Origin of the sequence: Microbacterium meiriae (assembly GCF_025143875.1) — a bacterium.
Classification (GTDB): domain Bacteria; phylum Actinomycetota; class Actinomycetes; order Actinomycetales; family Microbacteriaceae; genus Microbacterium; species Microbacterium meiriae.
Map to the genome: position 1 here is coordinate 56827 of NZ_JAMBDU010000010.1, position 53603 is coordinate 110429.

51 protein-coding genes (1 of these 51 running past the window's edge) are annotated in these 53603 nt (G+C 71.7%); 27 read left to right on the top strand and 24 right to left on the bottom strand.

Annotated features, from left to right (window positions below; translation table 11 throughout):
* The 3 genes from M4D53_RS08185 to rocD form a co-directional block, all read left to right on the top strand.
* Positions 1-591, top strand: the 3' portion of a protein-coding gene (locus M4D53_RS08185; RefSeq protein WP_259953356.1) for an NAD(P)-dependent alcohol dehydrogenase. Its footprint begins 408 nt before the window's first position; the window shows 591 of its 999 coding nt (coding positions 409-999); its start codon lies off the left edge, out of view; it ends in the stop codon at positions 589-591.
* A gap of 163 nt (positions 592-754) precedes the next feature.
* The gene (ddaH, locus tag M4D53_RS08190; protein WP_187662474.1) at positions 755-1633 is read left to right on the top strand and encodes a dimethylargininase; all 879 of its coding nucleotides are present in this window, start codon (positions 755-757) and stop codon (positions 1631-1633) included.
* A gap of 2 nt (positions 1634-1635) precedes the next feature.
* On the top strand, positions 1636-2865 hold the full coding sequence (gene rocD / locus M4D53_RS08195) for an ornithine--oxo-acid transaminase (protein ID WP_259953421.1): 1230 nt from the start codon (positions 1636-1638) through the stop codon (positions 2863-2865).
* A 90-nt stretch (positions 2866-2955) separates the two neighbouring features.
* Here the strand turns inward: rocD and M4D53_RS08200 are convergent, their stop codons facing one another.
* Genes M4D53_RS08200 through M4D53_RS08210 form a run of 3 tightly spaced genes read right to left on the bottom strand, consistent with a single transcriptional unit; the run spans position 2956 to position 5078 of the window.
* The gene (locus tag M4D53_RS08200) at positions 2956-3240 is read right to left on the bottom strand and encodes a hypothetical protein (protein WP_025105431.1); all 285 of its coding nucleotides are present in this window, start codon (positions 3238-3240) and stop codon (positions 2956-2958) included.
* 60 nt (positions 3241-3300) lie between these two features.
* Positions 3301-4632: an MFS transporter gene (locus M4D53_RS08205; RefSeq protein ID WP_259953422.1), complete on the bottom strand. Its 1332-nt coding sequence runs from the start codon at positions 4630-4632 to the stop codon at positions 3301-3303.
* A 5-nt stretch (positions 4633-4637) separates the two neighbouring features.
* The gene (locus M4D53_RS08210; RefSeq protein WP_187662473.1) at positions 4638-5078 is read right to left on the bottom strand and encodes a MarR family winged helix-turn-helix transcriptional regulator; all 441 of its coding nucleotides are present in this window, start codon (positions 5076-5078) and stop codon (positions 4638-4640) included.
* Positions 5079-5148: 70 nt separating this feature from the next.
* On the opposite strand from M4D53_RS08210, the gene M4D53_RS08215 reads away from it, so the two are divergent.
* From M4D53_RS08215 to M4D53_RS08235, 5 genes are all read left to right on the top strand, one after another.
* Positions 5149-5895 carry a copper homeostasis protein CutC gene (locus M4D53_RS08215; protein WP_259953358.1) on the top strand — a complete coding sequence of 249 codons (747 nt, stop codon included), beginning with the start codon at positions 5149-5151 and terminating at the stop codon, positions 5893-5895.
* Between the two features lie 9 nt (positions 5896-5904).
* A complete protein-coding gene (locus M4D53_RS08220; RefSeq protein ID WP_187662471.1) occupies positions 5905-6759 on the top strand; it encodes an alpha/beta fold hydrolase in 855 nt (284 codons plus the stop codon).
* A gap of 955 nt (positions 6760-7714) precedes the next feature.
* Positions 7715-8452 carry a DUF1684 domain-containing protein gene (locus M4D53_RS08225; RefSeq protein WP_259953359.1) on the top strand — a complete coding sequence of 246 codons (738 nt, stop codon included), beginning with the start codon at positions 7715-7717 and terminating at the stop codon, positions 8450-8452.
* A gap of 33 nt (positions 8453-8485) precedes the next feature.
* Positions 8486-9535, top strand: coding sequence for a lipoate-protein ligase LplAB (gene lplAB, locus M4D53_RS08230; protein ID WP_259953360.1), 1050 nt, complete (start codon positions 8486-8488; stop codon positions 9533-9535).
* Between the two features lie 113 nt (positions 9536-9648).
* Positions 9649-10566, top strand: a complete 918-nt coding sequence (locus M4D53_RS08235) for a DNA-methyltransferase (RefSeq protein ID WP_259953423.1) — start codon at positions 9649-9651, stop codon at positions 10564-10566.
* A 24-nt stretch (positions 10567-10590) separates the two neighbouring features.
* Here M4D53_RS08235 and M4D53_RS08240 read toward each other — a convergent pair whose 3' ends face one another.
* Genes M4D53_RS08240 through M4D53_RS08250 form a run of 3 tightly spaced genes read right to left on the bottom strand, consistent with a single transcriptional unit; the run spans position 10591 to position 12835 of the window.
* Positions 10591-10941, bottom strand: a complete 351-nt coding sequence (locus M4D53_RS08240; protein ID WP_259953361.1) for a cupin domain-containing protein — start codon at positions 10939-10941, stop codon at positions 10591-10593.
* A complete protein-coding gene (locus M4D53_RS08245; RefSeq protein ID WP_259953362.1) occupies positions 10938-12341 on the bottom strand; it encodes an NAD(P)/FAD-dependent oxidoreductase in 1404 nt (467 codons plus the stop codon). The genes M4D53_RS08240 and M4D53_RS08245 overlap by 4 nt, the downstream gene beginning before the upstream one ends.
* A gap of 26 nt (positions 12342-12367) precedes the next feature.
* The gene (locus M4D53_RS08250; RefSeq protein WP_025105441.1) at positions 12368-12835 is read right to left on the bottom strand and encodes an Lrp/AsnC family transcriptional regulator; all 468 of its coding nucleotides are present in this window, start codon (positions 12833-12835) and stop codon (positions 12368-12370) included.
* Positions 12836-12934: 99 nt separating this feature from the next.
* Here M4D53_RS08250 and M4D53_RS08255 point away from each other — a divergent pair, with 99 nt between their 5' ends.
* The gene (locus tag M4D53_RS08255) at positions 12935-14383 is read left to right on the top strand and encodes a gamma-aminobutyraldehyde dehydrogenase (RefSeq protein WP_259953363.1); all 1449 of its coding nucleotides are present in this window, start codon (positions 12935-12937) and stop codon (positions 14381-14383) included.
* 12 nt (positions 14384-14395) lie between these two features.
* On the opposite strand, the gene M4D53_RS08260 is transcribed toward M4D53_RS08255, so the two are convergent.
* Positions 14396-14923, bottom strand: coding sequence for a GNAT family N-acetyltransferase (locus M4D53_RS08260; protein WP_259953364.1), 528 nt, complete (start codon positions 14921-14923; stop codon positions 14396-14398).
* Positions 14924-15147: 224 nt separating this feature from the next.
* Here M4D53_RS08260 and M4D53_RS08265 point away from each other — a divergent pair, with 224 nt between their 5' ends.
* Genes M4D53_RS08265 through M4D53_RS08275 form a run of 3 tightly spaced genes read left to right on the top strand, consistent with a single transcriptional unit; the run spans position 15148 to position 18564 of the window.
* The gene (locus M4D53_RS08265; protein ID WP_259953366.1) at positions 15148-16293 is read left to right on the top strand and encodes an ROK family protein; all 1146 of its coding nucleotides are present in this window, start codon (positions 15148-15150) and stop codon (positions 16291-16293) included.
* 19 nt (positions 16294-16312) lie between these two features.
* Complete coding sequence (locus tag M4D53_RS08270; RefSeq protein ID WP_259953369.1) at positions 16313-17242, top strand: polysaccharide deacetylase family protein; 930 nt, start codon at positions 16313-16315, stop codon at positions 17240-17242.
* Positions 17239-18564 (top strand): MFS transporter, encoded by a 1326-nt coding sequence (locus M4D53_RS08275; RefSeq protein ID WP_259953371.1) that lies wholly within the window; start codon positions 17239-17241, stop codon positions 18562-18564. Before M4D53_RS08270 ends, M4D53_RS08275 begins: the two co-directional genes overlap by 4 nt.
* Positions 18565-18566: 2 nt before the next feature.
* On the opposite strand, the gene galE is transcribed toward M4D53_RS08275, so the two are convergent.
* The 3 genes from galE to galT are packed head-to-tail and all read right to left on the bottom strand — an operon-like array spanning position 18567 to position 21998.
* Complete coding sequence (gene galE, locus M4D53_RS08280; RefSeq protein WP_259953372.1) at positions 18567-19544, bottom strand: UDP-glucose 4-epimerase GalE; 978 nt, start codon at positions 19542-19544, stop codon at positions 18567-18569.
* A 46-nt stretch (positions 19545-19590) separates the two neighbouring features.
* Complete coding sequence (galK, locus tag M4D53_RS08285; RefSeq protein WP_259953374.1) at positions 19591-20775, bottom strand: galactokinase; 1185 nt, start codon at positions 20773-20775, stop codon at positions 19591-19593.
* The gene (gene galT / locus M4D53_RS08290; protein ID WP_396817757.1) at positions 20772-21998 is read right to left on the bottom strand and encodes a galactose-1-phosphate uridylyltransferase; all 1227 of its coding nucleotides are present in this window, start codon (positions 21996-21998) and stop codon (positions 20772-20774) included. The genes galK and galT overlap by 4 nt, the downstream gene beginning before the upstream one ends.
* Before the next feature lie 67 nt (positions 21999-22065).
* Between galT and M4D53_RS08295 the strand changes: the two genes are divergently transcribed.
* Positions 22066-23031, top strand: coding sequence for a LacI family DNA-binding transcriptional regulator (locus tag M4D53_RS08295; RefSeq protein WP_259953424.1), 966 nt, complete (start codon positions 22066-22068; stop codon positions 23029-23031).
* Between the two features lie 3 nt (positions 23032-23034).
* Here the strand turns inward: M4D53_RS08295 and M4D53_RS08300 are convergent, their stop codons facing one another.
* Both M4D53_RS08300 and M4D53_RS08305 read right to left on the bottom strand, forming a co-directional pair.
* Positions 23035-24993, bottom strand: a complete 1959-nt coding sequence (locus M4D53_RS08300) for a DUF2264 domain-containing protein (RefSeq protein ID WP_259953378.1) — start codon at positions 24991-24993, stop codon at positions 23035-23037.
* Entirely contained in the window at positions 24990-26003 is a 1014-nt protein-coding gene (locus M4D53_RS08305; RefSeq protein WP_259953380.1) for a hydroxyacid dehydrogenase, read from the bottom strand. Before M4D53_RS08305 ends, M4D53_RS08300 begins: the two co-directional genes overlap by 4 nt.
* 186 nt (positions 26004-26189) lie before the next feature.
* Between M4D53_RS08305 and M4D53_RS08310 the strand changes: the two genes are divergently transcribed.
* The 10 genes from M4D53_RS08310 (at position 26190) to M4D53_RS08355 (ending at position 36986) form a co-directional block, all read left to right on the top strand.
* Complete coding sequence (locus tag M4D53_RS08310) at positions 26190-27290, top strand: substrate-binding domain-containing protein (RefSeq protein ID WP_259953381.1); 1101 nt, start codon at positions 26190-26192, stop codon at positions 27288-27290.
* A gap of 102 nt (positions 27291-27392) precedes the next feature.
* Positions 27393-28562 (top strand): Gfo/Idh/MocA family protein, encoded by a 1170-nt coding sequence (locus M4D53_RS08315; protein ID WP_187662457.1) that lies wholly within the window; start codon positions 27393-27395, stop codon positions 28560-28562.
* The gene (locus tag M4D53_RS08320) at positions 28559-29779 is read left to right on the top strand and encodes a DUF993 family protein (protein ID WP_259953384.1); all 1221 of its coding nucleotides are present in this window, start codon (positions 28559-28561) and stop codon (positions 29777-29779) included. The genes M4D53_RS08315 and M4D53_RS08320 overlap by 4 nt, the downstream gene beginning before the upstream one ends.
* The gene (locus M4D53_RS08325) at positions 29776-30693 is read left to right on the top strand and encodes a sugar phosphate isomerase/epimerase family protein (protein WP_259953386.1); all 918 of its coding nucleotides are present in this window, start codon (positions 29776-29778) and stop codon (positions 30691-30693) included. The genes M4D53_RS08320 and M4D53_RS08325 overlap by 4 nt, the downstream gene beginning before the upstream one ends.
* Before the next feature lie 429 nt (positions 30694-31122).
* Entirely contained in the window at positions 31123-31887 is a 765-nt protein-coding gene (locus M4D53_RS08330; protein WP_259953388.1) for a sugar phosphate isomerase/epimerase family protein, read from the top strand.
* Positions 31888-31930: 43 nt separating this feature from the next.
* Positions 31931-32998 carry a LacI family DNA-binding transcriptional regulator gene (locus M4D53_RS08335; RefSeq protein WP_259953390.1) on the top strand — a complete coding sequence of 356 codons (1068 nt, stop codon included), beginning with the start codon at positions 31931-31933 and terminating at the stop codon, positions 32996-32998.
* Complete coding sequence (locus M4D53_RS08340) at positions 32995-34098, top strand: glycerate kinase (protein WP_259953392.1); 1104 nt, start codon at positions 32995-32997, stop codon at positions 34096-34098. Before M4D53_RS08335 ends, M4D53_RS08340 begins: the two co-directional genes overlap by 4 nt.
* Positions 34099-34239: 141 nt before the next feature.
* A complete protein-coding gene (locus M4D53_RS08345; RefSeq protein ID WP_085605959.1) occupies positions 34240-35091 on the top strand; it encodes an ABC transporter permease in 852 nt (283 codons plus the stop codon).
* Between the two features lie 30 nt (positions 35092-35121).
* Positions 35122-36156 (top strand): ABC transporter substrate-binding protein, encoded by a 1035-nt coding sequence (locus M4D53_RS08350; protein WP_259953398.1) that lies wholly within the window; start codon positions 35122-35124, stop codon positions 36154-36156.
* An 11-nt stretch (positions 36157-36167) separates the two neighbouring features.
* A complete protein-coding gene (locus tag M4D53_RS08355; RefSeq protein WP_101848251.1) occupies positions 36168-36986 on the top strand; it encodes an ABC transporter ATP-binding protein in 819 nt (272 codons plus the stop codon).
* A gap of 512 nt (positions 36987-37498) precedes the next feature.
* Here the strand turns inward: M4D53_RS08355 and pgm are convergent.
* Complete coding sequence (gene pgm / locus M4D53_RS08360; RefSeq protein ID WP_187662450.1) at positions 37499-39142, bottom strand: phosphoglucomutase (alpha-D-glucose-1,6-bisphosphate-dependent); 1644 nt, start codon at positions 39140-39142, stop codon at positions 37499-37501.
* A 45-nt stretch (positions 39143-39187) separates the two neighbouring features.
* On the opposite strand from pgm, the gene pheA reads away from it, so the two are divergent.
* Positions 39188-40171: a prephenate dehydratase gene (pheA, locus tag M4D53_RS08365; RefSeq protein WP_259953402.1), complete on the top strand. Its 984-nt coding sequence runs from the start codon at positions 39188-39190 to the stop codon at positions 40169-40171.
* Between the two features lie 475 nt (positions 40172-40646).
* On the opposite strand, the gene M4D53_RS08370 is transcribed toward pheA, so the two are convergent.
* The 5 genes from M4D53_RS08370 to M4D53_RS08390 form a co-directional block, all read right to left on the bottom strand.
* A complete protein-coding gene (locus M4D53_RS08370; protein ID WP_101848254.1) occupies positions 40647-40853 on the bottom strand; it encodes a methyltransferase in 207 nt (68 codons plus the stop codon).
* A gap of 101 nt (positions 40854-40954) precedes the next feature.
* Entirely contained in the window at positions 40955-41890 is a 936-nt protein-coding gene (locus M4D53_RS08375) for an endonuclease domain-containing protein (protein WP_259953406.1), read from the bottom strand.
* Positions 41891-42334: 444 nt separating this feature from the next.
* Positions 42335-43372, bottom strand: coding sequence for an LLM class flavin-dependent oxidoreductase (locus M4D53_RS08380; protein WP_259953408.1), 1038 nt, complete (start codon positions 43370-43372; stop codon positions 42335-42337).
* A 36-nt stretch (positions 43373-43408) separates the two neighbouring features.
* Positions 43409-43636 carry a DUF2795 domain-containing protein gene (locus M4D53_RS08385; protein WP_259953410.1) on the bottom strand — a complete coding sequence of 76 codons (228 nt, stop codon included), beginning with the start codon at positions 43634-43636 and terminating at the stop codon, positions 43409-43411.
* 66 nt (positions 43637-43702) lie between these two features.
* Positions 43703-44125 carry an Hsp20/alpha crystallin family protein gene (locus tag M4D53_RS08390; RefSeq protein ID WP_025105470.1) on the bottom strand — a complete coding sequence of 141 codons (423 nt, stop codon included), beginning with the start codon at positions 44123-44125 and terminating at the stop codon, positions 43703-43705.
* Positions 44126-44250: 125 nt separating this feature from the next.
* On the opposite strand from M4D53_RS08390, the gene M4D53_RS08395 reads away from it, so the two are divergent.
* Together M4D53_RS08395 and M4D53_RS08400 are read left to right on the top strand one after the other, a co-directional pair.
* Positions 44251-44559: a MerR family transcriptional regulator gene (locus M4D53_RS08395; protein ID WP_259953411.1), complete on the top strand. Its 309-nt coding sequence runs from the start codon at positions 44251-44253 to the stop codon at positions 44557-44559.
* 57 nt (positions 44560-44616) lie between these two features.
* Positions 44617-46347: a cation:proton antiporter gene (locus M4D53_RS08400; RefSeq protein ID WP_187662443.1), complete on the top strand. Its 1731-nt coding sequence runs from the start codon at positions 44617-44619 to the stop codon at positions 46345-46347.
* Positions 46348-46509: 162 nt separating this feature from the next.
* On the opposite strand, the gene M4D53_RS08405 is transcribed toward M4D53_RS08400, so the two are convergent.
* The 6 genes from M4D53_RS08405 to M4D53_RS08430 all read right to left on the bottom strand — a co-directional run bounded on the left by M4D53_RS08405 (position 46510) and on the right by M4D53_RS08430 (position 50820).
* Positions 46510-47931: a dicarboxylate/amino acid:cation symporter gene (locus tag M4D53_RS08405; RefSeq protein WP_187662442.1), complete on the bottom strand. Its 1422-nt coding sequence runs from the start codon at positions 47929-47931 to the stop codon at positions 46510-46512.
* A gap of 144 nt (positions 47932-48075) precedes the next feature.
* Positions 48076-48417: a hypothetical protein gene (locus M4D53_RS08410; RefSeq protein WP_259953414.1), complete on the bottom strand. Its 342-nt coding sequence runs from the start codon at positions 48415-48417 to the stop codon at positions 48076-48078.
* Between the two features lie 162 nt (positions 48418-48579).
* Positions 48580-48816 (bottom strand): helix-turn-helix domain-containing protein, encoded by a 237-nt coding sequence (locus M4D53_RS08415; protein ID WP_060922489.1) that lies wholly within the window; start codon positions 48814-48816, stop codon positions 48580-48582.
* Positions 48813-49565 (bottom strand): hypothetical protein, encoded by a 753-nt coding sequence (locus tag M4D53_RS08420; RefSeq protein ID WP_259953415.1) that lies wholly within the window; start codon positions 49563-49565, stop codon positions 48813-48815. Before M4D53_RS08420 ends, M4D53_RS08415 begins: the two co-directional genes overlap by 4 nt.
* Positions 49565-50197, bottom strand: a complete 633-nt coding sequence (locus tag M4D53_RS08425) for a hypothetical protein (RefSeq protein ID WP_259953416.1) — start codon at positions 50195-50197, stop codon at positions 49565-49567. The genes M4D53_RS08420 and M4D53_RS08425 overlap by 1 nt, the downstream gene beginning before the upstream one ends.
* Positions 50197-50820 carry a hypothetical protein gene (locus M4D53_RS08430; protein WP_259953417.1) on the bottom strand — a complete coding sequence of 208 codons (624 nt, stop codon included), beginning with the start codon at positions 50818-50820 and terminating at the stop codon, positions 50197-50199. The genes M4D53_RS08425 and M4D53_RS08430 overlap by 1 nt, the downstream gene beginning before the upstream one ends.
* A 175-nt stretch (positions 50821-50995) precedes the next feature.
* Here M4D53_RS08430 and M4D53_RS08435 point away from each other — a divergent pair, with 175 nt between their 5' ends.
* Positions 50996-53527, top strand: coding sequence for an ATP-dependent Clp protease ATP-binding subunit (locus tag M4D53_RS08435; protein ID WP_071329948.1), 2532 nt, complete (start codon positions 50996-50998; stop codon positions 53525-53527).
* Positions 53528-53603 lie beyond the last annotated feature (76 nt).

Sequence of the window (53603 nt, forward strand, 5' to 3'; positions counted from 1 at the left end):
GGCACCGCGTGGCAGGCGCTCGACGCGGCCGGGGTGGGGCTGCGCCACCGCGCACAGCGGGTCCTCGTGATCGGGGCGTCCGGCGGCGTGGGGACCTTCGCCGTGCAGCTCGCGGCGCTCCGCGGGGCGGAGGTCTGGGCGACGTGCCGTCCTCGGAACGCCCTGCTGCTGGAGCGCCTCGGAGCCGTGCGCACGCTCGACCACCGCACGTCTCCGCTCACGCACCTGCCCTCCGCCCGGTTCGACGCCGTCATCGACCTCGCGGGGGGTGTGCCGATCCGCGAGCTGCAGCGTCTCGTCCGCACGGGTGGTCGCGTGGTGCTGGTGACGGGCGACGGCGGACGCGTACTCGGTCCGGTGCCGCGGATGATCCGCGCCGCCGTGCTCTCGGTCCGCGGACCCCGGGTGGTGTCCCTCGCGGCGACCTCGCACCCGGAGATCCTCGCGAAGCTGCTCGAGCTCGTGGAGGAAGGGCACCTGGTCCCCGTGGTCGAGCGCACCTACCCGTTCGCCGAGGCCGTGTCGGCGCTCGCGCACGTCGAGGCCGGGCACACGGTCGGCAAGGTCGTGGTGACGCAGCGCGAGGGCTGACGACGACACGGGACGGATGCTGGTGGCGCCCAGGGTCCGGTGGCACAATGGTCACCGGCGTGCCCGAGTCGCATCTTCCCCTCCGCCTCTTCCGAGCAGGGGGTCGAAGGACCGCCGGGCCCCTGGACAGCGTCCGCCGCGCCCGTTCACACGAGGAGCATCCATGTCGACGCCGGAGACCGCCGTCACCACCGCCCCCACGCGCACCGCGCACCGCCGCCACTACCTGATGTGCCGTCCCGAGCACTTCACGGTGAACTACTCCATCAATCCGTGGATGGAGCCGTCGCGGCCGACCGACACCGCCAACGCCGTCGCCCAGTGGCAGAAGCTCTACGACCTGTATGTCGAGCTCGGCCACGAGGTCGAGCTCATCGATCCGCTCCCCGGCTACCCGGACATGGTCTACACGGCCAACGGCGGCTTCCTCATCGACGGGCGCGCCTACGTGCCGGAGTTCCGGTTCGTGGAGCGGCAGGGGGAGGCTCCGGCCTTCGCCGACTGGTTCCGCGCCGCCGGCTACGACACCGTCATGCCGGAGGAGGTCAACGAGGGCGAGGGCGACTTCCTGCTCGTCGGCGACGTTATCCTCGCCGGCACCGGGTTCCGCTCCACCGGCGACAGCCACCGCGAGGTCGGCGAGGTCTTCGGTCGCGAGGTCGTGTCGCTGAACCTCACCGACCCCCGCTTCTACCACCTCGACACCGCGATCGCGGTGCTCGACCCCGTGCAGGGCGTGGAGAACGGCGGCCCCGAGCGGGCGAACATCGCCTACCTCCCCGGGGCCTTCGACGACGCCAGCCGTGCCGAGCTGGAGAAGCGCTTCCCCGACGCGATCCTCGTGTCGGACGAGGACGGCGCGGTGTTCGGCCTGAACTCCTCGAGCGACGGCTACAACGTCATCATCTCGCCGCGGGCGAAGGGCTTCGAGCAGCAGCTCCGGGAGCGCGGCTACAACCCGATCACCGTCGACCTGTCCGAGCTCCTCCTCGGTGGCGGCGGGATCAAGTGCTGCACGCTCGAGCTGCGGGGTGCGAAGTGACGATCGAGCAGACGGCGCGCGCTTCGACCCTTCGACAGGCTCAGGGACCCACCGCGGTCGCGGAGCCGCACGTCGCGCACAACTACCACCCGCTGCCGGTGATGATCGCGCGCGGCGAGGGGGCGTGGGTGACCGATGTCGAGGGCAAGCGCTACCTCGACCTGCTCGCGGCCTATTCCGCGGTCAACTTCGGGCACCGTCACCCCGCGCTCGTCGCGGCCCTGACCGAGCAGCTCGGTCGGGTCACGCTCGTCAGCCGGGCGTTCCAGAGCGACATGCTGGAGCCCTTCGCGGCCGCGCTCGCCGAGCTCTGCGGCAAGGAGCTCGTCCTGCCGATGAACACGGGCGCCGAGGCGGTGGAGACCGGCATCAAGGTCGCCAGGGCGTGGGGCTACCGCGTGAAGGGCATCCCCGAGGGGAAGGCGCGGATCGTCGTGGCGAAGGGCAACTTCCACGGCCGTACGACGACGATCGTGAGCTTCAGCGACGACGAGACCGCGCACGACGATTTCGGTCCCTACACGCCCGGCTTCGACCGCGTGCCGTTCGGCGACGCGGAGGCGATCGCCGCGGCGATCACCGAGGACACGGCGGGCGTGCTCGTGGAGCCGATCCAGGGCGAGGCCGGTGTGGTGATCCCGCCGGAGGGGTACCTCCGCCGCATCCGTGAGATCTGCGACGAGAAGAACGTGCTGTTCATCGCCGACGAGATCCAGGCCGGGCTCGGACGTGTCGGCGAGACGTTCGCGTGCGACCGCGAGGGTGTCGTGCCGGACCTGTACCTGCTGGGCAAGGCGCTCGGCGGTGGCATCCTCCCGGTCTCGGCCGTGGTGGGGAACACCGATGTCCTGGGCGTGATCCGTCCCGGTGAGCACGGCTCCACGTTCGGCGGCAACCCGCTCGCGGCGGCCGTCGGCCTGCGCGTGGTGGAGATGCTGCAGACGGGCGAGTTCCAGGAGCGCGCGCGGGCACTCGGCGCACACCTGGAGCAGGCGCTGCAGCCGCTGATCGGCCACGGTGTCACGGGCGTACGCATCGCCGGGCTGTGGGCGGGCGTCGACATCGACCCCGCGATCGGTTCAGGCCGAGAGATCGCGGAGAAGCTGCTCGACCGGGGTGTGCTCGTGAAGGACACGCACGGGCAGACCATCCGCATCGCGCCCCCGCTCGTCATCCGGGCGACCGAGCTCGACTGGGCCATCGAGCAGCTCAAGGTGGTGCTCGACGCCTGACCGCGGCCGACCCACCCCCTTCTGCACGAGCCACCCCCTTGCGAACGTTCGCAAGGGGGTGGCTCGTCTCGAAAGGGGTGGGTCGACGGCTCAGGCCGGCGGGGAGTCGGGGTCGAGCGTGCGGAGGGTGTCCTCCTCGGCGGCGTTGTCGGCCGCGAGCTCGTCCTCGGTGTTCTCGTCGCCGCCCAGGGGCGCGTCGTGGCCGGGGCCGGAACTGCCCTGGATGGCGCCGCCGGTCGACTCGCCGCGGGAGCTGTCGCCCTGGATCGCGCCGCCGGTGCCGTCGCCCTGGCCGGAGTTCTCGTCAGGGACGTCGACGCCGGGAGCGCCTTCGGCCGGATCCTGCGGGTGCGGGGTGCTCATGTTCTCGTCCATGACACGACGCTACGACCGCCGGGCCGTGATGAGGAAGGCGTTGACAAACGCGCCCGCAGCTCACTCGTCGTCGCGTCGAGGAAGCCGGATGGGCGTCGTCGCCGCGGCCTTCGCCGTGTAGTCCACCGGCTCGACCGGCTGCACGACGCGCAGCGGGCGCGTCTCGTCGAGGGTCAAGCGGAAGCGGCTGCTCTCCTCGCGGCGCAGCCTCCCCGACGTCAGCACCCACGTCACCCCGATCGCGCACGCGATGAAGCCGGCCGTCCCGCCGAGCATGATGGCGGCGCGGGGACCGAACGTGTCCGCCACCCAGCCCGCGATCGGTGCGCCGACCGGGGTCGACCCCATGATCACGGCCATGTAGAGGGCGAGGACGCGGCCGCGGAGCGCCGGATCCGTCGTGATCTGCACGTAGCCGTTGGCCGTGGTCAGCAGCGTCACGATCATGAAGCCGGTGAACGTGAGCGTGACCGCGTAGGAGAGGTAGGTGGGCATCGCGGCCGAGACGAAGGCCGCGATCCCGAAGCCGCCCGCCGCGAGGATCACCACGCGCACCCTCGCACGGTCCCGCCGTGCGGCGAGGAGGGCGCCGATCAGGGAGCCGATAGCGAGCACCGAGCTCAGCACCCCGTACCCGTCGGCGCCGGCTCCGAACTCCAGCGCCATGGTCGAGGCGAAGATGGGGAAGTTCATGCCGAACGCGCCGATGAGGAACACCGTCACGAACACGACCTTGAGGTCGCTGCGGGCCCAGACGTACCGGAAGCCCTCGGCGAGTCCGCCGCGGCTGCGGTTCTTCGGCCGCGGCGCCAGCAGGTGCGTGCGCATGAGCATCAGCGCGACGATCATGGCGAGGAAGGTCGCGGCGTTGACGATGAACACCCAACCGGAGCCGATCGCGACGATGAGCAGACCGCCGACCGCGGGGCCGATCATACGGGCGAGGTTGAAGGAGGCGGAGTTGAGGGCCACGGCGTTGGAGGTCTCCGTGGCGGACACCATGTCCGACACGAAGGCCTGCCGGGCGGGTGCGTCGAACGCGTTGACGATGCCGAAACCGAGGGCGAACGCGAGCATCATCGGCAGGGTCATCACGCCGGCCAGCAGCAGGGATCCGACCGCGATCGCGAGGCCGAGCAGCGCGGTCTGCGTGGTCAGCAGGATCTTCCGCCGATCGAAGCGATCAGCGACCCAGCCGGTCAGGCTCACCAGCACCAGCGGTGGGCCGAACTGCAGTGCCATGGTGACGCCCATCGCGGTCGCGTCGTTGTCGGTGAGCTCGGTCAGCACGACCCAGTCCTGGGCTGTGGCCTGCATCCATCCGCCGACGTTCGACACGAGGGCGCCGGCGAACCAGATCCGGTAGTTGATGTTCGCGAAGGAACGGAACATGGCGCTCATCGCTCCACCACCCTCCGCATCAGGGCGCTCGCTTCTCGCAGCGTCGTCAGTTCCTCCTCGGTGTAGTCGACCTCGCGGAGCATGTCGGCCAGCAGCACGTCGCGGCGGCGGATGGTCTCGACGACGACCTCGACGCCGGCGGCGGTGATGTCCACCTGCACGCGGCGGCGGTCGTCCTCGTCCGGGGTGCGGGCGACGAAGCCCTGCTCCTCCAGGCCGTTCACGATGCTCGTCATCGAGGGGGCGGTCACGCGCTCGCGCTCGGCGAGGGTGGAGATCGTGCGCCGGCCGTTCATGCGCAGCTCGGCGAGAACGGCGAGCTGCGTGTCGCTCATCATGTCGGCGGCGCGGGCGCAGCGGAGCCGGCGGGCGAGCCGGAACGTGGCCATGCGCAGGTCTGTGGCGGTGAGGTGCAGGGAATCATCGGACGCAGACATACTTAGTTAGTCTATCTAATATTTCTGACGCGGGGGCAGGAGGAGCCGGGGCAGCGGGCACAATGGAGGGGTGACCCGAACGATCGCTCTCGAAATCGCCGTCCAGGATCCCGCCGGAGTGCGCATCGCCGCCGAGGTCGGCGCCGCTCGCGTCGAGCTCGCCACGGCCCTCGCGCTGGGTGGGCTCACCCCGTCGCCGGCCACCCTGGAGCTCGCGCTCGAAGCCGCGGGGGCGAACGGCCCCGAGGTGCACGTCCTCATCCGTCCGCGCGCCGGCGGCTTCCACTACAGCGCCGACGAGCTGGCCGTCGCCGAACGCGACGTGCGGCACGCGGTCGACGCAGGCGCGTCGGGCGTGGTGATCGGCGCGCTGGACGCCGAGGGGCGGCTCGACCTCGATGCCATGGCGCGGCTGCGGGATGCGGCCGGGGGAGCTCCGGCGACGCTGCACCGCGCGATCGATGTGACCGCCGACCCGGTGGCGACCCTGCGGGCCGCGAGGGAGCTCGGGCTCCGGCGCGTGCTCACGTCCGGAGGGGCATCGGCCGCGATCGACGGCATCGACACCCTGCGCGCGCTCGTCGCCGCGGCCGAGGGGCAGATCGAGGTCATGGCCGGCAGCGGCGTCGACGTCGCGAGCGCTCCGGTGCTCGCCGCGGCCGGCGTCGACGCCCTCCACTTCTCCGCGAAGCGGGCGGTGACCGAGGACGGCGGCGTGCGCATGGGCTCCGCCTCCGACGGGGTCGGCGGCTACGAGGTGACGGACCGCGACATCGCCTTCGCGATCCGGGACGCTCTCGCGGGAACCGACCGGTAGGGCCGACCCATGACCGAGACCCGCGAGTACACCGACAGCCACGGCATCGCCATCGTCTACGACGTCCACCCCGCGGAGGGCACGCCCCGCGGTGTCGTCCAGCTCCTGCACGGGGTGGGCGAGCACGCAGGACGGTATCCGGCGCTGATCGCCGCGCTCACCGGAGCCGGGTTCACCGTCTACGCGGACGACCACCGTGGGCACGGGCGCACCGGCATGCGCCAGCACGGCGATCCGGCCCGGCTCGGACGGCTCGGCCCCGGGGGTCTCCGGGCGGCCAAGGATGCGATCTGGCAGCTGACCGGCATCATCCGCGACGAGAACCCGGACCTTCCGCTCGTGCTCCTCGGGCACTCGTGGGGGTCGTTCCTCGCGCAGATGCTGGTGAACGAGCACGCCGAGGCCTTCGATGCGGTGATCTTGTCGGGTTCGGCGCTGCGCACGCCCCGCTCCCTGAACCCGGCGCCGCTGAACGCCGCGTGGGCCGCGGACGACGCGACCGGGTACGAGTGGCTGAGCCGCGACCCCGCGGTGTGGAAGGCCTTCGAGGAGGACCCGCTCACGACGGGGGTGCCTCTGCTCAAGCTCTTCGGTCTGCTCGACGCGGCGCGACTGTACGGGCGTCCGGCGACGCACCTCGCGCGCGACCTCCCGATGCTCCTCCTCGTCGGCCGTGACGATCCGGTCGGCGGTCCGCGCAGCGTCCACAAGCTCGCCGACCAGTACCGGCGCCGCTCCGGACTCACCGACGTCACGACCCTCGTCTACCCCGACGCCCGGCACGAGATCTTCCAGGAGCTGCAGCAGGACGAGGTGCGCGCCGACGTCCTCGCCTGGCTCGACGCCCACATCCCCGCCCGCTGACTCCCGTCCCGGTTCGGGGCCGATCCCGGTCCGGCCCTTCCCCGGCCTGTTCAGTCCCGTTCCGTCCCGGTGCGTCCCGGTCCGGTTCCGGTCCGTCCCGGTCCGGTTCCGGTCCCTTTACGGTCCGGGATCACTTTCGCCCCTTCCCCCGGTCCCGCGGGATTATTTTCGCGCGTGGCACAGGCCCCAGCGGAACGTTTTCGAACACGCACTGTGCGTGGGTGCGCCGGTGAGTCCGCGTCCACGATGACCTGTCGGGTCAAGGCCGCGCCTCCCGTCACCGCCCGCGAGATCACCTTCGTGCCTCCCGACATCCCGCGGGATCAGTGTTGTGCCTCCCGCCACTGCCGCGGGATCACTTTCGTGCCCGGGACGGACCTCGGGGGAGCCTTCTCGAACACGCACGGTGAATCGCGCGCCGGTGGCGGCGGGAATCACCCGCGCCCCGCGAATAGGGGGCGCGGAGGCGCGGAGGATCTTCGGCTTCCGTCGCGCCGCGGACGACCCCGGGTGGCGGGATCAGAAACGGGCGGGGGAGGGCGCGCTGGGGGACGATTTCGATCCCGCGGGATGTGCGCGGGGGCTGCGCCCGGGTGGCGGGATCAGAAACGGGCGGGGGAGGGTGCGCTGGGGGACGATTTCGGTCCCGCGGGATGTGCGCGGGGGCTGCGCCCGGGTGGCGGGATCAATAAGGGGCGGGGGAGGGCGCGCTGGGGGACGGTTTTGATCCCGCGGGAGGTGCGCGGTGGCTGCGCACGGGTGGCGGGATCAGTAACGGGCGGGGAAAGGTGCGGCGAGGGACGGTTTTGATCCCGCACGCGGATGGAGGGACCGCGGGGGAGTGTGACGCGGGATGACGCGCGGTGAAGGCGTGTGACGGAGGGAGGCCACGGGAGGTGGGGGCAGTCCTAGATTCGGGGCACATCCGCACGAGCGAGGGGGAGGGCCCGCGGCGATGAGCTTCCTGACGGACTGGCATGAGTGGCATGCGGCGCGTGAACGCTATGCGGGGTCGGAGTACGGGCCGTCCGCGCTGGAGTCGACGAACTGGCTCATCACCGAACCCGCAGCGGTCGACGGCGTCCCCGGACTCTGGGCCCTCACCGGCGACGGCGGCATCCGCGGCAGCGAACTCGGACCGTCGGGGTCGGTCGTCACCCTCCGCGGCGCCCAGACCCTGCGCCTCGGGCGGCGGGAGTTGCGGGTATTCGATCGCAACGGGCTGCTGGCCCTCCGTGTCTGGAATCCGGCCCGTCCGCAGCGGGAGTGGTTCACGGCGATCGACGCCTACGCCCCGGACGAGCGCTGGCGGCTCCCCGCGACGTTCGAACCCGCGCCAGACGAGCGGATCGTCGTCACCTCGGTCGACGGTGAGGAGCGCGAGACCGCGATCGCCGGACGCCTGCGGTTCGAACTCGCCGGTGCCCCGCACGAGCTCACCGTCACCCGCAGTGGGAGCGGAGCGCTGAGCGCGGTCTTCGCGGACGGGACGAACGGGCTGGAGACGTATCGGTTCCGGTTCCTCCCCGTCGACGAACCCGCCGCCGACGGCTCCGCCGTGATCGACTTCAACCGGGCGTACCTGCCGCCCTGTGCGTTCTCCGACCAGTTCGTCTGCCCCCTGCCGACGCCCGGCAACCGCTACTCCACGCCGATCAGGGCAGGGGAGCGCGTGGTCGTGCTCGGCGGCTGACCACGGAGGCAGCGCGCGCCTTAAGCTGGATCCGTGCACGGTGAATACAAGGTTCCTGGGGGCAAGCTCGTCGTCGTCGACCTCGAGGTCGAGAACGACCGGATCGCGCGGTTCCGGCTCGCCGGGGACTTCTTCCTCGAACCGGACTCCGCGCTCGACGACATCAACGCCGCTGTCGAGGGTCTCCCCGTCGAGTCCGACGCCACGGCCATCGCCGCGGCCGTCCGCGGCGCCCTCCCCGAGGGGGCCCAGCTGCTCGGCTTCACCCCCGAGGCGGTCGGCACCGCCGTCCGCCGCGCGCTCGTCACGGCGCCCGGCTGGGGCGACTTCGACTGGGAGATCGTCCACGAGAAGGCGGTCTCGCCGCGCATGAACCTCGCCCTTGACGAGGTGCTCACCTCCCGCGTCGGCGAGGGGCGTCGGCGTCCGACGCTGCGCATCTGGGAGTGGGACGAGTCGGCCGTCGTCATCGGGTCGTTCCAGTCGTATCGCAACGAGGTCGACCCGGAGGGCGCCGCGAAGCACGGCTTCGACGTCGTACGCCGCATCTCCGGCGGCGGCGCGATGCTCATGGCTGCGGGACAGATCATCACCTACTCGCTGTACGTGCCGGCCTCGCTCGTGGCGGGCATGACCTTCGCCGACTCCTACGCGTTCCTCGACGACTGGGTGCTGCAGGCGCTCCGTTCGCTCGGTATCGACGCCGTCTACCAGCCGCTCAACGACATCGCGAGCCCGACCGGCAAGATCGGCGGCGCCGCGCAGAAGCGCCTCGCGAACGGAGGTGTGCTGCACCACGCCACCCTCTCCTACGACATCGACGGCCAGATGATGACCGAGGTGCTGCGGATCGGCCGCGAGAAGCTCAGCGACAAGGGCACGACCTCGGCCGCCAAGCGCGTCGACCCGCTGCGGAGCCAGACCGGACTGGAACGCGCCGAGATCATCGAGCGCTTCAAGGACACGTTCCGCTCGCTCACCTCCGCCGAGGACGGCGGCATCACGCCGGACGAGTACGCCGATGCCGAGGCTCTGGTGGAGTCGAAGTTCTCGACCGACGCGTGGCTGCATCGGGTTCCGTGAGCCCTTCGACAGGCTCAGGCCCTTCGACAGGCTCAGGCCCTTCGACAGGCTCAGGCCCTTCGACAGGCTTAGGGACCCAGGGTGCAGGCTCAGGGGTCCAGGCCCCGGGGCGGGTGTCGGTGATCGAGGGGGACAACCTCGCCGTCGCGGCGACCCTGCCGTCCGGGTCCTTCACGCTCGTCTACCTCGACCCGCCGTTCAACACCGGAAGAGTGCGGGAGCGGCAGGTGGTCACCGCCCGCCGCACGTTCACAACTCCGGAAGAATCGGCGGATCCCGACGGGGGCAGCCCCCAACCGGCCGAAACCGCGTCGGATCTCCTGAGTTCTGAACACGCGGTCGGCGGGCCGGAGGTGCGGCACGGCTTCCACGGACATCGGTACGAGCGGGTGCGCGGCATGCTGCGCGCGTACGACGACAGCTTCGACGACTACGGCGCCTTCCTCATGCCGCGGCTGGAGGAGGCCTGGCGGCTGCTCGCCGACGACGGCACCCTGTACCTGCACCTCGACTACCGCGAGGCGCACTACGCGAAGGTCATGCTCGACGCGGTGTTCGGCCGGGACTGCTTCCTCAACGAGCTCATCTGGGCGTACGACTACGGCGCGAAATCCCGGCGGCGGTGGCCCACCAAGCACGACACGATCCTGGTGTACGTGAAGAACCCGCGGACGTACGTGTTCAACTCCGACGACGTCGACCGGGAGCCGTACATGGCTCCGGGGCTGGTGACCGCGGAGAAGGCGGCACGAGGCAAGCTCCCGACCGACGTCTGGTGGCACACGATCGTCCCGACGACCGGACGGGAGAAGACGGGCTATCCGACGCAGAAGCCCGAGGGCATCCTCCGGCGCATCGTGACCGCGTCCAGCCGACCGGGCGATCGGGTGCTCGACCTCTTCGCCGGCAGCGGCACGACCGGAGCGGTGGCCTCCGCACTCGGTCGGGAGGCGGTGCTCGTGGACGACAACCCGGAAGCGGTGCGGGTCATGGCCGCACGCATCCCGCACGCGGAGGTCCGCCGGGCCTGAGTGGGACGCGCTCGGCACGAGCCGTCAGATCCCGATCGAGACCTTCCGCAGGGTCGCGTTCACGGTCCAGACCGTCCGCATGCCGGCCGTGAGCCGCATCACTGACCCTGGGCCGAGTCCCACGGGCGGGAGCGCGGGTGCGGTGAACGCCACGGTCGCGCGACCGGAGAGCACGACGAACACCTCGTCCTCCTCGACGTCCACCGCCGTGCCCGGCGTCATCTCCCAGACGCCGATCTCGATCCCGCCGGCATCGTCGAGCACCGTGTAGGCCGTGGTCGGTGCGCCGTCGCGGACGTCCTCGTCGGGCAGCGGGGCGTGCGTCAGCGCGAGGTTCCCCGCGTCGACGACGGCTCCTGGGGTGAGCGTGGTCACGAGTCGAAGCCCATGCCGAGGGCGTCGAGCGTCTTCAGGAACAGGTTGCGGCGCCCCTCGTTGTGGTCGGCCCTGTCCATCGCGGCGCGGACGAGGTTGATGCCGACGGACGCGGCGGGCTCCGGCGGGAACGGGATCGGCTTCTCGCGCACCATCCGCAGCTGCGTGCGTTCGGTCTCCTCGCCGTCGAGCTTGTCGAGCATGACATCGGCCGCGAACCGGGCGGCGCCGACCCCGAGGCCGGTGAACCCCGTGGCGTAGGCGACCCGACCGCCGCGGGCGGTGCCGAAGAATGCGCAGAATCGGCTGGAGGAGTCGATGGCTCCGGCCCAGCGGTGCGTGAAGCGGAGGCCGGCGAGCTGCGGGAAGGTGGTGAAGAAGTGCGAGGCCAGGCGCCGGTGGCTCTCCATCCGGTCCTCGTACGCGGGGCGCACCTTGCCGCCGAAGTGGTACACCGCGTCGTAGCCGCCGAACAGGATCCGGTCGTCGGCGGTGAGCCGGTAGTAGTGGAACTGGTTGGCGCTGTCGGCGAGCCCCTGACGGTTCCGCCAGCCGATGGACGCGAGCTGCTCGGCCGAGAGCGGCTCCGTCATCAGCACGTAGTCGTACACCGGGACCGTCATGAGGCGGTTGCGCTTCAGGAGCGAGGGGAACACGTTCGTCGCGAGCGCCACCGCGTCGGCGGTCACCCGGCCGTGCTCCGTGACGAGGGTCACCGGACCGGAGTCCGCGCCCTCGATCCGCCGGACGAGGCTGTGCTCGTGGATCTCCACGCCGAGCTCGACGGCCACCCGTGCGAGCTCCAGGCCCAGCTTCGCCGGGTGCACGAGAGCGCTGCCCTCCCGATCCCAGGCGCCGGCGAGGAACGTGGGGGAATGCACTTCCGCCTGCACCGCCTCGCGGTCGAGGAAGCCCTCCTCCTCGCGCAGCCACTCGACCTGATGCGGCTCCACGGCGACCGCGAGCTGGCCCGTCCGCTCGAACTCGGCATCCATGTCGTACCGCCGCACGGTCTCGGCGATGCCGTCGAGGTTCTCGTGGCCCAGCTCCTCGAGGCGGTCGATCTCCTCGGGCCAGCGGTTCACGCCGTTCTCGTGGCCGTGCGTGAGGCTGGACTCGCAGAAGCCGCCGTTGCGCCCGGATGCCGCCCAGGCCACGCGGGATGCCTCCAGGAGGACCACCTTCCGCTCCGGATCCCGCTCCTTCGCGCGCACGGCCGTCCAGAGCCCGGTGTAGCCGCCGCCGACGACCACGAGGTCCGTGTGCACGGTGCCGCGCAGCGGCGGATGCGCGGGCCGCTCGACGTCGTCGAGCCAGAAGACCGACAGGGCCGTGTCGCGCAGGGCGTCGTCGACGACGGACTGCGAAGGACGACGGCGTTCGAAGACCGTGGTGCCCATGTTCACTCCGATGTGAGGGGAGCGCGTCAGCGCGTTCCCCAGTTGTAGAGGTCTTTGTAGAGGCCGGCGTAGAGCAGGCTCTCCGTCTGGATGATGCCGGGGATGGTGCGGATGCGGGTGGCGATGAGGTCGAGCAGATGGTCGTCGTCCTCGCACACCGCCTCGACGAGGATGTCGAACGTCCCGAGGGTGACGACGACGTACGCCAGTTCGGGGATCGCCGTGAGCTCCTCAGCGATCGCGCGGGGGTCGCCGGACACCCGGATCCCGATCATCGACATGCGGTGGAAGCCGAGCTGCAGCGGGTCGGTCACGGCGACGATCTGGATCAGACCCGATTCGGTCAGGCGCTGCACGCGCTGGCGGGCCGCGGCCTCGCTGAGCCCGACTTCGCGGGCGATCTCCGCATAGGGACGCCGCCCGTCCTCCTGCAGCAGCTCGACGATGCGCTTCGAGATGTCGTCGAGGGCGGGGGGAGGCGTCTTCGGACTCATGTACCGATCGTGACATTCTGACCCGCCCTTCGCAACTGATTCCGTCGATCTGTGGACGAAAAGCTACAGATTCCGCGCTCGGATGGCTACCATGGCGCTATGTCCTCACCGTCGACGATGACCGTGCCCCTGCAGAACTTCATCGGCGGTCGCGCCGTCACCGCATCGGGGAGCGGGCGCCTGCCGCTCATCGATCCGGTGACGGAGGAAGCCTACGGCGAGATCCCGATCTCCGACCGCACCGACGTGGATGCCGCGTATGCCGCGGCCGCGGCGGCGTTCCCGACCTGGCGGGACACCCCGCCGTCTGCGCGCCAGCTCGCCCTGTTCCGCATCGCCGAGGACATGGCCGCGCGGGCCGAGGAGTTCGCCGACCTCGAGTCGAAGGACACCGGCAAGCCGCGGGCGACGCTCGTCGCCGACGAGATCCTGCAGTCGGTGGACCAGCTGCGGTTCTTCGCCGGGGCCGCGCGGAGCCTCGAGGGTCGAGCCGCCGCGGAGTACCTCCCCGGGCACACCTCCTTCGTGCGCCGGGAGCCGATCGGCGTGATCGGGCAGGTGACGCCGTGGAACTACCCCCTGAACATGGCGGTGTGGAAGATCGCTCCCGCGCTCGCCGCCGGCAACACCGTCGTGCTGAAGCCGGCCGAGTCCACGCCGCTCACCACGCTGCTGCTCGCGGAGATCGTCGCCGCGCACACCCCCGCGGGCACCCTCAACGTCGTGCTCGGCGACCGCGAGACCGGAGCGGCCCTCGTCGAGCATCCGACACCGCAGATGGTGGCGATCACCGGCTCGGTGCGCGCGGGGATGGCCGTGGCCCGCTCCGCGGCCGACGACGTCAAGCGCGTGCACCTGGAGCTCGGCGGCAAGGCGCCCGCGATCGTCTTCCCGGACGCGTCGATCGAGAAGGCGGTCGAGGGCATCGTCACCGGGGCCTTCTTCAACGCGGGTCAGGACTGCACCGCGGCGACCCGGGTGCTCGTGCACGCGTCGGTGCACGACGAGCTCGTCGCCGCACTGGTGGAGCGGACCCGCACGCACGCGCGGACCGGGGTGCCGGACGAAGAGGGCGTGCTGTACGGGCCGCTGAGCAGCGCGGCCCAGCTCGCTCAAGTGCAGGGCTTCATCGACCGGCTTCCGGCGCACGCGACCATCGCCACCGGTGGGAGGCGGCAGGGCGACCGCGGTTACTTCTGGGAGGCGACCATCGTGACCGGCGTGCAGCAGGACGACGAGGTCGTGCAGGGCGAGATCTTCGGACCCGTGCTCACCGTGCAGCCCTTCGATACCGAGGAGGAGGCGCTCGCGATGGCGAACGGCGTGCCGTACGCGCTCGCCGCGTCGGTGTGGACCCACGATCATGCCCGCGCCATGCGCTTCTCCCGGGATCTCGACTTCGGGTGCGTCTGGATCAACACCCACATCCCGTTCGTGTCGGACATGCCGCACGGCGGGTTCAAGCACTCCGGATACGGGAAGGACCTGTCGCAGTACGGCTTCGACGACTACACCCGGATCAAGCACGTGATGAGCGCGCTCGACTGACGCGGCGGTCGTTCAGCGCAGGGCGAGGAGCTTGACGCGGCGGTGCTCCCGGAGCGTGAACTGCGGGCGCTGATCGATCTTCGTGGCCCCGTCGAGCTCCCACCCGTGCCGGGCGTAGAAGCCGTCGGCGCGGTCGTTGCCGTCGAGGACCCAGAGGTAGGCGCGGGTGTGGCCGGCATCGATCATGCGCTGCTCGGCCGCGTCGAGGAGGGCATGCCCCGCCCCCGTCGACCACGCGGTCGGGTCGGCGTAGATGCCGTACAACTCGGCGTCGTCCAGGCCGTCGGGGTCGCGACCGGAGCCGAACGAGGCCCAGCCGACGACGGTGCCTTCACGCTCGGCCACCAGGGTCCCGAGGCTCGTGGGCAGCGGATCGGCGAAGATGCGGCGCCACCCGTCGGCCCGTTCCGAGACGGACAGCCCGTCCAGCACCTCCTGGTCGATGAGGCCCTCGTAGGCCGCCTGCCACGACCGCACGTGCACTCCGGCCACGGCCTCGGCATCGTCGGCGACGGCGTCTCGGATCACCAGGGGCGTCATCCCTCCACCCTATGCGGGCCCGCCGACGTCCTTCCGGGTTCCCCGGTCACACCTGCACGACACGGGTGCGTCTGTGGGGAGGAATCCCGGGATTCGTCGTGCGACCGCGCCCGGGTCGTGCAGGCGACGCAGCCGGGAAGGACGGGTCGACGGGTGCGACGCGATGTGGCAGGCTGGCGGGCACCGACTCCGCACGAGAATCGACCCCCCAGAGGTTCCGCCGCATGTCACGACCCCTCGCAGGACCGCAGACCCTGCTCCGCACGCTCAACGGCCGCGCGATCCTCGAGCGCCTCGCCCGGAGCGGACCGCAGACCCGGGCCGAGCTCATGGCGGCGACCGGCCTCTCCCGCACGGCCGTGACCCAGGTACTGCGGATGCTCGACGCCGCGGGAGCCGTCACTGCGGCCGGGGTCGACCGCGACACCCGCGGACCGGCGGCGGGCCGGGTCGCTCTGCACCCCGCCCTCGGGGTCGCGGCGGCCGTGCACGTGGACCATCACGCCGCCCACGTCGTCCTCGTCGACGCGACCGGCACCATCAGAACCGAACGGCACGGCGCCTTCCCCGCGGGCGAGGACCGGGTCGCGCACATCGCCGCCCTCGTCGCGGCCTGCCGCCGATCCGTGAAGGGCGCGCTCCACCTCGCCGTCGTCGGAGTGCCCGGCATCGTCGCGTCGGACGGCGCGATCCGCGACGACCAGGGGCCGGACGGCGGCGCCTTCCGCTCGGCTCTCGCGGCAGCCCTCGACTGCCCGGTCCGCGTCGAGAACGACGTCAACCTCGCCGCGCTCGCCGAGTCGACCACCGGCGTCGGCATCGACCTCGCGAGTTTCGCGCTCCTGCTGCTCGACGACGACCTCGGCGCCGGCATCGTGATCGACGGGGCGCTGCATCGCGGGTTCTCGGGAGTGGCGGGCGAGGTGATGTACCTCCCGCAGACGCCGGTGCCCATCGGCGCCCCGGTCGCGGGCGCCGCGGTGGTGCGCGACCTCGCCCTCGGGCTCGGACTGGATGTCGACGCGCCTTTCCTCGCCCACCTGGAGGCGGCGCAACGCGGAGACGAGGCGGCGCAGGCCCTCGTCGCGGAGATCGGACGACGGCTCTTCCTCGCGGCGGGCAGCGTCGCCCTCGTGCTCGATCCCGAGGCCTTCATCCTCGGCGGGGAGGCGGTGCACCCGGCGCTCCTGGATGCGATCGAGCGGGTCGCGGACGAGTTCGCCGCGCAGCTGCCGCTCCGTTTCCTCGCCTCGGCGTTCGGTCCGGAGGCGCCGCTCGTCGGAGCTGTGGGTGAGGCGGCCTCCGCGCTCCGCGCCGACGTCTTCACCCGGATCCTCACACCCTCCCGCGCACCCGCCACCGGCCGCTGACCGCCCGACAGGACACGCCATGACCGCCTCCTCCGCTCTCGCCGACCGACTCGGGCTGCCGTCCGGTGCCAGGGCGGTCATCCTCAACGCCGACGACTTCGGGATGTGCCATGCCGCGAACGCGGCGATCTCCGGACTCCTGGCGCGTGACCGGATCGACTCGGCGACGGTGATGGTGCCCTGTGCCTGGTCCCCGGAAGCACTCGCCTTCGCCGCCGCGCACCCGGACCTCGACGTGGGCGTGCACCTCGTCCTCACGAGCGAGTGGCGCCGATACCGGTGGCGTCCGCTCACCGCGGGCTCGTCGACCCTCGTCGACGCCGACGGCTTCTTCCCCGCCGACGTCGCGACCGTGGAGCAGCACGCGTCGGAGGAGGATGTCGCCGCCGAGATCGCCGCGCAGTTGCAGGCGGCGCTCGATGCCGGCGTCGACGTGACCCACCTCGACAACCACATGGGCTCCGTCTACGGGCTGCTGACCGGCCGGGACTTCCTGCGCGCCGTCTTGGAGCTCGCCGCGCGGCACGGGCTCCCGTTCCGCCTGCCCCGCGAGATGGAGGGAGCGGACGCCGATCCGATGCTGCAGGCGAAGCTCACCGAGGCGGCGGCGGTGGCGGATGCGTTCGGCGTGGAGATCGTCGATCGGCTCTGGACGCACCCGTTCGAGCTGCGCGGCGAGGGCACCGCCGATGAGGAGTCGTACGAACAGGTGCGAGACGGGTTCCTCGCGGTGCTGCGCGCCGTCCCGCCCGGGGTCACCGAGATCTACCTGCACCCGATGGCCGACGGTGAGGAGCTGCGCGCCGCGGTGGACTTCGCGGCGGCCAAGCGCGGCTACGAGCTGCGGCTGCTCGACGATCCCCTCGTGCAGCAGACGATCGCCGAGGAGGGCCTGGTCCGCGTCGGCTGGCGCGCGCTGCGGGAGCTGCAGCGCGGAGACGCCCGGTGACGGCGCTCGGCGAACGGCTGCGCGACCGCCGTCTCGACGCCGCTCCCACCCGCTCCCAGACCATCGCCTTCGGAGCCTCCGGGTTCCCGACGCAGCTGATGACGCAGACGTTCTCGGCGTTCGTCGTGTACTTCTACGTCTCGCACCTCGCCGTCCCCGCGGGGTGGGTGGCGGCGGCGATGATCGCCCACGGCATCCTCAACGCGGCGCTCAACCCTGTCGTCGGGGCGCTCTCCGACCGGATCCGCACGCCGTGGGGCCGCCGCATCCCGTGGATCGGGCTCGGCATCGTGCCGCTCGTCGTCGCGTTCGCCCTCGTCTGGATGCCGCCCGCGCTCCCGGCGGCCGGGCTCATCGTGTGGTTCCTCGTGGTCGTCGCGGTCTACGACATCGCCTTCGTCGTGGTGGTGCTGAACATCTCGGCGCTGTTCCCGGAGATCTTCCGCACCACGGAGGAGCGCGCCCGCGGGAACGTGCCGCGGCAGATCTTCGCGATCCTCGGCATGGTGCTCGGCACGGCAGGAGCCCCCGCGCTCTACGACGCGATCGGCTGGCCCGGGATGGCCCTCGTGCTGTCCGGCGTCTGTCTCGTGCTGCTCGCCTGGTCGTTCCTCGGCGGGATGATCGAGCGCCGGGTGCCCGAGGTCGCCTCCGAGGCCATGCGCTGGCGGGACCAGCTCGTCTACACGTTCCGCAACCGCGCCTTCGTGCCGTACGTGCTGGGCTCGCTCTGCGTGCAGACCTCGATCGCCGTGATCCTCGCCGCCGTCCCGTTCTACGTCCGCTACTCGCTGGGGGCGGCCGAGGGCGAGGGCAGCCTCCTGCTCGGCGCCATCTTCCTCACGGCCATCCCGTCGATCGTGCTGTGGAGCGCGGTGGTCCGGCGCACCTCCCCGCGCACGGCGCTGCTGTGGAGCGTCGCGGTGTTCGGGGTCGCGGTGCTCGGCTACCTGGTCCCGACCTCGGTGGGGGCGGCGGCTCTCGTCGGGGTGGCGGTCGGCGTCGGCGTCGGCGGGCTGCTGCAGCTCCTCGAGGTCGTGCTCGCCCAGATCATCGACGACGACGCGCATCGCACGGGCCACCGTCGCGAGGGTGCGTACTTCGGCGTGAACGGGTTCGTCGTGCGCGGCTCCGTGGTCCTCCAGGCGATCGTCGCCGCGGCTGTGCTGACCGCGACGGGCTTCGACGCCGGGCTCGGCGACGCGCAGCCGGAGGCCGTCGACGGCGGCATCCGGCTGATGCTGGCGGTCATCCCCCTGGCGTTCACCGCCGTCGGGTGGCTGTGCTTCTGGCTCTACCCCATCCGCACGCGCGACCTCTGAGGTCAGCCGGCGGCGCGGCGGGCCTCCCAGCCCGTGCGCACCATCTCGTCGACGGTGTAGCGCATGGTCCAGTCGAGGTCGCGGGCCGCGAGCTCACCGGTCGCCACGATCCGATCCGGGTCGCCGGGGCGGCGAGGGCCGACCTCGGGGGTGAAGTCGATGCCGGTGACGCGGGCGACCGCATCCATGATCTGCTTCACGCTGAGGCCGTCGCCGGAGCCGAGGTTGTACGCGGGCTCGATCGGTGCGCCGGAGGCCAGGCGCTGCGCTGCGGCGACGTGGGCGGCGGCGATGTCGCCGACGTGCACGTAGTCGCGCACGTTCGTGCCGTCAGGGGTGTCGTAGTCGTCGCCGAAGATCTTCGGGGTGCGGCCCTCGATCAGCGCCTCGAAGACGATGGGGAAGAGGTTGTGCGGGCTGACGTCGTAGACCGACGGGTCGGCCGAGCCGACGACGTTGAAGTACCGCAGCGAGGTGTGACGCAGCGGGCGGTCGGAGTCGGCGGTGGCGATCGCCTGGTCGCGGAGCAGCCATTCGCCGATGAGCTTCGACTCGCCGTAGGGGCTCGCGGGCCTCTTGGCGGTGTCCTCGACGACGAGGGAGACGTCCGGGGTTCCGAACACGGCCGCCGAAGAGGAGAAGACGATGTTCGCGACGCCCGCCGCCGCCATCGCCTCGAGGATGATCCGCGTCCCCTCGACGTTCTGGGCGTAGGTGTGCAGCGGGCGCTGGACCGAGACGCCGGCGTACTTGTAGCCCGCGACGTGGATCACGCCCTCCGCCTCGTGCGTGCGCAGGGTCTCCTCGACGAGGGCGCGGTCGAGGATGCTGCCCTGCACGAAGGGCACGCCCTCCGGCACGAAGGAGGCGACGCCGCTGGAGAGGTCGTCCAGGACGACGGGGGAGAGACCGGCCTCTGCGAGAGCGCGGACGACGTGGGCACCGATGTAGCCGGCGCCGCCGGTGACGATCCAGGACATGCGTTCCTCTCCTGCCGCGGCGGTGGCGGCTCGACCCTTCATTGTGTCAGGCGTCGCGGCGCGGACCTGCGGACGGGCTGACCTCGAACAGGTGCGGGGCGACGAAGCCCTCGGCGGCGAACCGCCCCCGCACCGCGTCGGCGAGGTGAGGCACGGCACCGCGGTCGACGAGGGCGATCGCGGCACCGCCGAAGCCGCCGCCGGTCATGCGCGCACCCACCGCCCCTGAGGTGAGGGCGGTCTCCACCGCGGCGTCGAGCTCCGGCGTCGAGATCTCGAAGTCGTCGCGCATCGACGCGTGGGACGCGACGAGGAGGTCGCCGATGCCGCGTGCGCCCGCGGTGCGCAGCGTCGCCACCGTGTCCCGCACGCGCTGGTTCTCCGTGACGATGTGGCGCACGCGGCGGAAGGTCATGTCGTCCATCAGGCTCTCGGCGCGGGCGAGGTCGGCCACGGCGACGTCGCGCAGCGCGGGCACTCCGAGGATCGCGGCTCCGCGTTCGCAGGCGGCGCGGCGTTCCCGGTAGCCGCCGGTGGAGTGCGCGTGCGTGACGCGGGTGTCCATCACGAGCACCGCGAGGCCGGCGTCGGCCATGCCCAGCGGCACGACGTCGGCGGCGAGAGAGCGGCAGTCGAGGAAGATCGCGGCGTCGGGCTCCCCGAGCATCGAGGCCATCTGGTCCATGATGCCGGTGGGCGCGCCGACGGCCTCGTTCTCCGCCGTGCGTCCGATCCGGGCGAGGGCGACGGCATCGAGGCCGGCGTCCCAGAGCTCGTTCAGTGCCGTGGCCGTCGCGCCCTCGATCGCGGCGGACGACGAGAGCCCGGCCCCGACCGGGACGTCGGAGGCGATCGCGATGTCCAGGCCGGAGACCGTGGCCGCGGGGGCGGTCGCGCGGAGCGCCCAGGCGACGCCGAGCGGGTACGCAGCCCACTCCGGCACCGCGGGCGCCGTGCCCGGCGGGGTGGGGAAGAGACGGTCGAGGTCGTCGAGAGCGATCTCGACCGGCTCGTCCGCGAAGGTCGAGGCGACGCGGAGCCGCCGGTCGGCACGGCGGCCGACGGCGGCGACCGTGCGCTGCGGGATCGCGAACGGCAGCACGAAGCCGTCGTTGTAGTCGGTGTGCTCGCCGATGAGGTTCACGCGCCCCGGGGCCGACCAGACGCCGTCCGGCGTGCGCCCGGCGAGGGCGGCGAAGAGGTCGACGGCGGCGTCGTGTGCGGAGGTCATGCGGAGGCTTCCTGGTCGACGCGAGCGAGCGCCTCGCGGAGTCGGGCGGCCCCCTGCTCGGGGGCGACCTCGGCGGCCCAGGCCCACATCGCGGCCTCGGAGCCCGCGAGGAACTTGAGCTTGTCGGCGGCGCGGCGGGGGCTCGTGAGCTGCAAGTGCAGACGCACGCTCTCGCGGCCGACGTGGACCGGAGCCTGGTGCCACGCGGCGATGTACGGGGTGGGGCTGTCGTAGAGCGCGTCGACGCCGCGGAGGAGACGGAGGTAGAGCGGGGCGAGCTCGTCGCGCTCCTCCGCCGTGGTCTCGGCGAGGTCGGGCACGTGCCGATGCGGCATGAGGTGCACCTCGAGCGGCCACCGCGCCGCGAAGGGCACGAACGCGGTCCAGTGCTCGCCGCGGAACACCACCCGCTCGGAGGCCTGCTCCTCCGCGAGGATGCGGGCGAAGAGGTCGGGTGCGGTGCGGTCGACGGCGTCCAGCACCCGGGCGGTGCGCGGGGTCACATAGGGGTATGCGTAGATCTGCCCGTGCGGGTGGGGGAGGGTCACGCCGATCGCCTCGCCGCGGTTCTCGAACGGGAAGACCTGCTGGATCCCGGGCAGGGAGGACAGAGCGGCGGTGCGGTCGGCCCAGGCCTCGATCACGGTGCGGGCGCGGGTCGCGGTCTGGGTGCCGAAGGAGCCGGAGTGCTCGGGGCTGAAGCACACGACCTCGCAGCGGCCGACGGCGGTGCGGGTGCGCCCGAGTCCGAGGGCCGCGAGGTCGTCGAGGCCGCGCGGGGGGTTCGTCGCCGCCGGGACGGTGCCGACGGGCTCGGCGAGAGCGGGGCCGAATGCGGGGGAGCGGTTCTCGAACACGGCCACGTCGTACCGGGACGGCACCTCGGACGGATTCCCCGGCGTCTGCGGCGCGAGCGGGTCGGCGTCGGCTCCCGGCATCATCACGCGGTTCTGGCGGTTGGCGGCGACGGTGATCCAGTCGCCCGTGAGAACGTCGAGCCGCATGGTCGCGGTGTCGGGTCGAGGGGCAAGGGTGCGGGCGTCGACCGACCGTTCCGCGCCGAGGGTCGTCTCCGGGTCGTCGTAGTAGATGAGCTCACGGCCGTCGGCGAGCGTGGTCGGGCGCTTGACGACACCGGCGCCGAGACGCTCCGTGCGCAACTCAGGAGATCTGGACGTGTTCACGTCAACATGGTAGGTCGGGCCGCGTGCTAACGTCAACATGACGGAGTTGTGAACGGAGGATCCCGTGGCCCGGAAGCTGTCGGCGTCGGTGTCCGCTCGCGTGTCCATGGCGACCGTGGCGGCGCGAGCCGGTGTCTCCGGACAGACCGTCTCCCGCGTCGTCAACGGCAGTCCGCGCGTGGACCCGCAGACGCGGGCGCGGGTCGAGGCCGCGATGACCGAACTGGGGTACCGGCCGCACCGGGCCGCGCGGGCGCTGCGCACCGGTCGCAGTCACACCCTCGGTCTCGTCGTGACCACCCTGGCCACGGTCGGCAACTCCCGGATGCTGCAGGCCACGGCCGAGGCGGCGGCGGAACGCGGCTATGCGCTCACGGTCGTCACGGCTGCGGACGGCGTGGACGCGGCGTTCGCCCGGCTCGCCGACCAGGGCGTCGACGGTGCCCTCGTGCTGAACGAGGCTTCGGCGCTGGTCCCTGCCGCCACTCTGCCGCCGGAGCTGCATCTTGTCGTCGTGGACGCTCCCGCAGGAGCCGGAGCGATCGTGGTGCACAGCGATCACGCCGCGGGAGCAGAGGCTGCCACGCGCCACCTGCTCGCCGCGGGGCATGAGACCGTCCACCACCTCGCGGGACCGGCGGAGTCGTTCGCCGCCGCCGAGCGCGAGCGCGGGTGGCGCGAGGCTCTGACGGCTGCCGGTCTCACGCCTCCGGCGGTCGTGCGCGGGGATTGGAGTGCGGAGTCCGGCTTCGCCGCGGGGGCGGCCCTGGCCCAGGCGACGGCGGTGTTCTGCGCCAACGACCAGATGGCGCTCGGGCTGCTGCGCGCGGTGGCGGAATCCGGACGCACGGTCCCCGGCGACGTCAGCGTGGTCGGCTTCGACGACATCGCGGAAGCGGCGAACTTCCTCCCGCCGCTCACGACGATCCGCCAGGACTTCCCGGCGCTCGCGCAGCGGGCGGTCACAGCGCTCATCGCCGCCGTGGAGGGCGACGCGGCGGCGACCGATCCCGCCGCGCCCGTGGTGGTGCCGACTCGGCTCGTCGAGCGCGCGAGTACGGCACGCCCCTGACGCTCACCCCCGCGGAAGGAACTCCTCGGGGCGGAAGCGTGTCGTGGCACCGTCCGGCCAGGACACCGCCGCGTCGCCTGCCTGCAGGTCGAGCTGCGGCACGCCGGGGGAACTCCCGAGAAGCACGCCGACGGCCATCCAGACGTCCGGCCGCACCGCCGCCGAGAGCCACGGGGTGGCGGTCTCCGGGCCGAGCGGGGTCGCGTCCCGCTCCCGTCGGGCCCCTGCGGTCGCACCGTCGACTCCGAGGAGTCCGATGACCCGGCTCTGCGTCTCGCCGCCGAGGGCGAGGGCGGCGGTGACAGCCGCGGGGCCGGTCTCGACGACCGTCGGGGAGGACAGCGCCCAGCCGCCGATGCGGAGGACGTCGCCGTCGCGGATCACCCCGTCCGTCCCCGCGCCCGCCCGGACCCGCACGAGCCGCACCTCCCACGGTCCGCGGAGCGCCGACATCACGTCGACCATGGGGCCGACCGTGGTCTCGGCGGCCGCGCCGCCTCCGCCGACATCGAACTCCGCGCGGAAGCCGTCGTGCCAGTGCACGGGGCCGGAGGAGCCGCCGAGCACGGCGTCGTCGACCTTCCGCAGCGCTCCGGTCGCGAAGCCGGAGCGATGGCTCGCTCGGCCGCCACGCACCACGGCGACCGTGCCGTCGAGCGGATCACGGACTCCGGGGCCGGCGAGCACGGGCGCGGTCGCGGTCGAGTACCCGAGCTTCGCGTACAACGGCGCATCCGGCTGGTGGGCACCCGGCATCCGGTGGTCGGTGCCGTGGTTGACCACACGCACGATGCCGTCCGCGGTACCCGTCGCGAGCCACCCCGGGGCGATGAGGACGCGGGTGAACGGACCCCGATCGATCGGCAGGGGCTGTTCGACGGCCGTCCAGAACGGATGCGCCGCGGGCAGGGCGAGCGGCAGGAGACCCTTCGCCGCCCAGTACGGAGAGCCGGGGCCGGAGTAGTCCTGGGCGAGCGGACGCCAGGCGCCGTGCCAGCCGAGTGGCAGCACTCCGGTCGCATCCGGCGCACCGCGGTCGGTGAAGTGCCGGACCTGACCGCTCACCGCCCGGCGCAGGAGGCCGGGGTCGTGCCGCGAGGTGCCGGAGAACGCCGCGACCCCGGCCGCGGCGGCCGTCGCGAAACGGTAGGTGAGGCTGCGGCCCTGGATGAGTGGTCCTCCGTCGGCGCCGACGAGGTGCAGCGCGTCGTCGAGGAACGCGTCCAGCCGCCGGCGATACCGGGCGGTGCGATCCGCGTGGCGCGGCTCCTCGCCGACCATGTCCGCCCAGAGCAGCGGGTAGAAGGACAGCGCCCAGCCGGCGTAGTGGTCGAACGATCGCGCGGCGCCGTCCGCGCTCCATCCGCCGTCCCGCTCGAAGCCGTCGAGCAGCGCGAAGTCGGCTGCGCGGTCCGCGTCGGAGGACGGCCCGCGGACGCTCTCCAGGAACTGCTCGACGAGCACCCGGAACCAGGCCCAGTTGTTCGGCGGATGGCTCCCACCGACGACGGCCGCCAGGTAGTCCACGGTGCGGGTCCGGGCGCTGTCGTCCAGGCGCGCCCACACCGTGTCGCGGGTGAGGTGCAGACCCAGGGCGAGCGCCGCGGCCTCGACTTTCGCCTGGTCGACCTCGTCGGGGCGCGGCCACCGTTCGGCACCGGCCGGATCGACACCTGCCGCCAGCCCTCTGGCATACCGCTCGGCCAACGGCTCTGTGCCGCGTGGGTCGCCGGCGATGCGGAACGCGGCCAGCAGGAACGTGCGGCTGAAACCCTCGAGCGCGTCGACCGCGGCGCCGAAGCCGCCAGGCGCGCCGGGGTACCGGATGCCCGCGCCCGCCGGGCTCGCATGACGGGCGGCCCCGTCGAGGATGGCATCGGCCACCGTCATCAGGTGCGCGCGCGTCCATCCCGTGTGCGGGGAGAGCGCCCGGTCTTCCGGAGGCAGCGCGAGGATCGTCATGCGCTGTGCGCGAGGTCGGCGCGGTGCACGGGGTGTCGAGGCGGACGGCCGGCCACCCACGCCTCGAGCTCGTCGAGGGCGGCGTCGGCCAGCCGGTGCGCCTCGGTGCCGAGCGAGCCGGCGAGGTGCGGGGTGACCGCGACGTTCGGCAGGTGCAGCAGCGGGTGGTCGGGCGGAAGCGGCTCCGGATCGGTGACGTCGAGGATCGCGTCGAGGCGACCGGAGGCGCACTCCGCGAGCAGCGCGTCGTGATCGAGGAGGGCACCGCGCGCGGTGTTGAGCACGGTGGCGCCGTCGTGCAGGGCCGCGAGCTGCGCGCGGCCGATCATCCCCCGCGTCGCGGGCAGCGCCGGTGCGTGCAGGGAGAGCAGGTCGACGGCGGGGAGCAGGGCGTGGAGTGGGACGAGCCGTGCGCCCGCCGCGGCCACCTCTTCGGCGTCCGCGTACGGGTCGGCGACGAGCACCTGCAGTCCGGGGAAGGGCCGCAGCAGGTCGACGACGCGGCGCCCGATGCGGGAGAACCCGACGATGCCCACCGTGCGGTCGAGGTTGCCGATGCGGCCGGTGACGCGGGGCCCGATGCGCAGGTCGCGCTGTGCGTCGTCCCCGCGGAGCGGGAGGAGGGCGCGTTTGCCGGAGAGCAGGATCATCGCGAGTGTGTACTCGGCGACGGGGGCCGCGTTGGCCTCGGCGGCGGACGTGAGCAGGATGTCGCGCTCCCAGAAGGCGTCGGACACGACGCCGCGCACGCTCCCCGCCGCATGGAACACCGCGCGGAGTCGGGGGAGCCGGTCGAGCAGGGCCGCGTCCAGGAGGGGGGCGCCCCAGCCCGTCACCAGCACCTCGATCCCTGACACGCGGTCGGCCGCGGCCGCCGCGTCGAGCGTGGGCGTGTGCAGCGGGGTGCCGGGGGCCACGAGCGTCCGCAGACGGGCGCGCCGAGCGTCGTCGAACACGAGGTCCCACGCCTCCGTGGAGAGGGCGGCGATGGTGAACGGTCGGTGGGCCATGAGTCTCCGCGGGTCTCGGGTATGCGCTTGCCGAAGCGTGCCGTTCCAGTGAAGACTGTGCGTTCGAGCCCAGGCAACGTGATCGAACAGGAACCATCCAGATCGAACACACTCGTACACGGAAGGCAGCCGGATGCTGATCCCCCGCATCACCCTCGAAGATGTGCGGCACGTCGGGAGGATCGTGTGACCGAAGAGCGTCCCACCCCGCGTTTCGGCCTCTCCCGCCGCGAGCGCATCCTGGACGAGCTGCGCCGTACCGGCGCCGTGCGCGTCGCCGAGCTCGCCCGTGACTTCGGGGTGGCCGAGCTCACCATCCGTCGCGACATCACCGCGCTGGCGGACCGCGGACTGCTGACCAGGGTGCACGGGGGAGCAGTGCTGCGGAGCGCGCTGGACACGACCGTCGCCCGCGCTGCCCTTCCCGGGCCGCAGTTCCGCATCGGCATGGTGGTGCCGTCGCTGAGCTACTACTGGCCGCAGGTCGTCGTCGGCGCCCGGAGCGCCGGGGTGGAGACCGGGGTGCAGCTCGTGCTCCGCGGAGCCAGTTACGCCGCGCAGGACCAGCGTCGCCAGATCGCGGCGCTCCTGGAATCCGGAACCGTGCACGGCCTCATCGTGGCCCCCGAGACGCAGGGCGCCGACGGACACGCGCTGCTCTCGTGGCTGGACACGCTCCCGGTTCCCGTCGTGCTGGTCGAGCGCCGGACCCCGCCCGCGCTCGCCCTCACCCGGATGCAGACCGTGGCGACGGACCACGCGTTCGGGGGTGCGCTCGCCGCCGGGCACCTCGCCGCGCTCGGACACCGGCGGGTCGGGATCCTCACGTCGCCGCAGTCGCCGACCTCCGCCGGGCTCCGGCAGGGCTGGTCGCGGGCGGTCGCGGAGCTCGGTCTCGCGGTGGGCGTGGATCGCGATGCGGCGCTGGACCGGATGGAGGGGCCCGCGCAGGCGGACGTCGTTTCCTCGGTGTTCGCCGAGATCCGTGACACGGGCACGACCGCGCTGCTCGTGCACTCGGACCCGCAGGCGCTCCTGCTCCAGCAGCATCTGCAGGATGCGGGCTGGCGGCTGCCCGACGACCTCTCCCTGATCGCCTACGACGACGAGGTCGCGGAGCACGGCTCCCCTCCGCTCACCGCGCTGCGGCCGCCCAAGCAGCACGTCGGACGCCGCGCGGTGGAGCTTCTCCGGGATCGGCTGCGCGAGGGGACCACCCGGCCCGCCGAGCGCGTGGAGGTCGCCCCGGCGCTGCACGTGCGGGCGAGCACGGCCCCTCCGCGTTAGGCGCGGTTGCGAGGTCGAGCGTCTCATGCCATGATCTCGGAAAGCGCTTACCAACATTCTCCTGTCAGCGCCGACAGCTTCCACCGAGAGGAACGGACCGAGATGGCACAGGCCCCCACCCGCGAGATCGGGATCATCATGAACGGCGTCTCCGGGCGCATGGGATACCGGCAGCACCTGGTGCGGTCGATCCTCGCGATCCGTGACGACGGCGGGATCGAGCTCCCCGACGGCAGCCGCGTGACCGTGCGGCCGATCCTCGTCGGACGCAGCGAGGCCAAGCTGGCCGAACTGGCGGCGAAGCACGGCATCGAGGACTGGACGACCGATCTGGACGCGGCCCTCGCCGACCCGCAGTGGGAGATCTACGCCGACTTCCTCGTCACGAAGGCCCGGGCATCCGCGATCCGGAAGGCCATCGCCGCCGGCAAGGCGATCTACACCGAGAAGCCCACGGCCGAGTCGCTCGACGAGGCTCTGGAGCTCGCCCGCCTCGCCCGCGACGCCGGTGTGAAGACCGGCGTCGTCCACGACAAGCTCTACCTCCCGGGGCTGCAGAAGCTCAAGCGCCTCATCGACTCGGGCTTCTTCGGCCGCATCCTCTCCGTCCGCGGCGAGTTCGGCTACTGGGTGTTCGAGGGCGACTGGCAGCCCGCGCAGCGTCCGAGCTGGAACTACCGCACCGAGGACGGCGGCGGCATCATCACCGACATGTTCCCGCACTGGAACTACGTCCTGGAGAACCTGTTCGGCGAGGTCAAGAGCGTCTACGCGCAGGCCGCGGTGCACATCGCCGACCGCTGGGACGAGAAGGGCGAGCACTATACGGCCACGGCCGAGGACGCCGCCTACGGCATCTTCGAGCTCGACGGCGGGGCGATCGCCGAGATCAACTCCTCGTGGACGGTGCGGGTGAACCGCGACGAGCTCGTGGAGTTCCAGGTCGACGGCACGCACGGCTCCGCGGTCGTCGGACTGTTCGGTGCGAAGATCCAGCCCCGCAACGCCACGCCCAAGCCCGTGTGGAACCCCGACCTGGAGGACAGCCACGACTACGACGCCGACTGGCAGCAGGTGCCGACGAACGACGTGTTCCAGAACGGCTTCCGGCAGCAGTGGGAGGAATACCTCACCTCGTTCGCCCTCGGGACGGACTACCCGTTCGACCTGCTCGCCGGCGCGCGCGGGGTCCAGTTCGCCGAGGCCGGACTCGCGTCCAGCGCCGAGGGACGCAAGATCGTGCTCGAGCCCCTGACCCTGGACGAGGCATGACCACCCTCCGCCTGCTCGCCGCCGACGGCCGCACCGCCGACACGGAGCTCCGCGAGGTCGCCGGTGTCACGCGGCCGGAGGGCCCGCTCCGCAGCCGGGTGGCCTACGCCGCCGCGCACGTCGTCCCGAAGGTCCACGCGGACAACACCCCGGGGCAGCCGGCCGACATCGACTGGGATGCGACCCTCGCGTTCCGCCGCAACGTGTACTCGTGGGGTCTCGGCGTCGCCGACGCGATGGACACCGCGCAGCGCAACATGGGGCTGGATGCGGCGGCGGTGCGCGAGCTCATCGCCCGCAGCGCCGAGGTCGCCCGCGAGGAGGGCGGCACGGTCGTGGTCGGGGTCAACACCGATCATGTCGACGAGGAGCGCATCCCGCTCGATCAGGTGATCGCCGCCTATCTCGAGCAGCTGCACTTCGCCGAGGAGCAGGGGGCGGGGCCGGTGCTCATGGCCTCGCGCCACCTGGCTCGGGTCGCGGAGACCGCCGACGACTATCGCCGCGTCTACCGCGAGGTGCTCTCCCGCGCGTCGGTCCCCGTCGTGCTGCACTGGCTCGGCACCGCGTTCGACCCGGAGCTCGCGGGCTACTTCGCGCCCTCGTCGCCCGCCGGGAGCGGTGGTCCCGCGTGGCAGGAGGCCGCCGGGATGCTGCTCGACATCATCGGCGAGAACCGCGCCGCTGTCGCCGGGGTGAAGATGAGCCTGCTCGACGCGGACTCCGAGGTGTGGGTGCGCGAGCGGCTGCCGGAGGGCGTGCGCATGTTCACCGGCGACGACTTCCACTACGTCGGCCTCATCGGCGGGGACAGCCTGACCGGGGCTGCCGCGCCCGAGGGGTCCGCGTCGCGCGGCCACTCGGATGCGCTGCTCGGCGCGTTCGCCGCGCTCGCCCCGGTGGCCTCCGCCGCGATCCAGGCCCTCGACGCGAACGACCCGGAGCGGTACCTCGACCTCCTCGGCCCGACGGAGGAGTTGAGTCGGCAGGTGTTCGCGGCACCGACCTACTACTACAAGACCGGGGTCGCCTTCCTGTCCTGGCTCAACGGCCATCAGCCCGCGTTCCAGATGGTCGGGGGGCTGCATTCCGCGCGGAGCCTGCCGCACCTCAGCCGCATCGTCGAGCTGGCGAACGGGGCGCTCGCCCTGGAGCGGCCGGAGCTCGCCCGGGAGCGATGGCACGGCCTGCTCCGGCTGAACGGGGTGGACGCATGACCGCCCCCCGGAGCCTGGCGGCGGAGCGCGAGTCCCGGACACCCGGCGTCGGGACCGTGCCGCATCCGCGGCTCTCGATCAACCAGGCCACCGTGAAGCACGCGGACCTCGCCACGGCCCTGCGCGTCACGGCGGCGGCGGGGGTCGAGGCCATCGGCCTGTGGCGGGAGCCCGTGCAGGCGGTGGGACTCGATGTCGCCGCCCGCATGCTGACCGACTCCGGCCTGCGCTTCACGACGCACTGCCGCGGGGGCTTCTTCACGCTTCCGGCCGGTCCGGAGCGTGACGCCGCGCTCGACGACAACCGCCGAGCGATCGAGGAAACGGCCACCCTCGCGGCAGCCGGTGCGGAGGGCTCGACCGCGGTGCTCGTCCTCGTCGCCGGCGGTCTGCCCGAGGGGTCGCGTGACCTCGTCGGGGCGCGTGAGCGTGTCCGCGACGCCATCGGCGCCCTCGCGGACGACGCTCGCGCCGCCGGGGTCACCCTTGCGATCGAGCCGCTGCATCCGATGTACGCCTCCGACCGTGCCGTGGTCTCCACCCTCGGTCAGGCGCTCGACATCGCCGCGGACTTCGACTCTGCCGTGGTCGGTGCCGCGGTCGACACGTTCCACATCTGGTGGGATCCGCAGGTGCTCGACCAGATCGCCAGGGCCGGACGGGAGGGCCGCATCGCCACGTATCAGGTGTGCGACTGGAAGACCCCCCTCGCCGCAGACCCCCTGCTCTCCCGGCACTATCCGGGGGACGGAGTGATCGACTTCGGCACCCTCACGCGGGCGGTGCAGGACACCGGCTACGACCGCGACATCGAGGTGGAGATCTTCCATGCCGACGTCTGGGCCGACGACCCGGCCCGTGTGGTCCGGCGCACGGCCGAGGCCTTCGCGACGGCGGTCGCCCCCCACTTGTGAGCCCCGGTGACCCCCATCCCCGGTCCCTCCTTGGTCCCGGTCCCTCGGTCTCCGGCCCCTCCTTAGTCCCGGCGTGGTCCCGGATGCACGACCCGTTCCCGGATGCACGGGCCGTTCCCGGATGCACGGCCCGTCCCCGGGTGTCGGTCGTCCCGACGTGCCCGGGTCGTGTATCCGACCCAGTCCCATCGTCCCAGTCCCGTCGTCGTGTGTCGGTCGTCGTGTGTCGGTCGACGAGGGACACCTGCACGACCCGGGTCCGTGGGCACGATCAGACCTAGGTTTCGGTCGTGCAGGCGGGACGGGGTCGTGCAGGTGGGACTCGAGGACGGGGAACGGAACGGGCCGGGACGTCCGACCGAGGAGCCCGGGGGTCAACGGGCCGGGACGTCCGACCAAGGAGATCGGGAGGACTGAGAGGATGACGGGATGACGGGGATCCGTGCGGGACTGTGCTCGGTGACGTTCCGTGCCCTGCCGCCGGAGAGGATCGTCGCGCTCGCGGCCGCCGCGGGTCTCGACGTGATCGAGTGGGGCGGGGACGTGCATGTGCCACCGGGGGAGGTCGGCCGCGCGGCGGAGGTCGCGCGGATGACCACGGATGCCGGGCTCGCCGTCGCGTCCTACGGGTCGTACTTCCGCGCCGGATCGGAGGAGTCGCTGACCGCGGTCCTCGACAGTGCCGCGGCCCTCGGAGCCGACCGCGTGCGGGTGTGGGCAGGGAGTCACGGCTCGGCGGAGGTGTCCGCGCAGGAGCGTGCCCGCGTCGTGACGCGGCTCCGCGCGGCGGCGGTCGAGGCGGCTGCCCGCGGCATCGGGCTCGCCCTGGAGTTCCACGGCGGCACGCTCGCCGACACCGCCCCGGCCACCCTCGCGCTCCTGCACGAGGTCGACCACCCGATGCTGTCGACGTACTGGCAGCCCACGGTCGGCGCCGCCGTCCCCGCGGTGCTCGAGGAGTTCCGTCGGCTCAGCCCCCATGTCTCCGCCGCTCATGTCTTCTCCTGGTGGCCGCGCACCGAACGGCACCCGCTGCGCTCGAGGTCCGCGCTCTGGACACGGTTCTTCGCGGAAGCGGCCGCCACCCCGCACCCGCCGCGTGACGCCCTGTTGGAGTTCGTGCCCGACGACGCCCCCGAGCTCCTCGCCGGTGAGGCCGCCGCCCTGCTCGGTTTTCTCGGACGGCGGCCGTGAGCGTCCCTCGAAGCGGATCCGTCCTCGTCGGTAGGCTCGGAGCATGACCCCGTCCGCCACACCGGCAGAGCCGCCGGCCGCGCGTCGCCCCCGTCACGCCCGGGGACCGGCGCCCACGCTGCATGACGTCGCGCTCGAGGCCGGGGTCTCGCTGGCGACCGCCTCTCGCGTGCTGAACGGTTCCGAGCGCAAGGTCGCGGCGCCCTTCCGGGAACGCGTGGAGGCCGCCGCCGAGGCCCTCGGCTACACCGCCAACGTCTCCGCGCAGGCGACCGCCCGCGGACGCTCGCCGGTGATCGCGCTCCTCGTCGCGGACATCGCCGACCCCTACTTCGGACTCATCGCATCGGGCGTCGCGCGGGGTGCCGACGAGCAGGGTCTCGTCGTGACCGTGGCCATCACCGAGCGCGACCCGGCGCGGGAGGCGCGGATCGTCCGTGCGCTGCGCGGGCAGCGACCGCAGGGGCTCATCCTCGCCGCCTCGCGCACGCAGGAGGAGGGGCAGGCGGAGACCGCCCGCGAGCTCGCCGAGTTCACCCGCCTCGGGGGCCGTGTCGTCGCCTTCGGCGCGGACGGCGACGGCGACCGCCGGGTGGAGATCGACAACCGGGCCGGGGCCGCCGCGCTCGGCCGTCGGATGGCGGAACTCGGGTATCGCTCGGCAGTGCTCGTCGGGGCGGCGGAGGGCGTGCGCACCTCGGACGACCGGCTGGCGGGCTTCCGCGCCGGATTCGCGGAGGGCGGCGGCGAGGTCGCGCAGACCGTCCGCGGAGACTTCCGCCGCGAGTCGGGGGCGACGGCGATGGCCGACGCCCTGGCAGCCGGAGTCCCCGAGGGTACCGTCGTGTTCGGCATCAGCGACGTGGTGGCCATCGGGGCGATGGCGGCCATCCGCGCGGCGGGCCGGGAGGTCGGCGTGGACATCGCCGTCTGCGGTTTCGACGACGTGCCCTCGAGTCGCGATGTGACACCGGCCCTCACCACGGTCTGCGTGCCGCTGAGCGATGCCGGGTATCAGGCCTTCCGGGCGATCGTCGACGAGGACTGGCAGCAGCCGACGCTCCCGCTTGAGGTGGTCGTGCGCGCGAGCACCCCGGGGCTCCGGGCATGACCCGCGTCGTCATCGCTCCGGACAGTTTCAAGGGCACGATCACGGCGGCGGAGGCCGCGGCAGCGCTCGCCGACGGCTGGCGGGAGGTCGAGCCGGCGGCGGACATCGTCCTCCGCCCGATGGCCGACGGCGGGGAGGGGACCGTCGCGGCGTTCGCGACGGCCGTACCGGATGCACAGCGCATGCCGGTCACCGTCGACGGCCCGGCGGGCGCTCCCGTCGAGACGTCCTGGCTGCTCCTGCCGAGCACGACCGATGCTCCCGGCGGCACGGGCGTCGTCGACATCGCCTCGACCTCGGGCATCGAGCTCCTCGACGGCCTGCGGCCCTGGGATGCCGATACGACCGGCTTCGGGCAGGCGATCGCCGCCGCCCTCGATCACGGCGTCTCGCGACTGATCCTCGGCATCGGCTCCAGCGCCTCGACCGACGGCGGCACCGGCATGCTCGCCGCCCTCGGCGCGCGCTTCCTCAACGGGGACGGTCGGCCGGTCGCGAGGGGAGCCCGGGGTCTGGCGGACATCGCCACGGCGGATCTCGGCGCGCTGCGCACCGCGCCGGATGTCCGCGTGCTGACCGATGTCACGAATCCGCTCACCGGGTCTCGCGGCGCGGCGGCGGTGTTCGGTCCGCAGAAGGGGCTCACGGAGCCCGGCGACATCGCCCGGGTCGACGACGCGCTCGCCGGTCTCGCCGCCCTCCTTCCCGTCGATCCGCAGCTCCCCGGCACGGGTGCCGCCGGCGGTACGGGGGCGGCGCTCGTGCGCTGGGGCGGGATCCTCGCCCCGGGGGCGGCCGAGGTGGCCGCGCTCGTCGATCTGGCCGGGGCCGTCCGTGGCGCCGAGGCCGTGATCACCGGCGAGGGGTCGTACGACGGACAGTCGGGTGACGGGAAGGTGCCGTCCTTCCTCGCCGCGCTCGCCGTCGAGGCGGGGGCGCGTCCTCTGCTCGCCGCGGGTCGGATCGCGGACGATGCCGACGCCGGCCTGTTCACGCGGGCCGTGTCGCTGACCGCGTTGGCGGGGTCGTCCGCCGCCGCCGTGGCCGACCCCGCGCGCTGGCTTCGGGTCGCAGGCGCGGAGCTGGCCCGGTCGCGGTGACCGATCCGGAGGCCGCGCCGACGCGCGAGATCCGCGCGGGCGCGACACGGTGCGTTGACACGGCAGAACGGTCGGCATAGACTCGCAACACCGAACGGGAATGCGCTTTCCCGAATCCTTCACGAAGATGTCGAGGACCCCATGTCGTCTGCCCCCTCCGCGACCATGACCCTGGCGATCGCCGCCGACCGCCCCGAGCCTCCGGGCATCGTCCGCTGGTGGAGCCGTCACTGGCACCCGCTCGTCTTCGTGCTCGCGGTGCTCGCCCTCTGGTGGGTCTCCACGAGCCTCGGGTGGGTGCCCGCCTTCATCATCCCGTCGCCCGCCGACACCTGGGCCGCCTTCACCGACAACGCCGCCTACCTCGCGCAGAACACCTGGGTCACCACCTACGAGACCGTGATCGGCTTCGTCATCGCGGTCGTCGTCGGGGTCCTCGTCGCCGTGCTCATGGTGTACTCGCGGGGCCTGGAGCAGACGCTCTACCCGGTCATCCTCTTCGCCCAGGTCATCCCGAAGATCGCGATCGCTCCGCTGTTCGTGGTCTGGCTCGGGTTCGGCGCGGAGCCGAAGATCCTCGTGGCCGTGCTCATGGCGTTCTTCCCGGTCGTCATCTCGGGTCTCGCCGGCCTGCGCACCGTCGACCCGGAGATCCTCCAGCTCGCGTCGACCATGGGAGCGAGCCGCTTCAAGACCTTCCTCAAGGTGCGGCTGCCCGCGGCGCTGCCCGAGCTCCTCTCCGGTCTCAAGGTCGCCGCGACGCTCGCGGTCACCGGTGCCGTGGTCGGCGAGTTCGTCGGCGCGAACGAGGGCCTCGGCTACGTGATCCTGCAGGCCAACGGCAACCTCGACACCGCCATGCTCTTCGCCGCGCTCATCATCATGTCGCTGCTCGGCGTCATCCTCTTCGGCATCATCCAGATCGCCGAGCGCTTCCTCATCCCGTGGCACGCCTCCAAGCGCGACGTCGCCGCGGCCACCGTCCGACTCTGACCCCCCTCGCCCCCACGAAAGAAGGCACTGATGAAGAAGTCAGGCACCATCCTCAGCTCGATCGCCCTCGCGTCCGCCGCGGTGCTCGCCCTCTCCGGCTGCGGAGGATCGACGACCCCGGCGAGCTCCGGCGACGGTGACGGCGGGGAGCTCACGCCGGTCACCCTCATGCTCAACTGGTACCCGTACGGGGAGCACGCGGCGTTCTACTACGGCGTCGACCAGGGCATCTTCGAGGAGCACGGCATCGATCTCACGATCAAGGCCGGCCAGGGCTCGACGAAGACCGCGCAGGCCGTCGGGCAGGGGCAGGTCGACTTCGGCTGGGCGGACACCCCCGCCGTCCTCGCGAACATCGACAAGGGCGTCGGCATCAAGAGCGTCGGCGTCTTCCTGCAGACCACGCCGTCGGCCGTGCAGGTCTTCGCCGACTCCGGCATCTCCAGCCCCGAAGACCTCAAGGGCAAGACCATCGCGGTCTCCGCGGGCGACGCCCCGACCACGACCTTCCCGATGTACCTCGAGGCCGTGGGCCTGGAGGAGGGCGATGTGACGCAGCAGAACCTCGACGCCGCAGGGAAGATCGCCGCCATGCTCTCGGGCAAGGTCGACGGCCTCATCGGCTTCGCGCACGACCAGGGTCCGACCATCGCCGACAAGAGCGGCAAGGACGTCGAGTACCTGCGCTACTCTGACGCCGGCCTGAACTTCTTCAGCAACGGTCTCATCGCGCCGACCGACACGATCGAGGGCGACCCCGAGCTCGTCGAGGCGCTGGTCGCGGCGACCTCCGAGGCCTTCGCCGCGGCGCAGGAGGACCCCGAGGCGGCCGTGGCCGCGATGGAGGGCAAGGACCCGCAGATGCCGTCGCAGGAGGTCCTGCTGCACCAGTGGGAGGAGACCATCGAGCTGCTCCACACCGACGCCACCGAGGGTGAGGCTCCCGGCGCGAACGCGACCGAGGACTGGGAGTCCACGCTGGAGGTGCTGTCCGAGGCCGGGCTCATCTCGGGCGACGGCGACGTGGACACCTACTTCGACGACGCCTTCACCCCCGGGAAGTGAGACCGATCGTCATGGACACTCACGTTCAGCAGGAGCGCGGACCCGCGACCACGAGCACCGCTCCGGCGCTCGAGGTCTCGGATCTCGCGATCACCTTCGCCTCCAAGCGGCGCCAGGTCACGGCTCTCGAGGGCGTCGACCTGCGCGTCGAGGAGGGGGAGTTCCTCTCCATCGCCGGGCCCTCCGGCTGCGGCAAGTCGACCCTCCTGAAGGCCGTCGCCGGACTCACCGCGCCGAGCCGGGGCAGCATCCGCCTGCGCGGCGACGAGGTCCGGGGTCCGCGGCAGGACATCGGCTACGTGTTCCAGCGGGCGGCGCTCCTGGAATGGCGCAGCGTTCGCGGCAACATCCTCCTGCAGGCCGAGATGCGCGGGATGGACATGCGCAAGGCCCAGGCCCGTGCCGACGAGCTCATCGAGATGACCGGTCTCACCGGCTTCGAGAAGTCGCTGCCGCACGAGCTCTCCGGCGGCATGCAGCAGCGGGTGTCGCTGTGTCGGGCGCTGCTGCACGAGCCGCGGGTGCTGCTCATGGACGAGCCGTTCGGTGCCCTCGACGCCCTTACGCGTGAGCGCATGAACGTCGAGCTCAACCGGATCTGGAGCGCCACCGGCACGACCGTGCTGCTCGTGACCCACTCGGTCGCGGAGGCCGTCTACCTCGCCAGCCGCGTCATCGTGATGGGTCCGCGCCCCGGACGGATCCTGGAGGAGCACCGCGTCGACCTCCCGGCCCGCCGCGGCTACGCCGACGTTCTGGAGACGGAGGAGTTCCACCGCGTCTCCAGCCGCGTCCGCGAGCTCCTCGGCTCCTCCACCGACGCCGACTGACCCCGTCCCGTCCCGCCCCGCCCCACCCCACCCCGTCCCGCCCCGCCCGGGATCGAAACCGCCCCTCCGCGAAGGCCCCCAGGGACGTTTTGGATCCCGCGACAGGGGTGGCCGGCGGGACGGGATCGAAACCGCTCCTCCGCGGTCTTCCGGAGCGACGTTTTCGATCCCGCGACAGGGGTGGCCGGCGGGACGGGATCGAAACCGCTCCTCCGCGATCTCTCGCAGGGACGTTTTCGACCCCGCGACCGGGAGCGGTGGGCGGAAGACGGGCGGCCGACCTGCGACAACGGAAGGACTCGTCGCCACGGCCTTGGGACGTACGCGCGCACTCGGCGGATTCGCTCGACCCGGGTCGCGGGATCGATTACGTCCCTCTCCGGCGCGTGCCAGGCGCACTCTCGATCCCGCACGAGGTGTCCACCGGGGTGCGGGATCGAAGACTCCCCTCGGCGGTGGCCGAGGGGAGCGGTTTCGATCCCGCGGCACCTGCGGATCCCGCGGGGGCGGAGTCAGTCGCCGAGGGCGGCGGACACCACGGCGCGGGCTTCGGCCTGCACCTCGGCGAGGTGCTCGGGGCCGCGCAGGCTCTCGGCGTAGAGCTTGTAGACGTCCTCGGTGCCGGACGGCCGCGCGGCGAACCACGCGTGCGGGGTCTGCACCTTCAGGCCGCCGATCGCCGCACCGTTGCCGGGAGCGTGTGAGAGCTTCGCGATGATGTCCTCGCCGGCGAGGGTGGTCGCCGTCACCGATTCCGGAGTCAGCTTGCCCAGCGTCGCCTTCTGCTCAGGGGTGGCCGGGGCGTCGACGCGCTGGTAGGCGGACGAACCGAAGGCGTCCTCGAGTTCCGCGTAGCGCTGCGACGGGGTCTTGCCGGTCACCGCGAGGATCTCCGCCGCGAGCAGGCAGAGGAGGATGCCGTCCTTGTCGGTCGACCACACGGAGCCGTCGTGCCGCAGGAACGAGGCCCCCGCCGACTCCTCGCCGCCGAACGCCACGGAACCGTCGAGCAGCCCGGGCACGAACCACTTGAAGCCGACCGGGACCTCCAGCAGACGCCGCCCGAGCGACTCGGCCACGCGGTCGATGATCATCGACGACACGAGCGTCTTGCCGACCGCCGCCTCGCGCGGCCAGTGCTCCCGGTGCGAGAAGAGGTAGTCGATGGCGACGGCGAGGAAGTGGTTCGGGTTCATGAGCCCGGCGTCGGGGGTGACGATGCCGTGCCGGTCCGCGTCCGCGTCGTTCCCGGTGAGGATGTCGTAGTCGCCCTTCTTCGCGACGAGCGACGCCATGGCCGACGGAGACGACGGGTCCATCCGGATCTTCTCGTCCCAGTCGAGGGTCATGAAGCGCCACGTGGGGTCGACCTCGGGATTGACGACCGTGAGGTCGATGTCGTGCATCTCGGCGATCAGCGACCAGTACTCCACCGAGGCGCCGCCCAGCGGGTCCGCGCCGATACGTACGCCGGCGCGGCGGATCGCCTCGATGTCGATGATCGACGGGAGGTCGCGCACGTAGGCGTCGCGGAAGTCGTATCCGGTGATGGCGTCCCAGTCCACGTCGGCGAAGCGCTCGCGGCGCACCTCGGCCAGGCCGCCCGCGATGAGCTGGTTGGCGCGGTCGGCGATCCAGCCGGTCGCATCCGTGTCGGCGGGACCGCCGTGGGGCGGGTTGTACTTGAAGCCGCCGTCGCGGGGCGGGTTGTGCGAGGGGGTCACGACGATGCCGTCCGCGCGGCCCGGGTCGTCGGCGGCGCGGTCGCGGTTGTACGTGAGGATCGCGTGACTCAGCGCCGGGGTCGGCACCCAGGAGTCCCGGGCGTCGACGCGCACGTCCACTCCGTTCGCGAGCAGGACCTCGATGGCGCTCCGCTCTGCGGGGAGGGAGAGGGCGTGGGTGTCGCGCCCCAGGAAGAGGGGGCCGGTGATGCCCTGCGCCGCACGGTAGTCGACGATCGCCTGGGTCGTGGCGAGGATGTGGTTCTCGTTGAAGCTCTTGGTGAGCGACGAGCCGCGGTGGCCGCTGGTGCCGAACACGACCCGTTCGCTCGGGACGTCCGGGTTCGGCACGCGGTCGTAGTAGGCGGCGATCAGCTCGTCGACGTCGATCAGGTCACTTTCCTCCGCGGGGAGGCCGGCACGGCTGCTCATGCACTCAGTCTGCCCCGTGCGGCGGATGCTCGCATCCGGCTTGACATGCGGGATTGCGATGAGTCACCGAGGGATAGGCTGAACGCCGTGACTGCACGCCGCACCTACAGCTATCTCGGACCAGCCGGAACCTTCACGGAGGCGGCGCTCGACCAGGTGGCCGAGGCCAGGGGGCAGGACTGGCGGCCGGTGCACAACGTGGGTGAGGCGCTCGCGGATGTGCTCGAAGGACGCAGCGACGCGGCCATGATCGCGATCGAGAACTCCATCGAGGGCGGTGTGTCCACCACGCAGGATGCGCTGGCGACTCTGCCGGGGCTCCGGATCATCGGCGAGTACCTCGTGCGGGTGAACTTCGTCCTCGTCGCACCGCGCGGCACCACTCTCGACCAGGTCGAGGTCATCGCCGCGCACCCTGTCGCCTACGCGCAGTGCCACGGCTGGCTCGGCGAACACCTTCCGACCCACTCGCACGTGCCGGCGGCGAGCAACGTCGCCTCGGCCATCGGTGTCCTCGACGGCAGCTCGCCCGCGCAGGCCGCGATCGCCGCCCCGGGTATCGTGCAGCACTACGACGTGGACGTCCTCGCCGAGGGCATCGGCGACAACGCGGCGGCCGTGACCCGGTTCGTCCTCGTCACGCGGACCACGCGTTCGCCCGCGCCGACCGGTGCCGACAAGACCTCGTTGATCGTGGAGCTCCCGCACGACCACCCTGGTTCGCTCCTCGAGATGCTGGAGCAGTTCTCGACGCGCGGCATCAACCTCTCGCTCATCGAGTCCCGGCCGATCGGCGACGAGCTCGGCCGGTACCGGTTCGTGATCGACGCGGACGGTCACATCGAGCACGAGCGGATGGCCGACGCCCTGCTCGGGATCCGCCGCTTCAGCCCCCGCGTGGTGTTCCTCGGGTCCTATCCCCGTGCCGATCGGCAGATCGTGCAGTACCCCGACCGCTACTCGGACGAGGTCTTCATCGAGGCCCGCGACTGGCTCCGCGGCATCCTCTCCGGCGAACCCGAGGCCTGAGTCTCGCCGCGGCCCGTGCGTCGCGCGCCCCCGTGTGCCGTGCGCATGCGGGATCCATCTCGCGCCTCCCCGACGCGGGCAACGCGCGGATTCCGTCCCGCAGTCCCGCAGTCCCGCAGCCCCGGAGTCCCGGAGTCCTGGAGTCCCGCAGGGATGCCGGGTGCGGGATCGAAAACGCACGTCCCCGACCCGACTCGCGCACGTTCTCCATCCCGCATCGCGCCGCATCATCCACGTGGGTTCGAGAATGCGCGTCTCCGGGCGCGGCGAGGAACCCTTTTGATCCCGGCACCTGAGGCTGTGCGGGACGAGCGCGTCTGATCCCCGTACTCGTGGCCATGCGGGGCAGCGTCCGGACACACCCACGCCGAGATACCGCCTCGCTCCCGCGGTAGCGATCACTGCGGGGTCAGATTCGCGCCTGTCCCCGTCGCAGGAGGCGCCTTTTCGATCCCGCACGCGTGGAGTGGGGTGCTCAGTGCTCCTGGAACCGCGGCCAGGCGCTGCCCGGCAGCATGCGGGCATGTAGCGCGCCCTTCGCGGAGGCGAGGCTGGGATAGGTGCCCGCTGCCGCGTCCGCTCCCGCCATGGTCACCACATAGCCGTCCTCATCGTGGCGGATGCTCCCCACCACACCGTTCGTCCCGTAGGCGACCCACAGTGCGAGTGTCTTGGTGCTCATCGTCGAACCCCTCTCTCTGCGGCCGAGGCTACGCCTCAGTGCGGCCCGGGGCCAGCCCCTTCCCGGGGAGAAGCCTTCCCGTTCGGCCCGTGACACGGACCTCAACCCCAGAGGTGGCGTCGAACGTCGAGCGCACGACGGACGCGCGCGGCGAGAACCGTTCCGCCATCGCGCAGATCGAGCTCGGTCATCCGGATCACGAGCCACCCGTGGTCTTCGAGGTCGCGTTGGCGCCGGATATCGGCCCGCCACTGATCGCGGTCCGTCCGGTGGCCGTCGCCTTCGTATTCGATGGCGATGCGGTATTCCGGATAGGCGAGGTCGACCCTGGCGAGGAAGCGTCCGCCCGGGGAGACGACGTGCTGGACGGCGGGCTCCGGCAGTCCGAGGCTCACGAGCAGCAGGCGGGTCTCCGTCTCCTTCGGGGACTCGACACCCGGGCGCGCGAGCGGCAGCGCCTCTCGGATGCGGCCGCACCCGGGGAAGCGTCCCCATCGCACCAAGTGCCGTTCGATGCTGTCCGCGGTTGCCACAGGCCGGCCCGTCCTCAGCCCCGGATAGACATCGGACGCCGTTAGGAGGGCATCAAGCGCGACGACCATCGGCGTCGACGCGAACTCCCGTGCACACAGGAACAGTGTGCTGACCGGGTCGACCGTCGGCACTCCGTTGATGTGCCACGCATCTGCCCGTCCGGGCGCGATACGGCGCCCCCGGACACCGGCCGTCCGGGGCGGTGATGTCCCGGTGGGCACAGCGACATCGAGGGGCTCGCCGGGTGACCAGCGGACGGGTGTGGGAAGGCCCCACAGTCGCAGGGCCGTACGGCCGGCGAAGGCCTGGCCCTGGCGGAGGCGCGGCAGGTAGGAGGCGACTCGATCGTCGAAGGTGGCGGGCTCCACCGTCGACCGCACGCCGGCGAACGGCCGCGAGAGGTCTCGGCTGGAGTACCTCTTCCGCCCGACCCCGATGGCAGCGGCGTCACGGACGGCGAAGTGAGGGCCGAGGTCAGGTGGAAGAGGGATCCGGTGTCGCATGCGTCCATGCTGTCCGTGGTGGGCCCGCCCTCCGACGGTCTGCTTTCACTCGTCTGACTCCTGTGGAAAACCCGAACCGACGTGGACCTGTGGCGGAGACGTCCCCGTCGAGCGGGATCAGAGATGCCCCTCCGATGGCGGTCCGAGGCACGTTTCTGGTCCCGCGTGCCGAGGCGCTCGGCGCACATGGCGTGAGCGAGGGGGCGGCGGGTGTCAAGGGTGCGGGATCAAAAAGGTGCCGCGCAGGGCAGGCGGGGGACCGTTATCGATCCCGCACCTCGGAAGGGGCCGGACCCGGGGATCAAAAGAGTGCCGGCCGGACCGCGCGGGGGACCGTTATCGATCCCGCGGCGCGACTCACGATCCCGCGGCGCGACTCACGCGCCCGCGACGCGACTCACGCGCCCGCGACGTGACTCACGCGCCCGGGACGCGAGACGCGACTCACGCGCCCGCGACGAGCTCCAGCGTCTGGGCGCGCCCCGCAGCCGAGTCCTTCGGCTCCGCGTCGTAGGCTCCGGCGACGGGGGAGAGCATGACCTCGTCCACCCCGTAGGTCGTCGCGAAGGAGCGGACCTCCGCGGCGACGGACTCCCCGGTGCCGACGAACCACCGTGACCGCGCGGCCTCGACCACCTGGTCCGTTGCGGCGTCGTGCTCTGCGGCGAGGGCCTGTTCGATGGTCTCCAGCGCGACGAGCGGCTGGTTGAGCCGGAGTCGCGCCATCATCCGCAGCTGCGGGAGGGCGCGGGCCTCCGCCTCCTCCGCGGTCGGTGCCGCGACGGCGTTCACGGTGAGGAAGGTCCGCGGCTCCGGATGCTCCTCGCTCGGACGGTAGTTCGTGCGGTAGAGGTCGAGGGCGCGTTCCAGGCCCTGTCCGGAGAAGTGGTTCGCGAACACGTACGGCAGGCCGAGGGAGGCGGCGAGCTGTGCGGAGTAGTCGCTCGACCCCAGCAGCCACACCTCGGGCACTCCTGTCGCGGCGGGGGTCGCCCGCACGGTGTACTCCCCGCCGGAGGTGAAGCGCACGGTGGCGCCGTCGGCGGTGAAGAGCGCCGCGATGTCCTGCACGTGCCGGGGGAACTGCTCCACGTCGCTGGTGGTCCCGGACCCCCGGAGGAGCTGGGTGATCACGGGGTCGCTGCCGGGGGCGCGGCCGAGGCCCAGGTCGATGCGTCCGGGCGCGATGGCTTCGAGGGCGGCGAACTGCTCGGCCACGATGAGGGGCGCGTGGTTCGGGAGCATGACGCCGCCGGAGCCGAGACGGATGCGGGAGGTGCGCGTGGCGGCGGCCGCGATGAGGACCGGCGGCGTGGTCGAGGCGACCGCGGGCATGTTGTGGTGCTCGGCGAACCAGTACCGGCGGTAGCCGAGCCGGTCGGCGGTCGCGGCGAGGGAGAGGGAGGCGGAGATGGCCTCGGCGCTGGTCTGGCCGGAGCGGACCGGCACGAGGTCGAGGACGGAGAGGGCGACGTCGTTCATCTCCGGATGCAACCTCGGCGGCCGCTCCGGCATTCCCTAGGCGGCGAGTCGCGAGGCGGGGGTGAGCGCGTCGGCGAGAGCGGTGCGGGCGAGGCGGTAGCGGATGAGCCAGGCGGCGCTGTAGCTCTGTTCGGGCAGGTCGCGCAGCACCGCGCGATCTTCCGCCGGCAGTCCGTCCCGCGCCGCTTCGCGCAGGAGATCGTCGCGGGTCGCCGGGTACTCCATGTCGGCGAGGAAACGGTCGAGGGTCGGGGAGAGTGCCATGATTCGTCCTTTCCGTGCGAAGAGGAGAAGAGCGGGGGCGGCGCGAGTGCACCGCCCCCAGGATGATCAGGCGTCGATCGCCTGGCGCTGTTCGCCGGACTCGACGACGATCTTGCGCGGCTTCGCCCGCTCGCTGACGGGGATGACGACCGACAGGACACCGCTCTCATACGAGGCGCTGATGTTGTCGAGGTCCACACCGTCGCCGAGCGAGAACTGGCGCAGGAACGACCCGGCCCCGCGCTCGCGGGCGAGCCAGCGCACGCCCTCACGGGTGTCGGCCGTGCGCTGGGCGCGGATCGTGAGCTGACCGCCGTCGAGGTCGACGTCGATGGAGCCCGGGTCGGCGCCGGGGAGGTCGGCGTGCAGGATGTAGCGGTCCCCGTCGCGGTACAGGTCCACCGGCATCGACCGGGGCGCGCGCACGGAGTCCAAGACGCTCGCGGCGAAGCGGTCGAGCTGGCTGAAGGGATCGAAGGTCAGTGCCATGAGGTTTCTCCTTTCGTGCGGCCCTGCAAGGGCTGAGGTGGTGTGCAGATTATCTGCACGTCAGGTATAGATTTGTTATAGAACACTTGCAGGATTCTTCGCAACCCCGACCTGAGGACACCCGGATGACCGCACGCGACTCGCGCACCCCGCTCTACGGCATCGCCGTCGCCGCCCAGCTCGTCGACCTGTCGGAGGCGACGATCCGACTCTTCGAGAGCAAGGGGCTTCTCGCGCCCGCTCGCAGTGACGGCGGCACGCGTCGGTACAGCGACGACGACATCACCCGCCTGCGTCGCGCGGCCGAACTCCGCGGGGACGGCATCAACATCGCCGGGATCGCGCGGGTCCTCGACCTGCAGGACGAGAACGCGGGCCTCCGCGAAGCCCTCGATGCGGACGGGCCGGGACGGGAGCGCCCCGTCCGCGACTGACACCCCGCCCATGCTCCGCGGACCGGGGAGCGCGGACGACGCCGCTACGCTTTCCGCATGGAAGCCGGGATCTTCTACGTCCTCGTCGGAGCCGTCGCCGTGGCCGCCGTCGCGCGGTGGCGAGGGTGGCCCGCACCGCTGCTCGTGACCGTCGTCGCGCTGGCCGCGTCGTTCCTGCCGTTCGTGCCGGAACTGGAGATCGACGGGCATCTGCTGCTCGGCCTCGTGCTGCCGCCGTTGCTGTACTCCGCCGCCCTCGACGTGTCGTTCGTCGGGTTCAAGCGCAGCCTCCCGCAGATCCGCCGTCTCGGGATCTGGCTGGTGCTGCTCACCGCGTTCGCCGTCGGACTCGTGGCCTGGTGGATCCTGCCGTCGCTCACGCTGCCGGGCGCGCTGCTGCTCGGGGCCATCGTCGCTCCGCCGGACGCGGTGTCGGCGGCGGCGATCGGTCGTCGTCTCGGTCTGCCCCGCCGCATCATGACGGTGCTGTCGGGGGAGAGCCTCATCAACGACGCGACCTCGCTCACGCTCTACCGGGTGTTCGCCGCGATCCTCGCCGGGGCGACCGTGTCGATCGGGGGCGGCGTCGGTCAGTTCCTCCTCGCGGTCGGCGTAGGGGTGGGGATCGGTCTCGTCTTCGGGATCGTGCTGCATCAGCTCCGGATGCGCATCGGCGACCCCGTCGTGATCGGCACCTTCGGTCTTCTCGCCCCGTTCGGTGCGTACAACATCGCGGAGCATCTGCTCGGCTCCGGCGTCCTCGCGGTCGTGGCCATGGGCCTCTTCGTCGGCTTCAACGCCCCGCGCACCGACTACACGACCCGGCAGCAGGAGGCGCCGCTGTGGCTGTCGGCCGACCTGCTGCTGGAGAGCTTCGTGTTCGCCTACATCGGCCTCCAGTTCCCGCGGGTGCTCAACGACCTCGGCAGCGAGTCGGTGGGGCACATCCTCCTGCTCTCCGGCGCCGTGCTGCTCGTGGTGCTCGTCGTCCGGCCGCTCTACATCTACCCGATCAGCGCGTGGTCGAACTTCCAGGACCGCCGCCGGCTCGCACGCATGGACCGTGGCATCGCGTCCGGGGAGTTCGACGAGCGTCGTCGGCGGTCCCGGCGGTGGCGCGACCAGAGCACGGACGAGCTGCGGACGCAGATCGTGCGGGAGCGCATGGCGGGTCTGCGGCTCACGTGGAAGGACAACGCGGTCATCTCCTGGGCGGGCATGCGCGGCGTGGTGACCCTGGCGATCGCGGTGGCCGCCGCCGACCTGGCCGGCCTCGACACCGAGGCCGCGCACGCCATCGTCGTGGTCGCCTTCATCGTCACCGTCGGCACGCTCCTGCTGCAGGGGCTCACGCTGCCGCTGCTCATCCGGCGCTTGGAGATCGCCGGGGATGAGGAGCACGAGGAGGACGTCGCGGCGCTGGAGACGGTCAAGGCCAAGAGCCGCGAGGCGGGCAAGGCCTATCTCGCCGAGAAGCGTCGGGAGTGGGAGCAGAAGCACGGCGAGGTCGACCTCGGCATGTTCGACGCGTTCACGAAGCGCATGACCCGGGTGGAGAAGGACACCGACGACGCGCAGCAGGTCGAGGACACCGTGGCCCGCCCGTCCTACGACGACCTCGTCGCGCTGACCAAGGGATGGCTGCAGGTGCGACGGGAGATCCTCGTCGCGGAGCGCGATGCCGGGGAGCTCGACGAGGAGGTCATGCGGGAGCTGCTGGCCGCGATGGACGCCGAGGAGCTCGCGCTCGACACCCGCGGCGCGACCCGCCCCCTGAGTCGCAGCTGACCCCTCCTTCCCCTCGACCCACCCCCTTCCGGTCGACCCACCCCTCTGCGACCGCCCGCAACGGGCCGGGACGCACGCAAAGGGGTGGGTCGACGGGGTGGGGAGGGGAGACAAGAGCGCCCCACCTCCGGAAGGAAGTGGGGCGCTCGTGAGGAGACCGGGTCAGCGCGCGCCGGCGGGCTCCGGGGTGGAGGCGGCGTCGGCCTCGGGGGCGTCGTCGCCGGAGTCGTCGGCGAAGGGCAGGCCCTCGCGGGGTGCGTTGTAGAGCTCCTCGTCGAGGATGCCCTCGCGCTTCGCGACGATCGCGGGGACGAGTGCCTGACCCGCGACATTCACGGCCGTACGGCCCATGTCGAGGATCGGGTCGATCGCGAGCAGCAGACCGACACCCTCGAGCGGCAGTCCCAGGGTGGACAGCGTCAGCGTGAGCATGACGACCGCGCCCGTGGTGCCGGCGGTGGCGGCGGAACCGACGACCGAGACGATCACGATCAGCAGGTACTGCACGAAGTTCAGCTCGATGCCGAAGAACTGCGCCACGAAGATCGCGGCGATGGCCGGGTAGATCGCGGCGCAGCCGTCCATCTTCGTCGTCGCGCCCAGCGGCACCGCGAACGAGGCGTAGGAGCGGGGGACGCCGAGGTTGCGCTCGGTCACGCGCTCCGTGAGGGGGAGCGTGCCGATCGAGGAGCGGCTCACGAAAGCGAGCTGCACTGCGGGCCACACACCCGAGAAGTACTGCTTGATGGACAGGCCGTGCGTGCGCACCAGGATCGGGTACACGACGAAGAGCACGAGCGCGAGGCCGATGTAGACCGCGCCCGCGAACCAGCCGAGCGACGCGAGCTTCTCCCAGCCGTACTTGATGACGGCGGAGCCGATGAGGCCGAACGTGCCGAGGGGCGCGATGCGGATGATCCACCACAGCACGCGCTGGATGACCTTGAGCAGCGACTCGGTGAAGACGAGGAACGGCTCGGCCTTCTTGCCGGCCTTGAGCGCCGCGATGCCGACGACGGCCGCGACCACGATCACCTGGAGGATGTTGAAGCCGACGCTCGAGGTGAACGCACCCTCGGTGGCGCCGGGGGAGGTGCTGACGGTCAGGCCGAGGAAGTTCTGCGGGATGAGACCGAGCAGGAAGTTCCACCAGGTGCCGACCGTGTACGGCTCGCCGGGCTCCAGGCCGTCGCCGGCGTGGCTGCCCGGCTGGATCACGAGGCCGAGGACGATGCCGATGATGACCGCGATGAAAGCGGTGATCGCGAACCACAGGATCGTCTGGCCGGCGAGGCGGGCGGCGTTCTGCACGCGACGGAGGTTCGAGATGCTGGCGACGATCGCGGTGAAGATCAGCGGGACGACGGCCGCGCGGAGCAGCGTCACATAGGAGCTGCCGATCGTGTCGAGGGTGCCCGACAGGGCGGTCGGGTTCTCGGCCGTGGCGCCGAGCTGGCGGCCGATCAGACCGGCGGCGATGCCGAGGACGAGGGCGGCGATGATCTGGAAGCCGAACGAGGTCAGCAGCTTCCGGACCGGCCCGCGGGTGTCTGGCGCCTTCTGGGCGCGTGCGGTGGTGCTCATTGAGGTGGGGACTCCAGAATCGCGGCGCGCCGGGTGCACGCCATGAGGCTCAACGCTAGGAGAGCCTGAGAATTCCCTGGGCGGATATGACGAAGGATGACGGCCGCCCTCCCGAGGCCGTCATCCCTCGCTGCGATCCCGCCCTCAGGGCGTGACGCAGTCTTGGAGGTTGTCCTGGATGATCTGGGTCGTCAGGGCCTTGTCTGCCTCGTCCCGCTGCTTGTCCTCCCCGTCGGCGATGTAGCCGAGCGTCTCATCACTGAGGTCGGAGTCGACCAGGGCCTCGGCCAGGCAGGTGGCGGCATCGTCGGTCATGGCCTCTTCCTGCGCGGTGCCCTCGAAGACCTTCTGGATGCCGTCGGCGACATCGTCGACCGAGGGGCGGCTCTCTCCGGCGCAGGCGGCGAGGGAGAAGGCGAGGGCAGCGGCCGGGACGATCGCCAGGAGGCGGAGGCCGCGACGCGAGGGGGTGCGGGTGCTGATCATGGGACGACCGTATCCACTCACAGCCGACTCATAGTAGGGGCTTGCAATCCACTGTGTGACCGTGCTCGCCCTTCCGCCGACCCACCCCTCTTCGTGCGTCTCGGCCCCCTGCGTGCGTCCGCAAGAGGCCGGGGCGCGCTCAAGGGGGCGGGTCGACGGGAGTCAGCGATCGGCGAGGACGAGGAGGTCGCCGACCTCGCAGTCGAGCGCCTCGCAGATGGCCCGCAACGTGGAGTAGCGGATCGCGCGGGCGCGGTCGTTCTTCAGCACGGACAGGTTCACGATGCTGACGCCCACGGCGGCGCTCAGCTCCGTCAGCGTCATCCCGCGAGCCGCCAGCAGCTCGTCCAGACGGCAGTGAATGCCCGTGAACTCGTCGTCGCTCTCCGCCGGGCTCACACCAGCCCCTCCGTCTCGCGCTCCAGGGCGGCCCGCTCCTGCTCCACGCGCATGCCCTGACGGAACACCGCGGCGAGGGCGAGGAGGCCGAGCGCCGCGGCGAACGGCACCGGTGTCACGGTGAGCCAGTAGGTCTGCGGATACCCGGTGCTGTCCGCCGGCAGGGCCTCCCGCAGTCCGGTGGTGGCGGCGATGCCGTTGAGGAGGTCCGAGAGAACGCCCAGCACCCCGAACGCGATCGCACCCCCGACGAGGGCGCGGGTCACGGTGCGGGAGAACGCGCGGCCGCGGAGGGTGTGGAAGCAGATGAGCGCGAGGACCACGGCGGGGATCGTGGTCAGGGCGAGGGTGCTGAGCTGTGCGGCCGCAGCGAGGAGGCGCAGCCCGAGCGAGGCGTTGCCCACCGTGAAGTCCGACAGCTCCGTGCCGCCGCAGGTGAGCATGGTCGTCGTGCTGTCGCCGTACTCCGAGCACGGGAGGCTGGAGGGCCAGTCGAGGAAGACCGTCGTCGCACCGTGCAGCTCCGCCCAGTCCACGGTGAAGGCCTTGACGACGATGACCACCGCGCCTAGCGCGGAGAGCGTGATCCACCACCCGGACAGCGTGAGCGCCGCGTCGAGGGCGACCGTGCGACTGCCACGGCGACGGCTGTTCCAGACCACGAGGGCGACGACGGCCGCGCAGACCGCGAGCGCGATCCCGATGTTGAGCAGAGACGGCCAGACGGCCTCCGAACCGAACGAGATCATCAGACCAGTCCCTCCGTCTCCTTCTCCAGCACGACCTTCTCCTGTTGCAGCCGGATACCGCGACGGAAGGCGACGGCGATGAGGCCGACGGTGACCCCGGTGGCGAAGATCGGCGCGATCGCCCAGAACTCGATCGGGTGCACGGGTTCCCCGTCGCCGAGGCCGAGCGCCGCGGTCACGCCGTTGCGTCCCATCGTCTCGAGCATCACGATCGCCATCGGTGCGAGCACCAGTGTCCAGCCGATCACGTCGAAGGCGCGCGCATTGCCCGGCACGAAGAACCGTCCGCGGAGGAAGTTCCAGGCGACGAGCGTGACCGCGCCGATCACGGCGACGGCGGCCAGGGCCCACAGCGCGATGGCGGCGACGATGGCGGCGATCGACACGCTGTTCACCCCCGTCGCGAAGACCATCGCCTCCTGCGCGATGCCCTCGATCGAGATCTGCCCGGAATCGGTGGTCGCCGAGATCGGCTGCTCGTCGATGGGGAGCGTCCACGCGATCCCGTCGTCGCGGAAGGTGCCGCCCACGCGGAGCACCGTCGCGATGCCGACGGTCACGAGGGCCGCCGCCGCATAGAGGATGACGGTGATCGCATCGGCCCGCTCGGAGCGGGTGGCGGTGGCTGCCATCAGACCAGTCCCTCCGTGTCGCGCTGCAGGCGGCGGCCGATGGTGAAGACGCCGGCCACGAGAGCCAGCGCGAACGCCCACCCGACGGGTGCGAGATCGAACTCCATGAGCAGCGTCCACAGGACGTCCTCGACCGCGGGGTCGGTCGCGGCGAGGTCCTTCACGATCTCGGCCCGGCCGATGCCGCCGGCGAGCTGGCCGAACAGCGTGCCCGCCATCAGCAGACAGGCGGCGACGGCGAACATCCACCCGAGGGAGGCGCGGAACGGGCGGGAGCGGATGAGGGAGACGCCCAGCCACCAGACCACCGCGCACAGGGCCACGGTGGCGAGCGCGGGCAGCGCCGTCTCCAGCAGCAGCAGCCAGCGGGCGCCCGTGGGTGGCGCGGTGAGGGTGACGAGGGCGGAGTCGACGGCGGCGCCCTCGATCCCGCCCACCCCGTCGAGCGCGAAGAGGTCGACGTCGTGCACCGGCATCGCGACCGTGGGCGACGGGGAGAACAGGGCGCCGGCGGCCTGGGCGACCGCGACGATGGCGCCGATCCCGACGCCGACGGCACCGGTGGCGATGAGCCCGAGCGCGATGCCGTCGGCGAGCGAAGGGCGTCTTTCCGTGGCGAGCATGTGCTCCTCCTGTGGGTCGGTGTTTATCGACTTTCGTTAACATAACGACTGTCGATAAACCCGTCAAGGCCTCGCTATGCCCACGGCGAACACGGGCATACCCGCCATTTCTGGTCGTTACTCTCGATGTACAAGCGCTTCATGCGTCTTCGCCCCGTGCGAATAAGGAGTCAACATGTTCGAGAGATTCACGGACCGAGCCCGTCGAGTGGTCGTCCTCGCCCAAGAAGAGGCGAAGATGCTCAACCACAACTACATCGGCACCGAGCACATCCTGCTCGGCCTCATCCACGAGGGCGAGGGCGTCGCAGCCAAGGCGCTGGAGTCGCTCGGCATCTCCCTCGACGCCGTGCGCGAGCAGGTGCAGGACATCATCGGCCAGGGTCAGCAGCAGCCGACCGGCCACATCCCGTTCACGCCCCGCGCCAAGAAGGTGCTCGAGCTGAGCCTCCGCGAGGCCCTGCAGCTCGGTCACAACTACATCGGCACCGAGCACATCCTCCTCGGCCTCATCCGCGAGGGTGAGGGCGTGGCCGCTCAGGTGCTCGTCAAGCTGGGCGCCGACCTCAACAAGGTGCGCCAGCAGGTCATCCAGCTGCTCTCCGGCGCTCCGGGCCGCGAGCCCGCGTCCGTCGGCGCGCAGTCCAACGACACCCCCTCGGGTGCGCAGGGCGGCTCGCAGGTGCTCGACCAGTTCGGTCGCAACCTCACGCAGGCCGCGCGCGACAACAAGCTCGACCCGGTCATCGGGCGCGAGAAGGAGGCGGAGCGGGTCATGCAGATCCTCTCCCGCCGCTCCAAGAACAACCCCGTCCTGATCGGCGAGCCCGGCGTCGGCAAGACCGCCGTCGTCGAGGGCCTCGCCCAGGCGATCGTCAAGGGCGATGTGCCCGAGACGCTGAAGGACAAGCAGCTCTACTCGCTCGACCTCGGCTCGCTCATCGCCGGGTCCCGCTACCGCGGTGACTTCGAGGAGCGGCTGAAGAAGGTCACCAAGGAGATCCGCACGCGCGGCGACATCATCGTCTTCATCGACGAGATCCACACCCTCGTGGGTGCGGGCGCCGCCGAGGGCGCGATCGACGCGGCCAGCATCCTCAAGCCGCTGCTCGCGCGCGGTGAGCTCCAGACCATCGGCGCCACCACGCTCGACGAGTACCGCAAGCACTTCGAGAAGGACGCCGCGCTCGAGCGCCGCTTCCAGCCGGTGCAGGTGAACGAGCCGACGCTGCCGCACGCGATCAACATCCTCAAGGGGCTGCGCGACCGGTACGAGGCGCACCACAAGGTGCAGATCACCGACGGTGCGATCGTGGCCGCGGCGAACCTCGCCGACCGCTACGTCTCCGACCGCTTCCTCCCGGACAAGGCCATCGACCTGATCGACGAGGCTGGCGCCCGCCTGCGTCTGTCGATCCTGTCCAGCCCGCCCGAGCTGCGTGAGTTCGACGAGAAGATCGCCGCCGTGCGCGAGCAGAAGGAGATCGCCTCCGAGGAGCAGGACTTCGAGAAGGCCGCCTCCCTGCGCGATGAGGAGAAGAGCCTCCTCGCCGAGCGCCTGCGTCTGGAGAAGCAGTGGCGTGCGGGCGACGTCGCGACCCAGGCGGTCGTCGACGAGGGTCTGATCGCCGAGGTGCTCGCCCAGGCGACCGGCATCCCCGTGTTCAAGCTGACCGAGGAGGAGTCCAGCCGACTCGTCTTCATGGAGAAGGCGCTGCACCAGCGCGTCATCGGCCAGGAGGAGGCCATCGCGGCCCTCTCCAAGACCATCCGTCGTCAGCGTGCCGGCCTCAAGGACCCGAAGCGTCCCTCCGGCTCGTTCATCTTCGCCGGCCCCACGGGCGTCGGAAAGACCGAGCTGGCCAAGGCGCTCGCGGAGTTCCTCTTCGACGACGAGGCCGCGCTCATCTCGCTCGACATGAGCGAGTTCGGCGAGAAGCACACCGTCTCGCGGCTGTTCGGTGCCCCTCCCGGGTTCGTCGGCTTCGAAGAGGGCGGTCAGCTCACGGAGAAGGTGCGGCGCAAGCCGTTCAGCGTGGTCCTCTTCGATGAGATCGAGAAGGCCCACCCGGACATCTTCAACTCGCTGCTGCAGATCCTGGAAGAGGGTCGCCTCACCGACGGTCAGGGTCGGATCGTGGACTTCAAGAACACGGTCATCATCATGACCACGAACCTCGGTGCGCGTGACATCGCCGGAGGCCCCGTGGGCTTCCAGATCGAGGGCAACAACGCCACGAGCTACGAGCGGATGAAGGGCAAGGTCAACGAGGAGCTCAAGCGGCACTTCAAGCCCGAGTTCCTCAACCGCGTCGACGACATCATCGTCTTCCCGCAGCTGAGCAAGAGCGAGCTGGTGCAGATCGTGGACCTGTTCACGAAGCGCCTCGGCGAGCGTCTGCTCGACCGCGACATGACGATCGAGCTGTCGCAGTCGGCCAAGGAGCGCCTGATCGAGATCGGCTTCGACCCGGCTCTGGGTGCTCGTCCGCTGCGTCGCGCGATGCAGCACGAGATCGAGGACCGTCTGTCGGAGAAGATCCTGCACGGCGAGCTCGACTCGGGCGACCACGTGAAGGTCGACGCGAAGGACGGGGAGTTCCTGTTCGAGCACGGCCCGCGCGGCGAGAAGGTCGCGGTCGGTGTCAACACCGGCGGCGGCGCGATCTCCGGCACGCCCGACCTGGCGATCACCGGCAACGACTGATCCTCGACCCGGTCACCCGAAGGGGGGGGGGGGGGGGCGGGGCCCCCCCCCCCGGGGGCCCCCCCCCCCCCCCCCC

What these genes read in the sequence shown, in the direction of transcription:
- ddaH (WP_187662474.1), top strand. Translation starts at nt 755, where the DNA reads ATGTCGACGCCGGAGACCGCCGTCACCACCGCCCCCACGCGCACCGCG.
- M4D53_RS08200 (WP_025105431.1), bottom strand. Translation starts at nt 3,240, where the DNA reads ATGGACGAGAACATGAGCACCCCGCACCCGCAGGATCCGGCCGAAGGC.
- M4D53_RS08205 (WP_259953422.1), bottom strand. Translation starts at nt 4,632, where the DNA reads ATGTTCCGTTCCTTCGCGAACATCAACTACCGGATCTGGTTCGCCGGC.
- M4D53_RS08210 (WP_187662473.1), bottom strand. Translation starts at nt 5,078, where the DNA reads ATGTCTGCGTCCGATGATTCCCTGCACCTCACCGCCACAGACCTGCGC.
- M4D53_RS08220 (WP_187662471.1), top strand. Translation starts at nt 5,905, where the DNA reads ATGACCGAGACCCGCGAGTACACCGACAGCCACGGCATCGCCATCGTC.
- M4D53_RS08225 (WP_259953359.1), top strand. Translation starts at nt 7,715, where the DNA reads ATGAGCTTCCTGACGGACTGGCATGAGTGGCATGCGGCGCGTGAACGC.
- M4D53_RS08245 (WP_259953362.1), bottom strand. Translation starts at nt 12,341, where the DNA reads ATGGGCACCACGGTCTTCGAACGCCGTCGTCCTTCGCAGTCCGTCGTC.
- M4D53_RS08250 (WP_025105441.1), bottom strand. Translation starts at nt 12,835, where the DNA reads ATGAGTCCGAAGACGCCTCCCCCCGCCCTCGACGACATCTCGAAGCGC.
- M4D53_RS08255 (WP_259953363.1), top strand. Translation starts at nt 12,935, where the DNA reads ATGTCCTCACCGTCGACGATGACCGTGCCCCTGCAGAACTTCATCGGC.
- M4D53_RS08260 (WP_259953364.1), bottom strand. Translation starts at nt 14,923, where the DNA reads ATGACGCCCCTGGTGATCCGAGACGCCGTCGCCGACGATGCCGAGGCC.
- M4D53_RS08265 (WP_259953366.1), top strand. Translation starts at nt 15,148, where the DNA reads ATGTCACGACCCCTCGCAGGACCGCAGACCCTGCTCCGCACGCTCAAC.
- M4D53_RS08270 (WP_259953369.1), top strand. Translation starts at nt 16,313, where the DNA reads ATGACCGCCTCCTCCGCTCTCGCCGACCGACTCGGGCTGCCGTCCGGT.
- galE (WP_259953372.1), bottom strand. Translation starts at nt 19,544, where the DNA reads ATGTCCTGGATCGTCACCGGCGGCGCCGGCTACATCGGTGCCCACGTC.
- galK (WP_259953374.1), bottom strand. Translation starts at nt 20,775, where the DNA reads ATGACCTCCGCACACGACGCCGCCGTCGACCTCTTCGCCGCCCTCGCC.
- galT (WP_396817757.1), bottom strand. Translation starts at nt 21,998, where the DNA reads ATGTTGACGTTAGCACGCGGCCCGACCTACCATGTTGACGTGAACACG.
- M4D53_RS08295 (WP_259953424.1), top strand. Translation starts at nt 22,066, where the DNA reads ATGGCGACCGTGGCGGCGCGAGCCGGTGTCTCCGGACAGACCGTCTCC.
- M4D53_RS08300 (WP_259953378.1), bottom strand. Translation starts at nt 24,993, where the DNA reads ATGACGATCCTCGCGCTGCCTCCGGAAGACCGGGCGCTCTCCCCGCAC.
- M4D53_RS08305 (WP_259953380.1), bottom strand. Translation starts at nt 26,003, where the DNA reads ATGGCCCACCGACCGTTCACCATCGCCGCCCTCTCCACGGAGGCGTGG.
- M4D53_RS08315 (WP_187662457.1), top strand. Translation starts at nt 27,393, where the DNA reads ATGGCACAGGCCCCCACCCGCGAGATCGGGATCATCATGAACGGCGTC.
- M4D53_RS08320 (WP_259953384.1), top strand. Translation starts at nt 28,559, where the DNA reads ATGACCACCCTCCGCCTGCTCGCCGCCGACGGCCGCACCGCCGACACG.
- M4D53_RS08325 (WP_259953386.1), top strand. Translation starts at nt 29,776, where the DNA reads ATGACCGCCCCCCGGAGCCTGGCGGCGGAGCGCGAGTCCCGGACACCC.
- M4D53_RS08330 (WP_259953388.1), top strand. Translation starts at nt 31,123, where the DNA reads ATGACGGGGATCCGTGCGGGACTGTGCTCGGTGACGTTCCGTGCCCTG.
- M4D53_RS08335 (WP_259953390.1), top strand. Translation starts at nt 31,931, where the DNA reads ATGACCCCGTCCGCCACACCGGCAGAGCCGCCGGCCGCGCGTCGCCCC.
- M4D53_RS08340 (WP_259953392.1), top strand. Translation starts at nt 32,995, where the DNA reads ATGACCCGCGTCGTCATCGCTCCGGACAGTTTCAAGGGCACGATCACG.
- M4D53_RS08345 (WP_085605959.1), top strand. Translation starts at nt 34,240, where the DNA reads ATGTCGTCTGCCCCCTCCGCGACCATGACCCTGGCGATCGCCGCCGAC.
- M4D53_RS08350 (WP_259953398.1), top strand. Translation starts at nt 35,122, where the DNA reads ATGAAGAAGTCAGGCACCATCCTCAGCTCGATCGCCCTCGCGTCCGCC.
- M4D53_RS08355 (WP_101848251.1), top strand. Translation starts at nt 36,168, where the DNA reads ATGGACACTCACGTTCAGCAGGAGCGCGGACCCGCGACCACGAGCACC.
- pgm (WP_187662450.1), bottom strand. Translation starts at nt 39,142, where the DNA reads ATGAGCAGCCGTGCCGGCCTCCCCGCGGAGGAAAGTGACCTGATCGAC.
- pheA (WP_259953402.1), top strand. Translation starts at nt 39,188, where the DNA reads ATGCGGGATTGCGATGAGTCACCGAGGGATAGGCTGAACGCCGTGACT.
- M4D53_RS08370 (WP_101848254.1), bottom strand. Translation starts at nt 40,853, where the DNA reads ATGAGCACCAAGACACTCGCACTGTGGGTCGCCTACGGGACGAACGGT.
- M4D53_RS08375 (WP_259953406.1), bottom strand. Translation starts at nt 41,890, where the DNA reads ATGCGACACCGGATCCCTCTTCCACCTGACCTCGGCCCTCACTTCGCC.
- M4D53_RS08380 (WP_259953408.1), bottom strand. Translation starts at nt 43,372, where the DNA reads ATGAACGACGTCGCCCTCTCCGTCCTCGACCTCGTGCCGGTCCGCTCC.
- M4D53_RS08385 (WP_259953410.1), bottom strand. Translation starts at nt 43,636, where the DNA reads ATGGCACTCTCCCCGACCCTCGACCGTTTCCTCGCCGACATGGAGTAC.
- M4D53_RS08390 (WP_025105470.1), bottom strand. Translation starts at nt 44,125, where the DNA reads ATGGCACTGACCTTCGATCCCTTCAGCCAGCTCGACCGCTTCGCCGCG.
- M4D53_RS08395 (WP_259953411.1), top strand. Translation starts at nt 44,251, where the DNA reads ATGACCGCACGCGACTCGCGCACCCCGCTCTACGGCATCGCCGTCGCC.
- M4D53_RS08400 (WP_187662443.1), top strand. Translation starts at nt 44,617, where the DNA reads ATGGAAGCCGGGATCTTCTACGTCCTCGTCGGAGCCGTCGCCGTGGCC.
- M4D53_RS08405 (WP_187662442.1), bottom strand. Translation starts at nt 47,931, where the DNA reads ATGAGCACCACCGCACGCGCCCAGAAGGCGCCAGACACCCGCGGGCCG.
- M4D53_RS08410 (WP_259953414.1), bottom strand. Translation starts at nt 48,417, where the DNA reads ATGATCAGCACCCGCACCCCCTCGCGTCGCGGCCTCCGCCTCCTGGCG.
- M4D53_RS08420 (WP_259953415.1), bottom strand. Translation starts at nt 49,565, where the DNA reads ATGATCTCGTTCGGTTCGGAGGCCGTCTGGCCGTCTCTGCTCAACATC.
- M4D53_RS08425 (WP_259953416.1), bottom strand. Translation starts at nt 50,197, where the DNA reads ATGGCAGCCACCGCCACCCGCTCCGAGCGGGCCGATGCGATCACCGTC.
- M4D53_RS08430 (WP_259953417.1), bottom strand. Translation starts at nt 50,820, where the DNA reads ATGCTCGCCACGGAAAGACGCCCTTCGCTCGCCGACGGCATCGCGCTC.
- M4D53_RS08435 (WP_071329948.1), top strand. Translation starts at nt 50,996, where the DNA reads ATGTTCGAGAGATTCACGGACCGAGCCCGTCGAGTGGTCGTCCTCGCC.